The 57,287-nt window shown below is 61.5% G+C and carries 53 protein-coding genes and 1 tRNA gene (2 of these 54 cut by a window edge); 39 read left to right on the top strand and 15 right to left on the bottom strand.

Annotated features, from left to right (window positions below; translation table 11 throughout):
• Both mutS and E8K79_RS08760 read left to right on the top strand, forming a co-directional pair.
• Positions 1 to 2,387, top strand: partial view of a DNA mismatch repair protein MutS gene (gene mutS / locus E8K79_RS08765; protein ID WP_136514409.1) — the 3' portion only. The gene continues 223 nt to the left of window position 1, outside the view; the window shows 2,387 of its 2,610 coding nt (coding positions 224-2,610); its start codon lies off the left edge, out of view; its stop codon occupies positions 2,385 to 2,387.
• A 1-nt stretch (position 2,388) separates the two neighbouring features.
• The gene (locus E8K79_RS08760) at positions 2,389 to 3,654 is read left to right on the top strand and encodes an N-acetylmuramoyl-L-alanine amidase (protein ID WP_136514408.1); all 1,266 of its coding nucleotides are present in this window, start codon (positions 2,389 to 2,391) and stop codon (positions 3,652 to 3,654) included.
• Between the two features lie 76 nt (positions 3,655 to 3,730).
• On the opposite strand, the gene E8K79_RS08755 is transcribed toward E8K79_RS08760, so the two are convergent.
• On the bottom strand, positions 3,731 to 5,686 hold the full coding sequence (locus tag E8K79_RS08755) for a DUF3426 domain-containing protein (RefSeq protein WP_136514407.1): 1,956 nt from the start codon (positions 5,684 to 5,686) through the stop codon (positions 3,731 to 3,733).
• 157 nt (positions 5,687 to 5,843) lie between these two features.
• Between E8K79_RS08755 and E8K79_RS08750 the strand changes: the two genes are divergently transcribed.
• The 12 genes from E8K79_RS08750 to E8K79_RS08695 all read left to right on the top strand — a co-directional run bounded on the left by E8K79_RS08750 (position 5,844) and on the right by E8K79_RS08695 (position 19,127).
• A complete protein-coding gene (locus E8K79_RS08750; protein ID WP_136514406.1) occupies positions 5,844 to 6,536 on the top strand; it encodes a DUF1573 domain-containing protein in 693 nt (230 codons plus the stop codon).
• A gap of 117 nt (positions 6,537 to 6,653) precedes the next feature.
• A tRNA-Arg gene (locus E8K79_RS08745) sits at positions 6,654 to 6,730 on the top strand.
• A gap of 638 nt (positions 6,731 to 7,368) precedes the next feature.
• Complete coding sequence (locus tag E8K79_RS08740) at positions 7,369 to 8,109, top strand: DUF969 domain-containing protein (protein ID WP_136514405.1); 741 nt, start codon at positions 7,369 to 7,371, stop codon at positions 8,107 to 8,109.
• Positions 8,106 to 9,074 carry a DUF979 domain-containing protein gene (locus E8K79_RS08735; RefSeq protein WP_136514404.1) on the top strand — a complete coding sequence of 323 codons (969 nt, stop codon included), beginning with the start codon at positions 8,106 to 8,108 and terminating at the stop codon, positions 9,072 to 9,074. The genes E8K79_RS08740 and E8K79_RS08735 overlap by 4 nt, the downstream gene beginning before the upstream one ends.
• Positions 9,075 to 9,094: 20 nt before the next feature.
• Positions 9,095 to 12,049 (top strand): NAD-glutamate dehydrogenase domain-containing protein, encoded by a 2,955-nt coding sequence (locus E8K79_RS08730; protein WP_246043769.1) that lies wholly within the window; start codon positions 9,095 to 9,097, stop codon positions 12,047 to 12,049.
• Complete coding sequence (gene pxpB, locus E8K79_RS08725) at positions 12,046 to 12,804, top strand: 5-oxoprolinase subunit PxpB (protein ID WP_136514403.1); 759 nt, start codon at positions 12,046 to 12,048, stop codon at positions 12,802 to 12,804. The genes E8K79_RS08730 and pxpB overlap by 4 nt, the downstream gene beginning before the upstream one ends.
• The gene (locus E8K79_RS08720) at positions 12,792 to 13,784 is read left to right on the top strand and encodes a 5-oxoprolinase subunit C family protein (RefSeq protein WP_136514402.1); all 993 of its coding nucleotides are present in this window, start codon (positions 12,792 to 12,794) and stop codon (positions 13,782 to 13,784) included. Before pxpB ends, E8K79_RS08720 begins: the two co-directional genes overlap by 13 nt.
• 4 nt (positions 13,785 to 13,788) lie before the next feature.
• Positions 13,789 to 14,556 (top strand): LamB/YcsF family protein, encoded by a 768-nt coding sequence (locus tag E8K79_RS08715; protein ID WP_136514401.1) that lies wholly within the window; start codon positions 13,789 to 13,791, stop codon positions 14,554 to 14,556.
• Positions 14,557 to 14,582: 26 nt separating this feature from the next.
• On the top strand, positions 14,583 to 16,133 hold the full coding sequence (locus E8K79_RS08710; protein ID WP_136514400.1) for an acyl-CoA carboxylase subunit beta: 1,551 nt from the start codon (positions 14,583 to 14,585) through the stop codon (positions 16,131 to 16,133).
• A gap of 48 nt (positions 16,134 to 16,181) precedes the next feature.
• Entirely contained in the window at positions 16,182 to 17,705 is a 1,524-nt protein-coding gene (locus E8K79_RS08705; RefSeq protein WP_136514399.1) for an acetyl-CoA carboxylase biotin carboxylase subunit, read from the top strand.
• Between the two features lie 26 nt (positions 17,706 to 17,731).
• A complete protein-coding gene (locus tag E8K79_RS08700; RefSeq protein WP_136514398.1) occupies positions 17,732 to 18,247 on the top strand; it encodes an acetyl-CoA carboxylase biotin carboxyl carrier protein subunit in 516 nt (171 codons plus the stop codon).
• A gap of 304 nt (positions 18,248 to 18,551) precedes the next feature.
• A complete protein-coding gene (locus E8K79_RS08695; protein WP_198419798.1) occupies positions 18,552 to 19,127 on the top strand; it encodes a winged helix DNA-binding protein in 576 nt (191 codons plus the stop codon).
• Positions 19,128 to 19,225: 98 nt separating this feature from the next.
• Here E8K79_RS08695 and E8K79_RS08690 read toward each other — a convergent pair whose 3' ends face one another.
• The 6 genes from E8K79_RS08690 to E8K79_RS08665 all read right to left on the bottom strand — a co-directional run bounded on the left by E8K79_RS08690 (position 19,226) and on the right by E8K79_RS08665 (position 25,451).
• On the bottom strand, positions 19,226 to 19,957 hold the full coding sequence (locus E8K79_RS08690; RefSeq protein ID WP_136514397.1) for an SDR family oxidoreductase: 732 nt from the start codon (positions 19,955 to 19,957) through the stop codon (positions 19,226 to 19,228).
• Between the two features lie 19 nt (positions 19,958 to 19,976).
• Positions 19,977 to 21,944 carry an FUSC family protein gene (locus tag E8K79_RS08685; RefSeq protein WP_136514396.1) on the bottom strand — a complete coding sequence of 656 codons (1,968 nt, stop codon included), beginning with the start codon at positions 21,942 to 21,944 and terminating at the stop codon, positions 19,977 to 19,979.
• On the bottom strand, positions 21,941 to 22,327 hold the full coding sequence (locus E8K79_RS08680) for a MarR family winged helix-turn-helix transcriptional regulator (RefSeq protein WP_246043768.1): 387 nt from the start codon (positions 22,325 to 22,327) through the stop codon (positions 21,941 to 21,943). Before E8K79_RS08680 ends, E8K79_RS08685 begins: the two co-directional genes overlap by 4 nt.
• 385 nt (positions 22,328 to 22,712) lie before the next feature.
• Complete coding sequence (locus E8K79_RS08675; protein WP_136514394.1) at positions 22,713 to 23,306, bottom strand: PAS domain-containing protein; 594 nt, start codon at positions 23,304 to 23,306, stop codon at positions 22,713 to 22,715.
• Between the two features lie 181 nt (positions 23,307 to 23,487).
• Complete coding sequence (locus E8K79_RS08670; RefSeq protein ID WP_162604631.1) at positions 23,488 to 25,269, bottom strand: HAMP domain-containing methyl-accepting chemotaxis protein; 1,782 nt, start codon at positions 25,267 to 25,269, stop codon at positions 23,488 to 23,490.
• A complete protein-coding gene (locus E8K79_RS08665; RefSeq protein WP_136514392.1) occupies positions 25,266 to 25,451 on the bottom strand; it encodes a hypothetical protein in 186 nt (61 codons plus the stop codon). Before E8K79_RS08665 ends, E8K79_RS08670 begins: the two co-directional genes overlap by 4 nt.
• 278 nt (positions 25,452 to 25,729) lie before the next feature.
• On the opposite strand from E8K79_RS08665, the gene kdpA reads away from it, so the two are divergent.
• From kdpA to phoU, 14 genes are all read left to right on the top strand, one after another.
• On the top strand, positions 25,730 to 27,514 hold the full coding sequence (gene kdpA, locus E8K79_RS08660) for a potassium-transporting ATPase subunit KdpA (protein WP_136514391.1): 1,785 nt from the start codon (positions 25,730 to 25,732) through the stop codon (positions 27,512 to 27,514).
• A 2-nt stretch (positions 27,515 to 27,516) separates the two neighbouring features.
• Positions 27,517 to 29,583 carry a potassium-transporting ATPase subunit KdpB gene (gene kdpB, locus E8K79_RS08655; RefSeq protein WP_136514390.1) on the top strand — a complete coding sequence of 689 codons (2,067 nt, stop codon included), beginning with the start codon at positions 27,517 to 27,519 and terminating at the stop codon, positions 29,581 to 29,583.
• Between the two features lie 10 nt (positions 29,584 to 29,593).
• Entirely contained in the window at positions 29,594 to 30,160 is a 567-nt protein-coding gene (gene kdpC / locus E8K79_RS08650) for a potassium-transporting ATPase subunit KdpC (RefSeq protein ID WP_136514389.1), read from the top strand.
• Between the two features lie 8 nt (positions 30,161 to 30,168).
• Complete coding sequence (locus tag E8K79_RS08645; RefSeq protein ID WP_136514388.1) at positions 30,169 to 32,829, top strand: sensor histidine kinase; 2,661 nt, start codon at positions 30,169 to 30,171, stop codon at positions 32,827 to 32,829.
• Positions 32,830 to 32,845: 16 nt separating this feature from the next.
• Positions 32,846 to 33,550 (top strand): response regulator, encoded by a 705-nt coding sequence (locus tag E8K79_RS08640; protein ID WP_136514387.1) that lies wholly within the window; start codon positions 32,846 to 32,848, stop codon positions 33,548 to 33,550.
• 111 nt (positions 33,551 to 33,661) lie between these two features.
• Complete coding sequence (locus tag E8K79_RS08635; protein ID WP_136514386.1) at positions 33,662 to 34,852, top strand: PP2C family protein-serine/threonine phosphatase; 1,191 nt, start codon at positions 33,662 to 33,664, stop codon at positions 34,850 to 34,852.
• Between the two features lie 46 nt (positions 34,853 to 34,898).
• Positions 34,899 to 35,852 carry a hypothetical protein gene (locus E8K79_RS08630; RefSeq protein ID WP_136514385.1) on the top strand — a complete coding sequence of 318 codons (954 nt, stop codon included), beginning with the start codon at positions 34,899 to 34,901 and terminating at the stop codon, positions 35,850 to 35,852.
• The gene (locus tag E8K79_RS08625) at positions 35,849 to 36,172 is read left to right on the top strand and encodes an STAS domain-containing protein (RefSeq protein WP_136514384.1); all 324 of its coding nucleotides are present in this window, start codon (positions 35,849 to 35,851) and stop codon (positions 36,170 to 36,172) included. Before E8K79_RS08630 ends, E8K79_RS08625 begins: the two co-directional genes overlap by 4 nt.
• The gene (locus tag E8K79_RS21105) at positions 36,169 to 36,315 is read left to right on the top strand and encodes a hypothetical protein (protein WP_162604611.1); all 147 of its coding nucleotides are present in this window, start codon (positions 36,169 to 36,171) and stop codon (positions 36,313 to 36,315) included. The genes E8K79_RS08625 and E8K79_RS21105 overlap by 4 nt, the downstream gene beginning before the upstream one ends.
• 35 nt (positions 36,316 to 36,350) lie before the next feature.
• Positions 36,351 to 37,607 carry a two-component system sensor histidine kinase NtrB gene (locus tag E8K79_RS08620; RefSeq protein ID WP_246043767.1) on the top strand — a complete coding sequence of 419 codons (1,257 nt, stop codon included), beginning with the start codon at positions 36,351 to 36,353 and terminating at the stop codon, positions 37,605 to 37,607.
• Positions 37,608 to 37,857: 250 nt separating this feature from the next.
• Positions 37,858 to 38,820 carry a phosphate ABC transporter permease subunit PstC gene (gene pstC, locus E8K79_RS08615; RefSeq protein WP_246043779.1) on the top strand — a complete coding sequence of 321 codons (963 nt, stop codon included), beginning with the start codon at positions 37,858 to 37,860 and terminating at the stop codon, positions 38,818 to 38,820.
• A complete protein-coding gene (gene pstA / locus E8K79_RS08610; protein ID WP_136514381.1) occupies positions 38,817 to 39,659 on the top strand; it encodes a phosphate ABC transporter permease PstA in 843 nt (280 codons plus the stop codon). The genes pstC and pstA overlap by 4 nt, the downstream gene beginning before the upstream one ends.
• A 37-nt stretch (positions 39,660 to 39,696) precedes the next feature.
• Positions 39,697 to 40,455: a phosphate ABC transporter ATP-binding protein PstB gene (gene pstB / locus E8K79_RS08605; protein WP_198419797.1), complete on the top strand. Its 759-nt coding sequence runs from the start codon at positions 39,697 to 39,699 to the stop codon at positions 40,453 to 40,455.
• A gap of 36 nt (positions 40,456 to 40,491) precedes the next feature.
• Complete coding sequence (gene phoU, locus E8K79_RS08600; RefSeq protein WP_135870393.1) at positions 40,492 to 41,163, top strand: phosphate signaling complex protein PhoU; 672 nt, start codon at positions 40,492 to 40,494, stop codon at positions 41,161 to 41,163.
• A gap of 367 nt (positions 41,164 to 41,530) precedes the next feature.
• Here the strand turns inward: phoU and E8K79_RS08595 are convergent, their stop codons facing one another.
• Positions 41,531 to 42,397 carry a universal stress protein gene (locus E8K79_RS08595; protein WP_136514379.1) on the bottom strand — a complete coding sequence of 289 codons (867 nt, stop codon included), beginning with the start codon at positions 42,395 to 42,397 and terminating at the stop codon, positions 41,531 to 41,533.
• A 181-nt stretch (positions 42,398 to 42,578) separates the two neighbouring features.
• Positions 42,579 to 43,607, bottom strand: a complete 1,029-nt coding sequence (gene pstS, locus E8K79_RS08590; RefSeq protein ID WP_136514378.1) for a phosphate ABC transporter substrate-binding protein PstS — start codon at positions 43,605 to 43,607, stop codon at positions 42,579 to 42,581.
• A gap of 135 nt (positions 43,608 to 43,742) precedes the next feature.
• Between pstS and E8K79_RS08585 the strand changes: the two genes are divergently transcribed.
• The 8 genes from E8K79_RS08585 to E8K79_RS08550 all read left to right on the top strand — a co-directional run bounded on the left by E8K79_RS08585 (position 43,743) and on the right by E8K79_RS08550 (position 48,574).
• Positions 43,743 to 44,084, top strand: coding sequence for an ArsR/SmtB family transcription factor (locus E8K79_RS08585; protein ID WP_136514377.1), 342 nt, complete (start codon positions 43,743 to 43,745; stop codon positions 44,082 to 44,084).
• 48 nt (positions 44,085 to 44,132) lie between these two features.
• The gene (locus E8K79_RS08580) at positions 44,133 to 44,552 is read left to right on the top strand and encodes an arsenate reductase ArsC (RefSeq protein ID WP_136514376.1); all 420 of its coding nucleotides are present in this window, start codon (positions 44,133 to 44,135) and stop codon (positions 44,550 to 44,552) included.
• A complete protein-coding gene (arsB, locus tag E8K79_RS08575; protein ID WP_136514375.1) occupies positions 44,549 to 45,595 on the top strand; it encodes an ACR3 family arsenite efflux transporter in 1,047 nt (348 codons plus the stop codon). Before E8K79_RS08580 ends, arsB begins: the two co-directional genes overlap by 4 nt.
• Before the next feature lie 9 nt (positions 45,596 to 45,604).
• Positions 45,605 to 46,552, top strand: coding sequence for a permease (locus tag E8K79_RS08570; RefSeq protein ID WP_136514374.1), 948 nt, complete (start codon positions 45,605 to 45,607; stop codon positions 46,550 to 46,552).
• A gap of 22 nt (positions 46,553 to 46,574) precedes the next feature.
• A complete protein-coding gene (locus E8K79_RS08565; RefSeq protein ID WP_136514373.1) occupies positions 46,575 to 46,802 on the top strand; it encodes a thioredoxin family protein in 228 nt (75 codons plus the stop codon).
• A 28-nt stretch (positions 46,803 to 46,830) separates the two neighbouring features.
• Positions 46,831 to 47,211, top strand: coding sequence for a thioredoxin family protein (locus tag E8K79_RS08560; RefSeq protein ID WP_136514372.1), 381 nt, complete (start codon positions 46,831 to 46,833; stop codon positions 47,209 to 47,211).
• Entirely contained in the window at positions 47,208 to 47,906 is a 699-nt protein-coding gene (locus tag E8K79_RS08555; protein WP_136514371.1) for a cytochrome c biogenesis CcdA family protein, read from the top strand. The genes E8K79_RS08560 and E8K79_RS08555 overlap by 4 nt, the downstream gene beginning before the upstream one ends.
• 260 nt (positions 47,907 to 48,166) lie before the next feature.
• Positions 48,167 to 48,574: an iron-sulfur cluster assembly scaffold protein gene (locus tag E8K79_RS08550; protein WP_136514370.1), complete on the top strand. Its 408-nt coding sequence runs from the start codon at positions 48,167 to 48,169 to the stop codon at positions 48,572 to 48,574.
• A 95-nt stretch (positions 48,575 to 48,669) separates the two neighbouring features.
• On the opposite strand, the gene E8K79_RS08545 is transcribed toward E8K79_RS08550, so the two are convergent.
• Positions 48,670 to 50,289, bottom strand: a complete 1,620-nt coding sequence (locus tag E8K79_RS08545) for an NADP-dependent glyceraldehyde-3-phosphate dehydrogenase (protein ID WP_136514369.1) — start codon at positions 50,287 to 50,289, stop codon at positions 48,670 to 48,672.
• A 267-nt stretch (positions 50,290 to 50,556) separates the two neighbouring features.
• On the opposite strand from E8K79_RS08545, the gene E8K79_RS08540 reads away from it, so the two are divergent.
• Positions 50,557 to 51,060 (top strand): ferritin-like domain-containing protein, encoded by a 504-nt coding sequence (locus tag E8K79_RS08540; protein ID WP_136514368.1) that lies wholly within the window; start codon positions 50,557 to 50,559, stop codon positions 51,058 to 51,060.
• A gap of 46 nt (positions 51,061 to 51,106) precedes the next feature.
• Here E8K79_RS08540 and E8K79_RS08535 read toward each other — a convergent pair whose 3' ends face one another.
• Positions 51,107 to 51,409, bottom strand: a complete 303-nt coding sequence (locus E8K79_RS08535; protein WP_136514367.1) for a HigA family addiction module antitoxin — start codon at positions 51,407 to 51,409, stop codon at positions 51,107 to 51,109.
• Positions 51,410 to 51,420: 11 nt separating this feature from the next.
• Complete coding sequence (locus tag E8K79_RS08530; RefSeq protein WP_136514366.1) at positions 51,421 to 51,702, bottom strand: type II toxin-antitoxin system RelE/ParE family toxin; 282 nt, start codon at positions 51,700 to 51,702, stop codon at positions 51,421 to 51,423.
• Positions 51,703 to 51,875: 173 nt separating this feature from the next.
• Here E8K79_RS08530 and E8K79_RS08525 point away from each other — a divergent pair, with 173 nt between their 5' ends.
• Entirely contained in the window at positions 51,876 to 52,871 is a 996-nt protein-coding gene (locus E8K79_RS08525; RefSeq protein WP_136514365.1) for a GlxA family transcriptional regulator, read from the top strand.
• A gap of 222 nt (positions 52,872 to 53,093) precedes the next feature.
• Complete coding sequence (locus E8K79_RS08520) at positions 53,094 to 53,369, top strand: DUF2917 domain-containing protein (RefSeq protein WP_136514364.1); 276 nt, start codon at positions 53,094 to 53,096, stop codon at positions 53,367 to 53,369.
• Positions 53,370 to 53,385: 16 nt separating this feature from the next.
• On the opposite strand, the gene E8K79_RS08515 is transcribed toward E8K79_RS08520, so the two are convergent.
• From E8K79_RS08515 to E8K79_RS08505, 3 genes are all read right to left on the bottom strand, one after another.
• Entirely contained in the window at positions 53,386 to 53,826 is a 441-nt protein-coding gene (locus E8K79_RS08515) for an EamA family transporter (RefSeq protein ID WP_136514363.1), read from the bottom strand.
• A gap of 14 nt (positions 53,827 to 53,840) precedes the next feature.
• Positions 53,841 to 55,556 (bottom strand): hybrid sensor histidine kinase/response regulator, encoded by a 1,716-nt coding sequence (locus tag E8K79_RS08510; protein WP_246043766.1) that lies wholly within the window; start codon positions 55,554 to 55,556, stop codon positions 53,841 to 53,843.
• A gap of 157 nt (positions 55,557 to 55,713) precedes the next feature.
• A protein-coding gene (locus E8K79_RS08505; protein ID WP_136514362.1) for an ATP-binding protein crosses the window boundary here: on the bottom strand, positions 55,714 to 57,287 show its 3' portion. Its footprint extends 1,465 nt past the window's final position; the window shows 1,574 of its 3,039 coding nt (coding positions 1,466-3,039); its start codon lies off the right edge, out of view; it ends in the stop codon at positions 55,714 to 55,716.

Raw genomic sequence — 57,287 nt, 5'->3', positions numbered from 1 at the left:
TCGCGAAGCTGGTCGAGGCGGGCGAAAAGGTGGCCATCTGCGAGCAGGCCGAAGACCCGAAACTCGCCAAGGGGATCGTCAAGCGCGAGGTGGTGCGGGTGGTCACCCCCGGCCTCGTCGTCGAGGACGCCTCGCTCTCCCCGAAGGAAAACAACTACCTCTTAGCCCTTTGCTGCGACGGCGAGTGCTACGGCCTTTCCTACCTGGACCTCTCCACCGGTGAATTCCGGGTCACCGAACTCGCCGGGCTGCAGGCGGCACTCGCCGAAGTGGCGTGCATCGCGCCGCGCGAGATCATCCTCCCCGCCACCTTCCGCGAAGAGCCGAAGGCAAAGGATGTGGCGCATCTGAAAAACGACCGCAGCCTCACCTACTTCGAGGAGTGGGTCTACGACGCCGACTACTGCAAACGCCTGATCGGCAACCAGTTCAAGGGCGCCACCGCCGAGACGCTCGGGTGCGAGGGGCTCCCCACCGCCCTCCTTGCCGCCGGAGCGATCCTGCACTACCTGGTCGACACCCAGAAGGGGAACGCGCCGCATGTGACCGGGATAACCCCGTACAGTGAGAGCCAGCACCTCCTCCTGGACGAGTCCACGAGGCGTAACCTGGAGCTGACCGCCACCATCTCCGAGGGGAAACGCAAAGGTTCCCTGCTGGGGCTCATGGACCGGACCGTCACCGCGATGGGGGGAAGAAAACTCAAGCAGTGGATCAACTACCCCCTCATGGACCTCGCGAAGATCAGCCTGCGTCAGGATGCGGTGCAGGAACTGATCGAGGCCCCCGGGGTGCGCGCGGAGCTGAAGAACCTCCTCTCCGGGGTCTACGACCTCGAGCGGCTGAACGGGCGCATAAGCCTCGCCTCCGCCTCGGCCAAGGACATCGCCGCCCTCAATTCATCGCTCTCGAGGCTTCCCGCCATAAAGGAGAAACTCGCCGCATGCACCGCGCCTTATCTAAAGGAGCTTGACGCCGGCATCGACCCACTCACCGAGATCTGCGACCTGATAACCCGCGCCATCGTTGAGGATCCTCCTTTCGTGCTGCGCGATGGGGGCATCATCGCAGACGGCTACAACGGCGAGCTCGACGAGCTGCGCGCCATAAGCCGCGAGGGGAAAGGGTTCATCGCCCGCCTCGAGGCCCAGGAGAAGGCGCGCACCGGGATCACCTCGCTGAAGATCCGCTACAACAAGGTGTTCGGCTACTACATCGAGGTAACGAAGGCGAACGTCTCGTCCATCCCCGAGGACTACATCAGGAGACAGACCCTCGCCAACGCCGAGCGCTACATCACCCCGGAGCTCAAGGAGTACGAGGAGAAGGTGCTGGGCGCCGAGGACCGGATCAAGGACCTTGAGTTCACCCTGTTCCAGGAAGTGCGCGAGGCCGCGGCGGCCCAGGGTGAGCGGATCGCCAGAAGCGCGGACCGCCTCGCTTGTCTGGACGTCCTCGCCTCGATCGCAGAGCTCGCCCACGACAAGGGGTACTGCCGTCCGGAGGTGCACGAGGGGACTGAGCTCTCCATCACGGAGGGGAGGCACCCCGTCATCGAGGACCTCTACGCCGCCGAGCGCTTCGTCCCGAACGACACGCTCCTCGACAACGGCGAGAACCAGCTGATCATCATCACCGGCCCGAACATGGCGGGTAAGTCGACCTTCATGCGCCAGGTAGCCCTCATCACCTTGATGGCGCAGATGGGGAGCTTCGTTCCGGCCGAGCGGGCGCGCATCCCGCTCGTGGACAGGATCTTCACCCGCGTCGGCGCCTCGGACAACCTGGCCCGCGGGCACTCGACCTTCATGGTGGAGATGATGGAGAGCGCCGCCATTTTGCGGGGAGCCACGGCGAAGAGCCTCGTCATCCTGGACGAGATCGGCCGGGGCACCTCCACCTTCGACGGCGTCTCCATCGCGTGGGCCGTCGCCGAATTCCTGCACGACAACAAGGCGCACGCGGCGAAGACGCTTTTCGCCACCCACTACCACGAGTTGACCGAGCTCGCCGTCACGCGCCAAGGCATCAAGAACTTCAACATCGCGGTCCGCGAGTGGAACGAACGCATCATCTTCCTGAGAAAGATCGTTCCGGGCGGCGCCTCGCACTCCTACGGCATCCAGGTCGCACGCCTGGCCGGGCTGCCGCAGGCGGTGATCGACCGGGCCAAGGAGATCCTCCTCAACCTGGAAAAGGGGGAGTACGGCGAGGGGGGCGTTCCGCGCCTGGCGCGCGGCAAGAAGGCTCCCGTCCCGTCCCCGCAACTGTCGCTTTTCGATGCCGGCGAGGATCTCATCAGGGAGAGGCTGAAAGAGGTGGAAGTGGCGCTCTTAACACCGCTCGAGGCGCTCAACCTCGTGGATGAACTAAAAAGGATGATGTGAGATGAAACGCAGGGAGTTCGTTAAATACCTCGGGCTGATCCCCCCTTACTACCGGTGGCTTGCTTGCCGGACGCTGGCGGCCCAGGGCGGGATGCTGCTCTCCCCCTGGCTCGTCGAGGCGGCGGGCGCCGCGCCGCTTACCGGTCTTACCCCGGTGACCGAACTCAGGCACTGGTCCACCCCGGACTACACCCGCGTATCCATAGCCGCTGACAAGGAGGTGGCATTCGAGCATCACAAGCTTCCCGGCCGCCTTTATCTCGACCTGCCGGGTACCCACCTAAACCCCGGCGTGAAAGACTTGACCGTCGGTGACGGACTTTTAAAAAGCGTCCGCATCGCCCAGTTCGCCCCCTCCACGGTCAGGGTCGTTCTCGATCTGGACAGCATCAAGGAATACAAGGTCTTCACCTTCTCGGATCCCTACCGCATCATCATCGACATCAAGGGAGACCGCAGGCAGGAGATCTCGGCCTCCCGGGAGGTGATCGAGAGCACCCCGGCCGAACCGAAGCAGGCCGACAAGCTCACCGCGCCCGAGAAGCCGCAAAAGGCAAAGGAGCCCAAAAGGTTCAAGCCGGGTAGGATCAGGAGGATCGTGGTCGACCCGGGGCACGGCGGGCACGACCCGGGCGCGGTCAGCCCCTCTGGCACGAGGGAGAAGGACATCGTGCTGCAGATCGGCCTGGACCTGGCCCGTAAGATCCGCGAAGAGCTCGGAATCGATGTCGTGATGACCCGCTCCACCGACGTCTTCATCGAGCTGCAGGAGAGAACCGCGATCGCCAACAAGGTGGGGGCCGATCTTTTCGTCTCAATCCACGCGAACGCCTCGCTGAACCACGGCGCCAACGGCATCGAGACCTACTATCTGAACCTCGCCAAGACCGAGAAGGTGGCGCAGTTGGCCGCCAAGGAAAACGGCACAAGCCTTGAGAAGGTAAGCACCCTGCAGGCCGTCCTTTTCGACCTGATGGCGAACTACAAGCTGAACGACTCCGCGCATCTCGCGGAGGAGGTACAGAAGGCACTGCACAAAAAGGCGCTCTCGGCGTACCCGACGGTGAAGAACCTCGGAGTGAAGCAGGGCCCCTTCTACGTACTCGTGGGTGCTACCATGCCGAGCATCCTGGTGGAGACCGCGTTTTTGAGCAACGAGCGGGACGAACAGAAGCTCAAGGACCCGCACTACCAGGAGGTGACCGCCGACGGCATTTTAGCCGGCATCAAGGGGTACATCACCGCACTGAACAAGGCACCCGCCTGAGAGAAGAAGACACTCTCCAAACGCAAAAAGGCCGGCTTTTAAGCCGGCCTTTTCCATTTTTCATCCCCTACCCGTTTTACTGTCCGGCAGCCACCGTGGAGCCGACTACCTCGACGCCGAAGTCCGCAGCCTCTTTGGGGACGTTGGCGAGGGCGACGACGAAGCCGATGGACTGGTCCGGTTTCACGCCCAGATTCGAGAGGGAGTCGCCGAACTGGTTGTTCATGATCGATTCGATCTTCGCTACGGGAAGCGTACTCAGCTGTTCGTCGGAGAGCCGGTTGCCGCAGTAGGCTGTCTTTTGCAGCAGCACCCTACCCGCCTTGTCGAAGATGCTCACCTTCACCTGGATCGAGGCGCGCGCCTTGCGGAAGGAGTTCACCGCCTCGCCGGTTACTACGAAGAGTTCACCGGCCTCCTTGTTCTGGTGGAAGGAGGCGAGAGGATTCTTGATGGTGATGCGCCCCTCTTCCGGGACCTCCATGCCGAACCACTTGGCGACGAAGCCTATGCCGAGCTTGTCGAGCTTTTTAAGCGCATCCGGCCCGCTTTGCAGCACGTAAAGCCCGGCGCCGGTGAGGGCGAGCACGACGACCATGCAGATGGTCACGACGGCGATGGTGAGCACCGAGCGCCCCTTACGTCTCGAAGATATGGAGAGAGGCGGAAGCTCGTCGTCAAAAGCCTCATCGGGAACCGAAGCGGCAAACGATTTGTCCCCGAAGCTGAAATCAAGAGACGAGGATTTGGCGGCCGTTTTGGCGGCCTCGTCTTCGACCGCCGCGGCACCTACAGGCGCCACGGGTTCGGCGGGTGTCCCCTCTCCGGCAGGAGGCTCTTCGGATTTCGCTCCGAAAGAGAACCCACCCAAGGAAAACTCACCGGCTGCGGCAGTAGGAGGTGCCGGCTCGGCGACCACGGGCTGCTGCGGCGCGGGCACCTCTTCTTCAGCCGCGAAGGACTCAAAGCCTGCCGACGAAGGTCCGGCGGGCTCTTGCGCCTCGGCTGCTGCCTGCTCTTCGAAGGAAAAATCGCCAAAGTCGAACGATTCCCCGGCCGGGGCTTCCTTCACGGCGGGAGCCGCCGGTTCATCAAAGGAAAACGCACCAAGGTCAGGCGCAGCGCCGACCGGAGGAGTCTCCTCCTTGGCAGCGGCAGGCGTCTCGTCGAAAGAGAACTCGCCGAAATCAAAATCATCAGTCACGGCAGCGGGGGCGGGAGCGGGCTCTTCCTTCGCCGCAGCGGGCGTCTCATCAAAGGAGAGTTCACCAAAATCGATCGCTTCGCCCGCAGCCTCCGGGGCCTTTTCCACAGGTGCCGCAGGGGTCTCGTCAAAGGAGAATTCGCCGAAATCGACCGAAGGGGACGTCGCCGAGGGAGCGGCCTCTTCTTTCACGGCCGCGGGTGTCTCCTCGAAGGAAAACTCGCCGAAATCGACCGACGTCGATGCCGCCTCAGGAGCAGGTTGCTCTTTCACCGCCGCAGGCGTCTCGTCGAAAGAGAGTTCACCGAAGTCGAGCCCGCCGGTTGCAGCGGCGGGAGCCGGCTCAGTCTTCGGTGCGGCGGGCGTTTCGTCGAAGGATAACTCCCCGAAATCCAGATCCGCTGCAGCAGGAGCCTTCGGGGCAGCAACCACCGGTTCCGCGCTGAACTCAAACTCGTCAAAAGATGGCCCGGCAGCGCCGGCTGCAGGTTCTTCCTTGCCGGCGGGAACCCCGGTCTCGATGTTTATGGAGCCAAAATCCAGGTCCCCTTCCTCTTCGGCGGCTTTGGGAGCCTCGGCTTCGACTTCAGACTCGGCCCCGGCCTGCGGCGCGGAAGCAGAGACTTCAGCCTCAGCCTCACCTTGGCCCGGCGCCGGAGCGCCCAACCCCGAGAGCAGGGCATCGAAGTCCGATTCTTCCGGCTTTTGTTCCGCTCCGGCAACGAAGACGTGTCGGCACTTGGAACAACGCACCTTCACGCCCCCCGGCTTAAGCTTAGAGTCGTCCAGCCTGAACTTTGTATTGCATTGGTCGCATTGGAGTATCATCGACCCTCCGAACTTGTTAGCACAGCGTCACATTAATTTTTCCAACGTTTTTCTATAACAGAAGCAAATTATAGTGTCAATCATTCTGGTCGCTCCAGCGCCTTTGTGGTATATATCTCCGATGTGCTAAATCCCTCATATGAAGAAGAGGTACCACATGAAATTGCGCCGCATCCTTTACGCCCTTCTTATTAATTCCCTCACCGTCACGATGGCCTGGGCTGCACCGGAAGTGATCGTCGACCAAGGCAGCTTCAATTTCGGCAGCGTTGCCCAGGGAAGAAAGGTACAGCATACCTTTAAAGTCAGAAACGGCGGCGATGCACCGCTGCAGATAAAGAAGCTGGAGGCGTCCTGCGGCTGCACCGCCGTGAAGCCGTCCACCACCGTCGTCCCCCCCGGCAAGAGTGCCACCATCGAAGTAACCTTCGATTCAACCTCGTTTTCGGGAAAAGTGGTCAAGACGGTTACCCTCACCAGCAACGCCGGGAAGAGTCCGAGCTACACCTTCAGCATGGAAGGGACGGTAACAGAAGAACTGCAGGTGATCCCGCGCCAGTTGAGCCTCGGACCGGTGAGCAGCAGCTTCGCGACCAAAGGCGTACTGAAGGTCACTAACAACGGGGCAGGCACGGTAAAGCTTCTCGCCGTGAACGTCACATCGTCATCGCTGCAGATTAAGCCGGTGATCAGGAAGAGAGAACTGGATCCTGGCGAGACCGGGACGATAGAAGTTTCGGCACAGGCGAAACCGGAAGCGAAAGTGCTGAGCGGCTACCTGCACATAGTGACCAACAGCACGCAGAAAAAAGAGATCACCGTCCCGGTGTATGGAACGATGACCAAATGATTTTAAACTTTCACCTTGAGTTGGTCCCAGAAATAGTGTATTGAATAGGTCTTTGGTCTTGTGAATGGACCGTTATGTCACGTCAATTGACTTCTTTGTCTAGCTGATAGATTTTCAGGGCGGGTAGCTCAGTTGGATAGAGTACTGGCCTCCGAAGCCAGGGGTCATGGGTTCGAATCCCATCTCGCCCACCAACTATTACAAGCAGTTTCAGAGAACAAAAAGGCCCTGAGCGATCAGGGCCTTTTTGTTTTTCCGCCGCAGCAGCACGCCCCCCCCCACCTGTCTCATCTGTCACTTCATCTTCCCCTCACGACATTACATCCGCCACCTCTTTTCCCCTCTCACACCTTCCAGCTCAACTCTCAGGAAACCCTGTTCCAGACGCTCAACCGCACTCAGAGCAGAGAGGTACTCATTGCGCACCGTTGCCGCCGACATAGCCATGGCAAGCGCTCAGGCTGAAGTTCACGCCTATCCGCCTATGACTGCAAAAAATCATCTATGACTCGCCAACAAAACGTTGACATTTTATCAACGAAATGTTTGTATACCGAACAGCGTTTGTAACGGCAGGTTGGGACCGCTGTGCGGCCGCTGTCCCACCTGCTGATACAGAGCCTGATTGGACTACATGCAAACTTCGCGACAAGAGCAGCCCCCTCCTCCCATTTACTGCTCTGGTGAAGACTCCAGAGAGAATCGCAGTTCAACTGATGGCACCACGTGACATAAAACTTAATATCCACTGCTCCACCTGAGAGGATCCGGGGCAGACCGGTCGGCACTAAGTTCATAATCGTAGGTTCACCACCTGGAAAAGGAGAATGCCATGCAAGGAGCTGTAAATCTCTGGCCGCTCATCGGAGTTGCCGTAATCATTGCCGGTTTTATCCTACGGCAAAACCCCGTAATGGTTGTCATCATCGCGGCGGTGGTTACCGGTCTCACCGCAGCCATGCCCATCGACAAGATCCTCATCTCGTTGGGTACAGGATTCATCAAGACCAGAAATCTGCCCCTGATTCTATTGCTGCCGCTCGGGGTCATCGGTCTTTTGGAGCGCTACGGGCTGAAAGAGCAGGCCCAGTTGATCATCGCCAAGATCAAGTCGGCTACTGCGGGGCGCTTGCTGATGGTCTACCTGTTTGTGCGGGAAATCACCGCGGGGCTTGGCTTGGTGAGTCTCGGCGGCCATCCCCAAATGGTGCGCCCGCTGATAGCGCCGATGGCGGAAGGTGCGACCGAAAACCGTTACGGCTCCATACCGGAGAAACTGCTGCACAAGATACGGGCAATGGCAGCCGCCACGGATAACGTGGGGCTCTTCTTCGGTGAAGACATCTTCGTGGCGTTCGGCGCTATCGTGCTCATGCAGACGATCCTTCGGGGGTACAGCATAGAGGTCAATCCGCTGCATATGGCGCTATGGGGCATCCCGACGGCCATCTCCGCGTTCACCATCCACGCTTTCCGCTTGCGCAGGCTGGATGTCGAAATCGAACGTGAACTGGGACTGCAGAAAACGACTGAAGCCGTAGTTACTGAAGCATTCACAGGAGAAAAAGCATGAGCTCGACGATCTTGCCCCTGAACTACTTTTTCATACTGCTCGGACTGACCCTGACCATCATCTCCCTGATGTCCTTTCGCGACAAAGGGAACCCAAGAAGGATCGCTACCGGCTCGTTCTGGGCCCTATACGCGGTGGTGTTTCTGATCGGTGACCTCATCCCTCCCCTTTTCGCAGGCATCATCGTCGTCGCCATGGCGCTCATCGCGGGCCTCGGCGGCGTCTCGCTCGGCAAGTACCACCAGTTCACCGCCAAAGAGCGCCACGACAGCGCCGTGAAACTCGGTAACCGCCTGCTCTATCCGGCTTTGATCATTCCCTTCACCACCATGATCGGCTCGGTGGTATTCCAGAAAACGAAGATCGGCGGCATGTTCTTGCTCGATCAAAAGAACTTCACCCTGGTCAGCCTCGGCATCGGCTGCATTATCGCCCTGATCGTCGCCTGCCGCTTCACCGGCTCCACCCCGGTGCAGGCCATGCGCGAAGCGCGCCGCCTGATCGACTCGATGGGATGGGCCGTCGTGCTCCCCCACATGCTGGCCGTCCTTGGGCTTTTGTTCATGGATGCAGGCGTTGGCAAGGCGGTCGCAAACGTGACGACAACCTATATCCCGATGGACTTCAAGCTGGTTGCGGTAGCGGTCTTCTGTCTCGGGATGACCATCTTCACCATGATCATGGGTAATGCCTTTGCCGCCTTTCCGGTAATGGCGGGAGGGGTCGGAGTTCCCATCCTCATGGGGGTGTTCCACGGCAACCCCGCCATCGTCGCCGCGATCGGCATGTTCTCGGGTTACTGCGGCACGCTCATGACGCCGATGGCGGCAAACTTCAACATCGTCCCTGCGGCCCTTCTTGAACTTCCGGACAAAAACGGCGTCATCAAGGTGCAGATCATGACGGCCCTGCCACTCTTGGTCGTCAACATCGCCCTGATGTATTTCCTGATGAACGCGTTCTAGAGCCGACAAAGGAGAAAGTCGTGTCCAACCAAGGCGTTGAAGAATCGGTAAACGGCGGGAACCAGAGCTGGCTGGAAAAAGAAATGCACCCCTACTTTTTCGTCTCCATGAAGGATGAACCGGAGGCGATCGACATCCTCAGACGCGAAATGGGCACCCTGCGGCATAACCGCCGCCTGATCCTCGCGGACCGGGAGAAGAGCTTCATCCAGGCCATGGCGAACGTCCCGGGCTCCCTGTATGACTCGATCGGGCGGGTGCGTGAGCGGGAGATTTCCTATGCGATGATCGCACACTCCGAGAGCCCTATGCCGGGCATGCAGCAGACGCTGGAAATCCAGCGCCTCGAGTTCGACCGCAAGTCCAACCACGAGGTGCTAAACGGCAAGGGGAACGAGGTACCGGCCGATATCCGCGAACGGATCTACAGTGATTTCATCCGTGAATACCCGGCAAGCCCGACGGAGGACTTCGACAGGTTACTTCGGATCATCTGGCTCAATAACGAAAGCTATGTGCGCATCTCCCCACCAGCGAGGGTGGCGCAGATCCTCAACCTGTACCAGATGGGGAACCAGGGGGGCGGGCTGCACCTGGACGTGGAGCCGATGGAGACGGGAGGCGAGTCCCGGGTGCTCTTCGCCGTTGCCAACCCGCCGCAAAAGGACTTCCTGCTGCAGGTAATGGAGGTCTTCAACCGGCTGGGGATCGCCGTGAACCGCGCCTACTGCCTGACCATCTCCAACGGCACTCACCCCTATTTCCTCGGGACCTTCTACGTGCGCCCGCGCGGTGGGAGCCAGCTCGAAAAGAACTCCGATAGCTTCGTCAGGCTGCAGGGCGAACTGTACACGACCCAGATTCTCAACGTCTCCTCCCCGACCTACCGCGAGTTCGTAACGAGGGATGTCATTTCCGGTGAAGACGCCGCGCTCATCAACGCCTTCACCGCGTTCTGCCATTCGAACCTGGCCCACAACCAGCCGGACCGTTTCGGCCTCGAAGACGTTCAGGATGCGTTCACCTCGCACCCGGAGATAGCGCTCCAGCTGGTCAAACTGTTCCGCAGCCGCTTCGACCCGCGAGCCGTGGGGAGCGCCGATTACGAGGCGTTGTTGGCCGCGACACAGCAGACCGTGACAGATTACAGCACCGGCCACCGCTACCTGGATGACATCCGGAGGGCCATTTTCCGCTGCTGCCTCTCCTTCATCCGGAACACGCTGAAAACTAATTTCTTCGTTGTCGTGAAACAGGCACTCTCCTTCAGGATCGACCCCGCCTACCTCGCCGAGCTCGGTCCCGACTTCACCGCCGATCTCCCGGAAGGCACGCCGTTTCGCATCACCTTCTTCTTCAGCCGTTTCGGCTTCGGTTACCACATCGGCTTTTCCGACATCGCCCGCGGCGGCTGGCGCACCGTCATCGCCCGCACGAAGGATGACTTCGTCACCAACTCGAACAACCTGTTCCGGGAAAACTTCGTGCTGGCGTTCACCCAGCATCTAAAGAACAAGGACATCTACGAAGGCGGCTCGAAGATGGTGCTCATCCTGAACACCGCGGACCTCAAAGCGAGGGATCGCGACCAGGAAACGTGGCGCCTGTACAAGTTGCAGTACGGTGTCATCAACGCCTTCCTCGACATCTACGTCACCGAAAACGGGATCGCGAAAAACCCCGCCGTCGTCGACTACTATCGCGAGGAAGAACCGATCGAGCTTGGCCCCGACGAAAACATGCACGACAGCGTCATCGAAGCCGTCGCCCGTATCTCAACTAAAAGGGGCTATGTCCTTGGCAACGGCATCATGTCCAGCAAAGAGGTCGGCATCAACCACAAGGAATACGGCGTCACCTCGCTTGGCGTGGTCACCTTCGCCGAGATAACCATGGCGGAGCTCGGCATCGACATGCGCTGCGCCCCCTACTCCGTCAAGATGACCGGGGGGCCGAACGGCGACGTGGCGGGAAACGCCATGCGCTTACTGCTGGAGCGCTCCCCGCAGGTGCAGATTCGGCTGATCCTGGACGGTACCGCGGCGTTGTGCGACACGGCGGGCGCGGACCGCGACGAGCTCGGGCGCATCCTCCTTTCCCGCGATCTCGACGCCTTCGACCCGTGCAGGCTGAACCCCGGCGGCTTCATGCTCTTCCGTAGCGGCAGCCGCTCGGAAGGACTGCGCGAACTCTACCGCAAGGTGACCCGGACGGCGGCCGGAGTGGAGGAAGAGTGGATCTCGGTCGATGAATTCTCAAGGGAATTCGCGGAACTCCCCTTCTCGGTCGAGGCGGACCTTTTCATCCCCGGCGGAGGGAGACCCGAAACCATCGACATGCACAACTGGGAGCGGTTTTTCCTCCCGGATGGAACCCCTTCCGCGAAGGTCATCATCGAGGGAGCCAACTCGTTCATCACCCCGGAGGCGCGCCAGCAGCTGCAGAAGAAAGGGGTCATCATCATGCGGGACGCCTCCGCGAACAAGTGCGGGGTCATCTCGTCCTCCTACGAGATCATCGCCAACCTGCTGCTCACCGAGGAGGAGTTCCTTGCCAACAAGGAGGCCTATGTCGCGGACGTGCTCCAGATCCTGGAAAAGCGTGCCGCCGACGAGGCACGACTGATCCTCAAGCGCCGTCGCGAGCAGCCGAACCTACTCTGCACCGACATTTCCAACTCCATCAGTGGCGAGATCAACACGCACTACGCGCGACTCTTCAAGTTTTTCCAGAAGCGGCCGGAGATCTGCCTGCAGCCCTTGTTCCGGCGCGCCATCCTGAGCCACCTCCCCCGCTTCCTGAGCGAAAACAGCTGCTACAACCAGCGGATCGGTCAGCTGCCGCAGAAGTACCTCTTCGCGATACTCGCCGCCGAAATAGGTTCCGCCATGGTGTACCGGGGCGACCAGGAGTCGGATTTCGAGGAGTTCGTGAAGGTGTTCCTGGACCGCAACTTTCCGGGGGTGGAAGCATGAGCAACATCAACATCGTCAAAGCGGGCGAGCAAGGGGTGGTGGTGGACTTCGGCGACGTCATCGAGCCCGGAGTAAACGCCCGCGTGCATCGCCTGGCGCAACTGATCTCTGGCAAGATGCCGCACGAGATACTCGAGCTGGTGCCGACCTACCGCTCGCTGATGGTCTACTTCGACCCGCTGCGCATCAGCCGGGACGCGCTCACCGATAAGATCAGGCTCTTTCTGGATAGCGACGCGGAAAGCAGCGAGAAGGCCGACACCGCGACGGTGGTCAGCATCCCGGTCTGCTACGGCGGCGAGTTCGGGCCGGACCTCGAGTTCGTCGCGAGCCACAACAAGCTGAGTGTTGAGGAGGTGGTGGAGATCCATACCTCGCGGGCCTACCAGGTCTACATGCTCGGCTTCACCCCGGGCTTTCCCTACCTCGGGGGGATGTCGGACCGCATCGCCGCACCGCGACTGGCTCAACCGAGGGTGGTGATCCCCGCCGGTTCCATCGGCATCGCAGGGAGCCAGACCGGCATCTATCCGATCCAGAGCCCCGGGGGATGGCAGTTGATCGGCCGCACGCCGCTGCAACTCTTCAATCCCGGCTCGGCCGATCCCTTTCTCTTCGCGGCAGGAAACTATCTCCGCTTTACCGCGATCGATGCCGGGACCTTCCAGGAGATCCTGCGTCAGGTGGAGTCGGGAAGCTATAAGCCGGTGACCGGCACGGTCAAACAGGGGGAGGACGCCGCATGTGCACTGTGATCAAGCCGGGGATGCTGACGACCGTCCAAGACCGGGGACGTACCGGGTATCGCGCTTTCGGGATGCCGGTTTCCGGGGTCATGGACCGCTACGCCGCCACCATGGCCAACATCCTGGCGGGGAATGAACCCGGAGCGGCCGTTCTGGAAATGACCATGCTGGGGGGTACCTTCCGGTTCCCCAGCGAGACCTACCTGGCCGTTTGCGGGGCCGATATGCAGGGAACGCTGAACGGCAAAAAGATCCAAAACTGGTCCGCCTTTTACGTTCCCGCAAACAGCGAACTCTCCTTCGGCTACGCGGTGAACGGCTGCCGGAGTTATATCGCCTTCTACGGCGGCATCGAGGTCCCCGAAGTCATGGGCAGCAGATCGACCTATACCCGTGCCGGGATAGGCGGGTTTGACGGACGGGCGCTCAAGGCCGATGACGTCATCGAAATCGGCAAGGCAGGCGAGATGCCCTGCGCACCGCGCGCACTGTCGTACCATCACCTCCCCAAATACGGCAACGAGGTGCGCCTGCGGGTGATCCCGGGGCCGCAGGACGGCCTCTTCACCGCCGAGGGGTTGCAGTCGCTTTTCAGCAAGAGCTTCACCGTCTCGTCCAGGAACGACCGGATGGGCGTCCTGCTCGAAGGCCCGACCGTCGAGCATGCCTCCGGGGCCGACATCATCTCTGACGCGCTGAGCGCCGGGGCGATACAGGTGCCGGGAGACGGGCATCCCATAGTCATGATGGCGGACTGCCAGACCACCGGCGGCTACGCCAAGATCGGCTTCGTGATCGGGCCCGACCTTTCCAGGCTGGCACAGGCGAAGGCTGGAGACAGCGTCACCTTTGTGGAGTGCAGCGATCAGGAGGCCGTCGCGGCGCTGGCCGCGGAAAAAGCCGCCTACGAGAAGACCGCTGTCGGGGTAAGTCACGGGCCATTGGGGGGCGCGCCGGTAAAAGGCGCGGCTGCCAGCAAGGAGGTTTGAGCATATGCACATCGATTTGAATTGCGACATGGGTGAAGGGTTCGGGGCGTACACCATCGGCAGCGACGAACAGGTCATGCCCTTCATCACCTCGGCGAACATAGCCTGCGGGTTTCACGCATCCGACCCGGCGACGATCCGGAATACGGTCAGGATGGCCAAAGCACACGGTGTCGCCGTGGGAGCACATCCCTCCTACCCCGACCTGGTCGGCTTCGGGAGACGTCCGATGGAACTCTCCCCAGAGGAAGTCACTGCAGATCTCATCTACCAGATAGGCGCCCTGTCAGCGTTCTGCAAGTGCGAAGGGATCAAACTGCAGCACGTAAAGCCCCACGGGGCGCTCTACAACAAGGCCGCGGTGAGCCGCCCGATTGCCCTCGCCATTACCGAGGCGATGAAAGCCCTGGATCCGGAACTGTACCTCGTATGCCTGAGCAATTCCGAGATGGTGGCTGCGGCCAGGGAAACCGGCATCCGGTACGTGGAAGAGGTCTTCGCCGACCGAGCATACACGAGGGAAGGAAAGCTCGTGCCGCGCACCCAGCCGGGTGCCGTTATCCATGATCCGACGCTGGCGGCGGAACGGGTTTTGACCATGGTAAGGGACCGCAGCGTGATTTCTATCGACGGCACCCCGGTCCCCCTCAACGCCCAGACCATCTGCGTTCATGGCGACACGGCGGAAGCCATCGAGATGATCCGGATCATCAGGTCGAGGCTTGAGCAGGAAAAGGTCCATCTGAAGGCATTCGGCAGCTACGCGGGCTAAAGAACGGTTGGTAAACGAGGTAGACCATGACCATCGAAAATAAACTCCATCTTTTGCAGGCAAAAAACGAAGAGGCCGAACTGGGCGGCGGCGCCGACAGGATCGAGAAGCATCACAAGTCCGGCCGACTGACCGCCAGGGAACGTATCGCGGTCCTGCTGGACGAGGGGAGCTTCAACGAGATCGACAAGTTCGTGACGCACCGTTGCCACAACTTCGGCATGGAGAAGCAGAAGATCGCAGGCGACGGTGTCGTGACTGGCTACGGCACCATCGAAGGAAGGCCTGCCTATGTGTTCGCCCAGGACTTCACCGTGTTCGGCGGGTCACTCTCCAAGAGCTACGCCGAAAAGATCGTGAAGATCATGGACATGGCCCTGAAAAACGGCGCGCCGGTGATCGGCCTGAACGATTCGGGGGGCGCACGGATCCAGGAGGGGGTCGATTCGCTGGCAGGCTACGCGGACATCTTCCTGCGCAACGTCACCTCCTCGGGGGTAGTGCCGCAACTGTCGGCCATCATGGGCCCCTGCGCGGGAGGGGCGGTCTACTCGCCTGCCATCACCGATTTCGTCTTCATGGTGAAGGACACCTCCTACATGTTCATCACCGGGCCTGAGGTCATCAAGACGGTGACCCACGAGGAAGTGACGAAGGAGGAGTTGGGCGGGGCCATGACCCACAACTCGAAGTCCGGCTGCGCCCACTTCGCCTGTTCGGACGACGAGGAGTGCCTGCTGATGATGCGCGAGCTCTTCTCCTTTATCCCGCTGAACAACATGGAGGACCCTCCCCGGACGGCGTGCGAAGACGATATCAATCGCTGCGAGGATGCCCTGCGCACCATGATTCCTGATGACCCCAACGTCCCCTACGACATGAAGGAGGTCATCAAGGCCGTGGTGGATGACCGCTACTTCTTCGAGGTCCAGGAACACTACGCGAAGAACCTGGTGGTCGGCTTCGCCCGGTTGAACGGCAGGCCGGTCGGCGTCGTAGCGAACCAGCCGATCTTTCTGGCCGGGGCCTTGGACGTCGATTCATCCCTCAAGGGGGCACGCTTCACCCGTTTCTGCGACAGTTTCAACATCCCCCTGGTCATCTTCGAGGACGTTCCCGGTTTCATGCCGGGGGTGGGACAGGAGCTGGGAGGGATCATCAAGCACGGCGCCAAACTCCTATACGCCATGGCCGAGGCGACCGTACCCAAGATCACCGTCATCACCCGCAAGGCCTACGGCGGCGCTTACTGCGTCATGAACTCCAAACATATCCGCGGCGACTACAGCATGGCCTTCCCCACCGCTGAAATCGCGGTCATGGGGCCGGAAGGGGCCGTGAACATCATTCACCGCGCCGAGATGTACGCTTCGGACAACCCGCAGGAAACCCGGAAGTCACTGGTTCGGGATTACCGCGAGAAGTTCGCGAACCCCTACAACGCCGCCGAGCTCGGCTACATCGACGAGGTCATCGATCCCGCGGCGACCCGCTCGAAGCTCATCAGCGTGCTCGAGATGTGCAAGAACAAACGCGACGCGAACCCGCCGCGCAAGCACGGCAACATACCCCTGTAAACGGCAAGTACGAGTGCAGCCGAAGCGTAACAGCAAGGAGTAGTTCATATGCCCGCTGACAAGCTCTTTCAAAAGGTGCTCATCGCCAACCGCGGCGAGATCGCCATACGAATCATCCGCGCCTGCCAGGAACTCCAGATACCGACGGTCGCCGTCTACTCCGAGGCGGACCGCGCCTCGCTGCACGTGAGGGTCGCCGACGAAGCCTACTGTATCGGCCCGGCGCCCGCCTCCCGTTCCTATTTGCGGACCGACACCATCATCGAGGTGGCGAAGAAATCCGGCTGTGACGCCATCCATCCCGGGTACGGTTTCCTCTCCGAGACGGCGGAATTCGCCGAACTCTGCGCGGCTGAAGGGATCACCTTCATCGGTCCCAACCCGGGCGCCATCCGGATCATGGGAAACAAGATCGAGGCCCGCAAGGTGGCGGCCGCGCAGGACGTGCCGCTCGTCCCCGGCATGCTGGCGGAGTTGCGCGACGACGAAGATGCGCAGCAGGCAGCGGCCGAAATCGGCTACCCCATCATGGTCAAAGCGGTGCACGGCTTCGGCGGCAAGGGGATGCGCAGGGTGGAGCGGCCGGAGGACCTGGCCAGGCTGGTGCGGGCGGCCCGCTCCGAGTCGTTCAACTGCTTCGGCAGAAAGGCGGTCTACCTGGAGCGCTGCATCGAAAGGCCTCGCCACATAGAGATCCAGATATTCGGCGATGGGAACGGGCACGTGGTCCATTTCATGGAGCGGGAGTGTTCCATCCAGCACCGGCACCAGAAAATGATCGAAGAGGCACCCTCGACCATAGTTGATGATGAACTGCGCGGCAAATTGGGCGAAGCGGCGGTCCGCATCGCCCGGGCGGTCGGCTACGATTCGGCGGGAACGGTCGAGTTCCTGGTGAACGGAACGACAAAGGAATTCTTCTTCCTGGAGATGAACACCCGTCTGGCGGTCGAGCACCCGGTCACCGAGGCGGTCACCGGCACGGACCTCTGCAAGGAGATGATCCGTGTGGCAGCCGGTCTGCCGCTGGCCTTCCTGCAAAAGGACATCGCCTTCCGCGGTCACGCCATCGAATGCCACATACACGCGGAGAATCCGGACCACGACTTCTTCCCGATCGCGGGCCGCATCGAGGGGCTGCGCACGCCGGGCGGCCCCGGTGTCCGCGACGACTCCGGCATGTACGAGGGGCTCGACGTCCCCCCCTACTACGATCCGCACCTGGCGAAACTGGTGGTCTGGGCCGGTACCCGGGAGCGCTGCATCAGCCGCACCCGGCGGGCGCTCTCCGAGTACTTCGTAAAGGGGATCAAGACCACCATCCCCTTCTGCGAACGGGTGATGCAGAACGAGCACTTCATTGAAGGCGACTACGACACGACCTTCATCGACAGCAGGTTCGACAGAGAGAATGCCGCCAGGGAAAAACCGCACCAGGAGGTGGCACTGCTGGCCGTCGTCATCAAGGCCTTCCGGAGCGACAAGGCAAAGCTCGGCAAGAGCACGCCGGTGCCGGGCGGCACAACGCAGGCCGATTCAGGCTGGAAGATGAGCGGCCGCATCAAGCGCTGACGGCACTTCACGGAGGATAATTCCACATGGCATACATCGTCACCTGCAACGAAGAAGAGTGGCACATCGGGGTGGAAGAGTGCCATCCCGGGCTGTACGTGGTTCACTTGGGCGGCAAGGAATACCTGGTGGATTACCATGAATCCAGGGACAACCTCCTCTCCCTGATCATAAACGGCAGATCGTACGAAGTGGATCTGGACCTTTCCGATAAAGGTGAGGTGTACCAGGTCGACATACAGGGTGATCACTTCGAGCTGGATGTAATGGAGGAGAAGCGGAAAAAGCTCGCCAGCAAGCTCTCTGCGGGGCTTTCAGGAAGGCAGGAGATCACCGCCCCCATGTCCGGCAATGTCTGCAAGGTCCTGGTCAAGGAAGGCGACCTGGTCGAATCCGGCCAGGTGCTGATGATTCTTGAAGCGATGAAGATGATGAACGAGCTCAAGGCACCGGTGGCCGGTGTGATAGGAAGCTTGAAGGCCACTGAGGGTGTTCCCGTTGCGACCAACGAATTGCTGTGTGTCGTGGAACCGGCCGGGTAGTAGGGCGGTTGTCGGACACTGCAGCGTTGTCCGGTTACGTCTTTGCATTGCCAAATCGAACCGCTTCTAGCCCTCCCCCTCCCTTGACGGGAGGGGGGCGGGGGGGTGGGTGAAGCCGCAAGCTAAGGAATTGATGGCATATTCCCCCACCCCCGTACCCCCTCCCGCAGGGGGAGGGGGCGTTTTCAGCCACTGCAACGCCGCTGCACCGGGATGAATTTTCTTGGTAAAAAGCTGCTCCGATAGTTATACTGCCCGCTTACAGCATGCCTGTGTCAAGTTCCGCAGATTAACCAGAGGGTCTATGCCAAAGAAAGAGATCGATATCAGCACCATGGCAGGAAGCGGCTCAAACTCGGAAGATAATAACGTTCATATCGTTACGTCCGCCCACCTCGCCGTTTCCTATCCGGAGTCTTCCGAATTCGAATTCGGGCTCATCATCGCTTATCATGCCTTTGAACGCTGGATGGTGCGCTGCATGAACGCCGCCGGAGCCAAGGACATGGCGCCGCTCGACATACTGATCCTGCACCATATCAACCATCGGGGTAAGCAAAAGCGCCTTGCGGACATCTGTTTCATCCTGAACATTGAAGATACCCACCTTGCCACCTACTCAATCAAGAAGCTGACCAACGCGGGGCTGGTCAGCGGGACCAAGAAGGGGAAGGAAATGTTTTACTCAACCACCCCCAACGGTTCGACCATCTGCAACAACTACAGGCAGGTACGTGACACCTGTCTCATAGACAGCTTCACCAAGAGCGAGGACGAAGCGAAGACGCTGGCCGGTATCGCCAAATTCCTACGCAACGTTTCGGGCAGCTACGACCAGGCTTCCCGTGCAGCATCCTCATTCGACCTGGCCTCAACCTGACGCCCGATCCCCAGGCGCAAAGGACACCCAGACAGAAAAAGGCCCTGAGAGATCAGGGCCTTTTCTTTTGCTGCGAAGGCTTTCGGGTATCCGGTTCCTTACGGCACCATCGCGCCGAATTCCTTTTCGACCTCTTTCGGGGCATGGAGCAGCCCCTTGCGCACATCAAGCGACATCGCATCAGGGAAGATGTACTCTTCGTCTTTCGCGATGCCCTCCAGGATCATTTTCGCAACCTGAGACGGAGTCGCTTTCGACATCTCCTGCCCCGCGGTCATCCTGGTGTCGACCGGACCTGGGTACACCCCGTAGACCTTGACGCCGCGCGGCGCCAGTTCGGCGCGCACCCCCTGCAGCAGCGAGTGGCCGGCCGCCTTGGAGGCTGAGTAGGTTCCGTTCACGGGGAGGTTCACGAGACCGAGGATGGAGCAGACGTTCGCTATCGCCCCGCCGCGTGCGGCCAGTACAGGCGCGAAGGCACGGCACATGGAAAGGGTGCCGAGGTAGTTGACCTTGATCTCCTGGCGCGCGCAATCGAGCCCGTCCGGGTCGAGCAGGCTCTTGCAATGGTTGACCCCGGCGTTGTTGATGACGAGATCGACATCCTGGCATTGCGCCGCCGCCGTTGCCACGCTCGTCTCATGGGTCACGTCAATCCTCAGCGCGACCACGCGCCCCGGGTCGAATTTCGCCATTTCGGCTACCGCCTGGATGTTGCGGGCCGCCGCATATACTTTGGCCGCTCCACGCTCCAATAACTCCTGCACCAGTGCCCACCCTATGCCGCCGTTGGCGCCGGTGACCAAAACTACCTTGCCTGCCAATTCCATTTTTTTCTCCTCTTCAGTCTTACTGTTTTTCTGCCCACAGCAGCCGGTGCGGATGCAGTTGCACGTCCCCTGCATGACCGGTTGATCCTACCTCTGCGTGTGCCACGTCCTTCATCACCACCCCATCTTCCAAGACAGCGTAAAGGGCGCGTGCCGCACGGCTTAACAGTTGCCCGGCATTTTCAGGTCGAGGGGCCAGGACGGCTATAGCCATCAGCGCCTCCCTTATGATCCGTTCCGATGTCGGGGCAAGATCCTCTTTGTCCAGTTTTTCACGCAACGAGATGATGCATGCGGCCATGCCGAGCGCGGTCACCCCACCCTCTACGGTTCTGAGATGCTCCGGGTCATGCCGCGCGGCCATGTCCACCAAACGGATCACCCTGTGGTGCAGCCTCTCACGGGTTCGGGCCATGACCTGCGGCGACCCGTCCTGCGCCATGCGCACGAGGTCGCGGGAAACGGCCGCGAGAATGGACCGCATGCGCAGACGAGGGTTGATCGGAACCAGCAAGGTGTAGGAGATCCATGCGGTTCCCACACCCGCCACCATGGCTACGGCGCCAATGGCCAGATCGATATTGGCAACGTGAACCGCTACCCCCGGCTGAACCACGAAAAGGAAGAAGAGGGTCGCGTCGGTCGCGGCCAGCACCGTTTTCCGGTACTGCATGGCGATGAAACCGAGCAGCACGAACGGGGCGACGACGGCGATGGTGAGGTACGGGTCAACCACACCAGGGAGCAGGAATATTCTGCAGAGAACCGCGGCCGCGGAGCCGATCGCCGCACCGACGAAGATGTTGCCGACGAAGTGGGCGGGATGGTCCTTGTTCGAGAAGACTGTGGTCATGATGGAGAGGGCCATCAGCATGAGCGGGCCCTTGCTCCAGCCGGTGGCGCTCCAGGTAAAGCCGACGGCCGCGATGATAAGGCCGGAACGAAAGGCTGCCCTACCCGCTTCAACCCAGTCCCGGTGCCTGATGAGCCGATGCCGCGGCTCGCTTTCCTGATCGCCGGCAACCGCCTCGACTCCGGAAAGGACGTCTTCCAGTGCAGCCACCAGCCCGTGCAGCGTCTCCCCCAAAAGCGGCAGGTGGGAGCGCGCTTCAGATGAGAGAGCGGCGAGTTCGGTGGAAAAAGCCGCTCCTTCGGAAGATTCGAACCTCGCGGCTGCTTCGCGCATATGCAGCGCCAGGAGCTCACGCCACTGCCATTGCCTGCCGTCCGCGTCCTTGTGACGCTCCAGGTGCTCCGCGGAAAGGCGCCCGACCGAGAGCAGGGATAGAAGCGCGGCGATCAGGCTCTTCACCTGCCGTTTCCTTCTCGTGAAACCGGGAGCTGCCCCCCCCGCAGCGTCCAAAAGGACCTCCAGGTCGGCCAACTCCAGAAGCAGCGCATGCTCAAGTCCGGCGACCTCCTCCGTGCGTCCTTGACGGATCAGCGCGGCCAGCCAGCACATGGCCTCCGAGACCGCCTCCCGGAGGCGTCGCTCCAACTCCTCGCGTTGCGAAGACGGCGTGAAGAAGGCGGTGACCGCCGTAGAGACGATGACGCCGACGACGATGCAGGCGATCCGGCCGAAGGCGATCTCATTCATCCGTGAAGGATTCATGAAGCCGCTCATCACGATGACCGCGCAGGTGCAGGCAGCCATGAGAAAGGCGTAGGAGCGCAGACCGTGTAAGAGGTTCCCGATGCCGACGCAACCGGCGATCCAGAAGACGAGGGCTAAGGTGAGCATGGACGGGGATACGGTGTGCCGGAGGAGAACTAGAGCGGACAAGGAGCCGAAGACGGTGCCGACCAGGCGGTAGAAGCTCTTCTCGAATAGAAGGCCGCGGGTCGGCTGGATTACGATCAGTGCGGTCATCGCGGCCCAGTAGGGATTCTCGATCCCCAGGAACTGGGCAACGCCAAGTGCCGTAAGCGCGGACAGCGTTCCGCGCAGGGCGACGATGAGTTTTAAGCGGTGGTGCGAGTTCATCCTTTAAGTCTCGAGCGGGTTTCCTGCAGCCTCTTCTCCAGTCGCTCCACGAAGTTGCTCATCTGCTCGATCTCCGTGTCATCGAACGTACTGAGGAGATCATGCTCGAGGGCCGACACCTTGCCGGTGATCTCGGTGACCATCGCCCGCCCCTGCGGTGAAAGCGTGAGCAGTTTCGCACGGCGGTCGCTCGCGTCTTCGACGCGCTCGATAAAACCTTTCGCTATCAACTGGTCCAGGATGCGTGTGAGAGAGGGGCCTTCAATGCCGAGGGAGGCCGCAAGGTCTTTCTGTTTGATGCCGTCACCCAGATGGTGCAGGTGCAGCAATGGGCGCCATGCCGCGTCGGTTAGCCCCAGGGACTGGAAGGCCGAGTCCAGCATCTGCCGCCAACGCCTCGTCAGGAACCCCATGCGGTAGAGGAGGCTTTGCTTGTCGATTTTTTTTGTGAGGAGAGTCATAGAAAATAGATAGCATGCGAACTATTATTTAGCTATCTATTTTTTTCGAATCGGATCTTCCGTGGAGGAAGTTGAAACAGCGAAAACTGCAATCCGGACAAAATCAGGCAGTTAACATTACGTCCAGTTCATATAATTCCGCAACGCGGTGCCAACACAGAAAATTCAGAATTCTCCATCGCGGGGGGGAGAGATTGTAACGGGGGGAGACCTTTGGCGGGTGAAAAGTCTGCAGTATCAGGGACTTCGTAAGGAGGGCAGGCATGAAAGGATGGCGAAGCATTGCCTGCTTCAGCCATCCCCTTTCCTATTGTTTCTTCAGCGCCCCGCGCACTTCCGGGTGGAGCTTATCGAGGCAGCTCTGGCAGATGCCGTGGGAGAAATCGACCCCGACGTATGCGTTGAAGTACTCCTCAACGCTATGCCAGTAGTCCTGATCGTCGCGGATCTTCTTGCAATGCATGCAGATCGGAATTATGTTCTTCAGCATGGTGAACTCACTGATGTCTTCCAGCATAAGAAGAACCAGCTTCTCGCCGTTCAGCTCAACGGGGCTGGTCGTTATCAGCAGCTCCAGCTCCTTTTTGGAGTCTCCGACCTGGATCTCGAACTTCGTCCTGCTCTTGGAAACCGTCTGGCCGCCGAAACTCAGTGTGACCGAATTTCTGACCACGCAGCTCTTGCAGATCGGCGCCCGGCCGCATCCTTCCGGCACGTCGTGGGAATGCAGGCAGTGGAAAACCTCTCCTCCGCGCTTGTTGTAGATCGCGTCTTTGTCGAGACCGAAGGTCGTCGCCGCCGTCTTGTTCAGATCGCGTATCCGCACATCGTTGTCCACCACGAAAATTATGAGCGGTATCGAATTCAGCACTGACAAACAGCAGGCGCTTATATTTTCCATGGCTTCTCCTTTGACGCCTGGAAGCCTGAGGCTCCTCTACGGCATGCGCGGCTTCGGGCTCATGGATATCGCACGTAACTTGCCGTGTGTCAATGGTTTACAGCATCCTCGGCCACCAAAGCTGTTTTCCGGCTCACCTTCGTGGGGCCGCGGGCAGGAAGGCATGAAAAAATACCGCTGTCTAGGACATGGCTGGTGCCGTGACAAGATACAATGCCCGGGGCTCCACCGCCTCTTCCAACTCTCTACAATCATTATCCCGCTGTCCAATTTGGAAGCGGCTCACGACAACCTTCAGTTCTTCGGCGATCGCGTGCATATGCGCTGCGGCGTTGGCGAATTCCTGGGCTCCGGCGCCGCTTTCTCTGATGACTCCGGTGACGTGACTGATGTTCCCAGCCACCGCATGCACCGACAGGCTCTGCTCCTCTGCGGCCGTGGCGATCTGACTCACCTCTCCGGCAATCGATTCGATGGTCGCCGTGACGGCATTCAGGGCCTCGCCCGTGGAAAACGCCTTGGCCACGCCGCGCTCCGCCTCGCCAACCCCTTTTTCCATGGCATCCATGGCGCGACGCGTCTCCCGCTGGATCGCCTTGATCATTTCGGAGATCTCACGCGTGGCGGCCGTGGTGCGCGAAGCCAGGGCGCGGACCTCGTCGGCGACCACCGCGAAGCCCCTCCCCTGCTCTCCCGCGCGGGCGGCCTCGATGGCTGCGTTTAAGGCCAGCAGGTTGGTCTGGTCCGCGATGTCGTTGATGGTGTCGGTGATCTCGCCTATCTGCTGAGAGCGCCTGCCGAGCTCCGCAACGACGAGGGAGGTCTCGCGGGAATGCGCCCCTATCGCCTGCATGGTCTCGATGGTCTCGCCCATGACGCCGCGAGCCGATTCCACGGCGCGGTTCGCGATGGCGACGTTGTCGGCGGCAACCGAGCAGTTCCGGGCGATCTCGGATGCCGTGACGTTGATCTCCGCGCTGGAACCGGCCACCGAGTCTATCTCCTTGCCCGCCAGCACCGCACGCTGCACCATCCCCGCGGATCTCTCGCTCAATGTGCCGGAGGCGTTGGAAAGGCTCTTCGATTCCGTGGCGATGCAGGAAACGACCGAGTGCAGCGTCTGCGCCATCTGGTTCACGTTGCGGGAGAGGCGGTGCAGTTCGTTCCGGGAGTCTTCTTCCGCATGTGCCGCATCGACCCGAACGGTGAGATCCCCCGAGGCGATCTCGGCGACCTTCCCCCCGACGGCTGCGAGGGGCGCGGTGATGCTGCGGGATAAGAAGTACCCCGCGGCCAAGGCGGCCGCCGCTCCCAGCGAAAGGAAGAGCGCGCTCACCCCGAGCGCGAGCCGCGCCATCCGGTCGTTGTCGGCAAAACTCTTTTGCGCCTGGGTTCTGTTCAGGGCGACGACCGCCGCGATCCCCTGGTCGACCCTGGCGATGACATCTCCCCCCTGGTTGCGCATGATGTTGATCGCTTCGTCCCGGCGCCCCTCGGCGGCCAGATCGACGATCTTGTCCCTGAAGAAGCCGTACAGCTTCAGGTCCTCGGCGATGCTCTTTTGCAGCTCCCTCCCCTGCGGGGTGCGGTTCGAGGCGAAGAACTCCGCCAGCCCCTGCTCCACCTTTTGCGTGCAGCGGTTCAACTGCTCCCGGTGCTCCTGCCGCTCCTGTTCGGAAGGGTCCATGATGATGTCCCGCAGCAGGTACAGGGAGGCCTGGTAGTCCCTGACCAGCTCCGGAAGTTTGCTAAGGGGGACCAGGTTCCCGGCGTACATCGTTTCCGCGCGTGCCCCGACCTCGTAGATGCTCCCCGCCGCCACCATGCCGCTCACCCCGCAAAGCCCGGCCACCAGCAAAAAGCCGGCTAGGATCTTCCTTCCGAGCGGAAGTCCCGCGTACCACTTCATGGTCACCCCTTTTCTTCCCGTTCTGACCGCACCGCTCAAAGGCCGCTTTGTCATAGCAACTGTCTCCGACCTGCCGAGGCCATCACAGGCTCCGGTCTGCCGGAAGACGGGAAGCTCTTGTGGCATGCCGCGCAGCAGACTTCCTTCTCACTCACTCTCACCCAAGGCGTCACGTTCTTCGTGTCGCACCAGTCGCAGTACCAGATGTAACGATCACCTACCGGCATAAGATCCATGTGTTCACTCCTTCTCTCTCTTCTCATTTTTTGAAGGGAAGGATAGCGCCGGTATGTTGCAGCGGTGTTGCAGTCGCGTTAATTCGATCAGAAGATTTCGAGCGCTCAGTCATCGCCACCAGGCAAAGGCCCCGCATCCCCCTGGCCTGGCGGTGACAGTAGCGCAGGCAATCCGGTTTTAACGCTCTCTTAATGCCTTCGGGACCTATTTTGACGCCGTCTTAAGGCTCCGAAGACTATCTTTGACAGTGCGGTAAACTGAAAGGTGGAGAGAGATAATGAATAACTACGGATGGATGCAAACCATCGTCTTTTTCGTGATACTCCTGGCGGCGGTCAAACCGTTCGGGGCTTACCTCGCCCGGGTGTTCCGCGGCGAGCGTACCTTCCTGTCGCCTCTTCTCGTCCCGTGCGAAAACCTCCTGTACCGGGTGTGCGGCGTGGATAGAAACGAGGAGATGCCCTGGCGGCGTTACGCGCTGTCGCTGGTCCTTTTCAACCTGGCAGGGGGCGTAGCACTCTTCGCCATCCTGCTTTTGCAGGGCGCGCTCCCCTTAAACCCGCAAAAGCTCACCTCCTTTCCCTGGCACCTAGCGCTGAACGCCGCGGTGAGCTTCATGACCAACACCAACTGGCAGGCCTATTCGGGCGAGACGTCAGCAAGCTATTTCACCCAGATGTTCGGCTTCACGGTGCACAACTTCCTATCCGCCGCAACCGGGATCGCGGTGGCCATCGCGACGATACGCGGCTTCGCAAGGCACCGCACCGAACTCATCGGCAACTTCCACGTCGATCTCACCCGGTCAATCCTCTACGTGCTCCTCCCGGTCTCGCTGCTCGTCGCCCCCCTTCTGGTTTCCCAGGGGGTGATCCAGAACCTGAGCCCCTACAAAATGATGCCCCTGGTCCAGCCCCTCACTTACGACAAGGCGAAGGTGGACGGCGGCGGCAACGCGGTGCGCGACGCGCGGGGTAACGCAGTCACCGAACGGGTTGTCGTGCGGGAGGTGACGGTACCGATGGGACCGGTGGCCTCCCAGGAGGCGATCAAGGAACTCGGGACCAACGGAGGCGGCTTCTTCAACGCCAACTCGGCGCACCCCTATGAGAACCCGACGCCGTTTACCAACCTGATCGAGGCCTTCCTTATCCTCCTGATCGGCGCCTCGCTCACCTTGACCTTCGGGGAGATGACCGGGAACACGCGCCAGGGGTGGGCCATCCTCGCGGTGATGCTCGCCCTGCTGGTCCTGGCCGTCGGGATCAACTACGCGGCCGAGTCCGCCGGAAACCCGCTCGTTGCAAAACTCGGCGTGCAACAGGTGAACTTGGAGGGTAAGGAAACGCGCTTCGGCGTTGCGGGAAGTGCCCTTTTCAGCAGCGCCACCACCGGCACCTCATGCGGCGCGGTGAACGCGATGCACGACTCTATGACTCCGCTTGGCGGGATGGTACCCCTGTCGCTCATCCTCCTATCCGAGGTGGTGGTCGGCGGCGTGGGGACCGGGCTCTACACCATGATCGCCTTCGTGGTGATCGCGGTGTTCGTTGCCGGGCTCATGATCGGGCGCACCCCGGAATTTCTCGGCAAGAAGATCGAGGTGGCCGAGATGTGGATGTCCATCGTGACCGTGATGACCTCCGGCGTCCTGGTGCTCTTCTTCACGACCCTGGCCCTTTGGACCCCTCAAGCGGTCGCCTCCATGGCGAACCCCGGCGCCCACGGCCTTTCCGAGATCCTCTACGCCTTCGCCTCCATGTCCAACAACAACGGCAGCGCCTTCGCAGGTCTCGCCGCGAACACCCTCTTCTACAACCTGACCGGCTCCCTCGCCATGTTCGTCGGGCGTTTCGCCCCCATCGTCGCTTCCCTCGCCATGGCGGGGTCGCTCGCCGGGAAGAAGTACGTCCCGCCGAGCCTCGGGACGCTCCCAACCGACAAGGTCCCCTTCGCCCTCTGGCTCTCCCTGGTCATCCTCGTCGTCGGCGCGCTCACCTTCTTCCCGGCTTTGAGCCTCGGGCCCATCGTCGAGCACGTGACCATGCTGGGAGGGAAATAGCCATGTCCAAACACGCACCGGCACCGGTTTCCATGTTCGACCCGTGCATCCTTAAACCCGCGCTCGTCGAGTCCTTCAGAAAGCTCGACCCGCGCGCGCTCTGGCGCAACCCGGTCATGCTGAGCGTCGAGGTGGCAAGCGTCGTCACCCTCTGCACCTTCGCCATGTCCCTCTCGGGCAAAAACGGCGAGCCTCCCTTTTTCACCGGCCTCGTCTCGCTCTTTCTCTGGCTCACCGTGATCTTCTCGACCTTCGCCGAATCCCTCGCCGAGGGGCGCGGTAAAGCGCGCGCCGCATCTCTTCGCAAAAGCCGCACCGAGGTGACGGCGAAGCGGCTTAAACGGCCGGAACTGAACGCCCCCTACGAGGCGGTCCCGGCGGAACAGCTCAGAAAGGACGACTACATCCTGGTCGAGGCGCACGAGATGATCGCCGGCGACGGGGACGTGGTCGCCGGAGCTGCCCTTGTGAACGAGGCGGCGGTGACCGGAGAATCGGCGCCGGTGGTGCGCGAATCCGGCGGCGATCGCAGTGCCGTCACCGGCGGAACCGAGGTGATCGCAAACAGCATCGTGGTGCGCATCACCGCGAACCCGGGGGAGACCTTCCTCGACCGGATGATCTCGCTCATCGAGGGGGCGAAAAGAAGGAAGACGCCGAACGAGATCGCGCTTGAGGTGCTCCTCATCGCGCTCACCCTGGTCTTTTTCCTGGTCTGCGTGAACATCCGCCCGCTGTCGCTCTACAGCGCGGGGGCCGCGGGGCACGGTGCGCCGGTCTCGCTCACCGTGCTCGTCGCCCTCTTCGTCTGCCTGGCCCCCACCACGATAGCGGCCCTCCTCCCCGCGATCGGCATCGCCGGGATGGACCGGCTCTTCCAGAAGAACGTCATCGCCCTCTCCGGGCGCGCCATCGAGGCGGCCGGGGACGTGAGCGTGCTCCTGCTCGACAAGACCGGCACCATAACGCTCGGCAACCGCGAGGCGGTGGAATTCGTCCCGGTAGGCGGTCACACGGAAGCGGAGGTGGCGCAGGCCGCACTCATGGCGTCGCTTTCCGACGAGACCCCGGAGGGGCGCAGCATCGTCGCCCTCGCCCGCGAGAAGCACGGCCTTGTGGCCGAGCTCCCGGCCGACGGACGGAGCGTCCCCTTCTCAGCCGAGACCCGTCTTTCGGGGCTGGACACGGCGGGGGTGAAATACAGAAAGGGTGCTGCCGACTCGGCGGTCGCCTTCGTTACGAGCTTCGGCGCGTCAGGCGTTCCGGCCGACCTACCCGTAATTGTGGACCGCATCGCCCGCGCCGGGGCGACGCCGCTCGTGGTGTCGCGCGACGCCGACGTGATCGGGGTGATCAACCTGAAGGACATCATCAAGGGAGGAATCCAGGAGCGCTTCCAGCAACTGCGCAGCATGGGGATCAAGACGGTGATGATCACCGGCGACAACCAGTTGACCGCGGCCGCCATCGCCGCCGAGGCCCAGGTGGACGACTTCCTCGCCCAGGCCAAACCCGAAGACAAGCTCCGCCTGATAAGAGAGCACCAGGAGGCGGGTTTCATGGTGGCGATGACCGGAGACGGCACCAACGACGCGCCTGCCCTCGCACAGGCGGACGTGGCGGTGGCGATGAACACCGGGACGCAGCCCGCGCGCGAGGCGGCCAACATCATCGACCTCGACTCGAACCCGACGAAGCTCCTGGACATCGTCGAGGTGGGAAAGCAGATCCTGATGACGCGCGGCAACCTGACCACCTTCTCGATCTCCAACGACGTCGCCAAGTACTTTGCCATCGTCCCCGCGATGCTCCTCTCCATCTACCCGCAGCTCGGTGCGCTGAACGTGATGCGGCTCGGCAGTCCGCTCTCCGCGATCCTCTCGGCGGTCCTCTTCAACGCCCTGATCATCCCGTTCCTCGTGCCGCTGGCGCTCAAGGGGACCAAATTTCGCCCCATGCCCGCCGAGAGGCTCTTGATCCGCAACCTGCTCGTTTTCGGCGTCGGCGGGGTCGTCGCCCCCTTCGTCGGCATCAAGCTGATCGACATCCTGGTCGGCATGATGCTATAGGAGAACCGACATGAAAGACATGCGCCCGACGCTTATGCTGTTCATCGCCTTCACCCTGCTTTTGGGGGGCGCCTACCCGCTCGTCGTGACCGGCATGGCCCAGCTCGCCTTCCCGAGCCAGGCAAACGGCAGCTTCATCGCCGATGCCGGTGGAGTCAGCGTCGGTTCCCGGCTGATCGGCCAGCCCTTCACCGGGGCGAAATACTTCTGGCCCCGCCCCTCGGCCACCGACGGCTTCCCCTACAACCCGATGGCCTCGGGTGGCTCCAACGCGGGCCCCACCAACCCGGATTACCTGAAGACGGTTGCGCAAAGGGTGCGGGCCTTAAGGGAAAGCGGCGTGACGCGGACGCTGCCTGCCGAGCTGGTGCAGGCGTCCGCGAGCGGCCTCGACCCGGAAATCTCGCCGCAGGGGGCCGCCATCCAGGCGGAGCGGGTGGCGCGGGCGCGCGGGATGAAGGCGGTCGACCTGGAACGCCTGATCGCCAAGCACACGCAGGGGCGGCAGCTCGGCTTCATAGGGGAGCCGCGGGTGAACGTGCTGGAGTTGAACCTGGCCCTTGACACGATGAAGTAGGAGCCTCGATGCGAGACGACGAGACATCAAGACCCTCACCGGAGACGCTGCTCAAGGTGGCGCAGGCCGAGGAGGCCCAGGCCGCGAAGGGGAAGCTGAAGATCTTCCTCGGTTACGCCGCCGGGGTCGGCAAGACCTACGCCATGCTGCAGGCCGCGCACGAGCGCCTGCACGACGGACGGGACGTGGTGGTAGGGTACGTGGAATCCCACGGCCGCAGCGAGACGGACCTCCTGCTCGAGGGGCTCGAGGTGGTCCCCCGGGCACAGGTCGAGTACCTCAGCGTCGCCCTTCCCGAGCTCGACCTCGACGCGGTGCTCGCGCGCAGGCCGCAGATCGTCCTCGTCGACGAGCTCGCCCACACCAACGCCCCCGGAAGCCGTCACCCGAAAAGGTGGCAGGACGTCGAGGAGATCCTTTCCGCCGGGATCGACGTCTACACCACGGTGAACATCCAGCATTTCGAGAGCCTGAGGGACGTGGTGGCGCAGATCACCGGGGTCGTGGTCAGGGAGAACGTCCCCGACTCGATCCTCGACCAGGCCGTGGAGATCCGGCTGGTGGATATCCCCCCCGAGGACCTTTTGCAGCGCCTCAAAGAGGGGAAGGTCTACATCCCGGAAAAGGCGGCGCGTGCCGCGGAGAACTTCTTCAAGCCCGGAAACCTGATGGCGCTGCGCGAGCTCTCCCTGCGCCGCGCCGCCGCGCGCGTCGACGACCAGGTGCGCGCCTACATGGAGTCCCGCTCCATCCCCGGTCCCTGGCCGGTTGCGGAGCGCATCCTCGTCTGCGTGAGCGGAAGCCCCTTCAGCGAGACCCTGATCCGCACCACGAGGCGCCTCGCCGACGACCTTAAGTCCACCTGGCACACGGTCTACGTCGAGACGCCGGGCGCCGGGAAGCAGCTCCAGGAGAACCGGGAGCGGGTATGGAAGGACCTGCGCCTCGCCGAGAGCCTGGGCGCCCAGGTGGCGACCCTCACCGGCGCCTCGGTTCCCGAGGCACTCATCGACTACGCGAGGAAGAACCACGTCACCAAGATCGTGGTGGGGAAACCGACCAAGCCGAGGTGGCGCGAGTTTCTCCGCACCCCCCTCGTGGACCAGATGATCCGCCTTTCCGGCAGCATCGACGTCTACGTGGTCAGCATCGCGCCGGCCGAGGCGGCGAAGAAGGAGGGGGTGCTGCACCGGAAGCGCCCACCGCTCTCCGGCTTCCTGAAGAGCCTTTTGCTCGTGCTGGCCGCCTCGCTTTTATGCCAGCCGGTCCACGCCTTCCTCGCGCCTACGAACCTCGTGATGATCTACCTCTTGGCCGTGGTGCTGGCGGCGCTGCGCTTAGGGCGCCAGGAGGCGACCTTCACCGCCTTTCTGAGCGTCCTCGCCTACGATTTCTTCTTCGTCCCCCCGAGGTTCACCTTCGCCGTCTCCGACACGCAGTACCTGATCACCTTCCTTGCGCTTTTCGTAGTCGGCGTCGTGATCAGCACCCTGGTTTCGCAGACACGTGAGCGGGCCGAGGCGATCCGGCGGCGGGAGGCGCAGACCGCGACCCTTTACTACCTGAGCCGCGACCTCGCGGCGGTCTCCGGTCTCGATGCGATCCTCGACGCGCTGGTGAGGAACATCGAGGAGAACCTGCAGGCGCAGGTGGTCGTGCTTCTCTCCGAAGGGGAACGCCTCGAGGTGCAGGCGGCAAGCGGCGGGTTCACCCTGGGGGCCAAGGAGGCCGCCGTCGCCGACTGGGCCTTCAGGAACCGTGCACCCGCGGGGAAGGGAACGGATACGCTTGGCTCGGCGAAGCTCCTCCACCTCCCCTTGCAGACAAGCGGCGACGTCCTAGGCGTTATCGGCATCAGGTTTCGCGAGGAGCAAGAGTTCACCTCGCCCGAGTGCCGTCGGCTGGTGCAGGCCTACGCCGCCCAGGCTGCGCTCGCGGTGGAGCGGGCGCAGTTCGCAAGGCAGGCGGAACAGGCGCAGATCCTGAAGGCTCGTGAGAGCCTGGAGCGCGCGCTTTTGAACTCGGTCTCCCACGACCTGCGCACCCCTCTCGTCACCATCACCGGCGCGCTCGGCGCCCTGCGCGAGAAGGATGTGGCACTGGCGTCCGAGGCGAAGAGCGACCTCTTGGAGGCTGCGTGGGAGGAGGCTGGGAGGCTGAACCGTTTCGTCGGGAACCTCCTGGACATGACGCGGCTGGAATCGGGTGCCCTTAAGGTGAAGGAGTCGCCCACCGACGTCCAGGACTTGGTCGGGTGCGCCCTGGCAGTGCTGGAGCCGCATCTGGGAAGGCGCAGCGTGAACATAGCGGTCCCCTCCGGGCTCCCCCCGGTGCGGATGGACATGGTGCTCATGACCCAGGTGCTGGTGAACCTATTGGACAACGCGCTCAAGTATTCTCCCCCTACAAGCCCGGTCGAGGTGGCAGCCGACATCGTGGGGGACTGGCTCACCCTGGAGGTGTCCGACCGGGGTCGCGGCGTTCCCGCCGGGGATCTCTCCCACATCTTCGACAAGTTCTACCGGGTGCCGGTACCGGAAGGCGCGGGAGGGACCGGGCTCGGGCTCTCCATCTGCCGTGGCATCGTCGAGGCCCACGGGGGAACCATCGAGGCGCACAACCGCTCCGGCGGCGGCCTGCGCGTCACCGTCTCGCTTCCCGTGATCTGAAAAGGAAGGTGAAAAGATGCAAAAGGTGAAAAACGAAGGCGGCCGCCCCCGCATCCTCGTGGTCGACGACGAGGCGGCCATCCTGCGTTTCCTGAAGAGCGCCCTGCCGGGCGAGGAGTACTCGCTGCACTTCGCAGAGAACGGTCATGCGGCGCTCGCCGCCGCCGCTGCGGCGCGTCCCGACCTCATCCTGCTCGATCTCGGGCTTCCCGACCTGGACGGCGTTGAGGTGATCAGGCGGATCCGCGAATGGTCACCGCTTCCCATCATCGTGCTCTCGGTGCGCGACCGCGAGGACGACAAGGTCGCCGCGCTTGACGCGGGCGCGGACGACTACCTGGTGAAGCCGTTCGGGGTGGCGGAGCTGCAGGCGAGGATCAGGGTGGTGCTGCGCCGCTCGCTGCAGCAGGCGCCCGAGCCGGTCTACCGCTTCGACGAACTGGAGATCGATCTGCAGCGAAGAAAGGTCACGCGCGGCGGGACCGAGATCCAGCTCACCCCCACCGAGTACGACCTGCTGCGCCTGCTGGCAAACCACGCGGGGATGGTGCTCACCCACGGCCAGATCCTGAAGCAGGTATGGGGGAACACGTATGCCGACCAGCAGAACGTGCTCAGGGTGACCATGAGCAACCTGCGCCAGAAGATAGAACCCGTCCCCTCCCGCCCCCGCTACATCATCACCGAGCTCGGCGTCGGCTACCGGCTGAAGTCGGCGTAACCGCTCTTCGCCGGTCGCCCCGCCCCAAGTCTCACCAAAACTTTCACGCCTTCGTAACACAACCGCAAGAATTCTCACCTATGCTGCGGCCATCTCTAAGGAGGAGGCCACATGCAGCGAAGCCGTGCCAGGCTGGCCGACATAAGCAGGGGTGCCGTCGCAGCCCCGCCTCACCTGCCGGTGCAGGGGGTGCTCGCCCTGTTTCAAAGGGACCCCGATCTGCTTAGCGTCGTCATCGAAGAAGAGGGGGACTTCCGGGGGTGCGTGAACCGCAAGGAGCTCCTCACCCTGCTGAGCCGCCCCTTCGCCATGGAGCTGTACGCGAAGAAGCCGGTGCTCACCCTCATGCAGGACCTGAAGGGAAAACGGATCGTACTCCCGCCCGAGCTCGACGTGGACGAGGCCGCGGTGCAGCTCCTCTCGCTCGACCCCACCCTGCAGACCGAGGCGTTGGCCCTGGTGGATGACAGGCGCTGTCGCGGCATCGTATCGGTTTCCGACCTCATGATGACGGTGGCGGAACGGCAAAAGGAGCTGCTGGGGGCGCTGGACCGCCTGAGCTCCCGCCTGCGCGAGGAGGTCGCCCTCGGCATGAAGATCCAGCAGGACCTTCTCCCCCCGCCCGACTATCGCTTCGGCAGCCTGACGGTCGGGGCCGGCATAGCCACCTGTTCCGAGATCGGCGGTGACTTCTTCGACTATTTCAGTGCGGGCGACAACATCCTCGGCATGGTAATCGCGGACGTAAGCGGCCACGGCGTGCAGGCGGGCATGGTCACCACCGCCGCCAAGGCGAGTCTCCACACCCTGGTATCCCTCGGCGTCACCACCCCTTCCGGGCTTTTGGCCGGTATGAACAGGGCCATTCTCGCCACGGCGCGCCGCACCCTCCTGATGACCTGCCTGATCGCCTGCGTCGACCTGGGCCGAGGGGTGATCACCTTCGCCAACGCCGGGCACAACTATCCGCTTCTGCTGCGTCGTGAGGCGGCGCGCGCCGAGCTGCTGGATACGGAGTCCGGGTTCCCGCTCGGGTTCGACCGCGAGGCCTGCTACCCGGAAACGAGCAGCGCTTTCGCACCCGGAGACCTTCTTTTTCTTTACACGGACGGCCTCGTGGAGAGCACGCCCCCCGGCGGTGAGGAACTCGGCTACGATCGGCTGGAAGAGCTTCTGGTCCGCGGCAGGGAGCTTCCCGTGGGGCGGATGCACGATTACCTCATGAGTGCCGTGGCGGGCTTTACCGGGGGCGGAGCGTTGGAGGACGACGTCACCACCCTGGCTGCCCGATTCGAGGCTTAGAACCCGTTCTACGTTCTGCGTGATGATCACTTACAGGGAGAAACAAATGCAAAAGATAGCCGTGCTCTGCCTCGATGAGACGGACCGCAAGGGATGGGACGAGGCTTTCCGGGGGATACCGCACGTCATGATCGTAACCGCGGAGAACGGTCTGACCCGGGCGCTGGATAGCATACGCGCCATTGGGGAGGACCTGCGCGTGGCGGTGATTTCCTCACTGTTGTACCCGTACCCTCACCCGGGACTGGTCGGCTTGCTGCGCGAGCTGAACCCGGACCTGGAGGTGCTCCTGATCTCGCGGGAGGCTTGTGCACCACCGCTTAAGCCACTCCTCGAGGACCGCATCAGACACCTCTGCATAATGCCGGTGCAAGCAGGGGTGAACGAAGCATGCCTCCCGGCCGTGATCGACATGCTGCTCAAGCAGCGTGGCTGGGACATCTCCTGCTGCCTCAAAGAGGGAACCGTGCTGCACTCCTATCGGTTGAGCTCCAGCGACGAAAAAGAGGACCTCATCGCGAAACTCGAAGAGCTCCTGGACGGCGAGGGCGAGGAGATGGAACTGCTCAGGCAAAAAGGCGCGCTTCTCGCCGACGAGCTCCTGGAGAACGCGATGTACGACGCCCCCCGGAGCGGCTGCGGGGACCGTCTTTTCAGCAAGGGACAGCGGCGCAGCATGCTGCCGCGGGAGGACATCGTCTTCAGCTTCGGTTTCGACGGTGAGACCCTGTCGCTCGCCCTTACCGACAACTGGGGCAGCCTGGACCCGGACGAGGTGCTCGAGTACCTGACCCGAAACGAGGAGGAGACGCTCGATTGCGGCGACCCCGGCGGCCGTGGGCTCTTCATCGTGTGGCGCTTCCTGGACCGCTTCCACGTCGCCGTGACGCCGGGCCACTCGACCAGGGTCGGCGGCAACCTGCATCTAAAGTCGACACTTCCCCCCGAAGCACCGCGGGGATTCCACATCATGAACCGTTGTGAGGAGGTAGCTGCATGAATCTGGCAAATTACGTATCAAACGAAGAGGACTGCTTCATCCTTGAGGGGATCATCGACGCGCACGCCGAAGACGCGCTGAAAGAGATCCCGAAGAAGGTCAAACACCCGGTGGCGAGGTTCGACTTCAGCCTGGCCGGTCGCATCAACTCCATGGGGATCGCCCTCATCCTGCGCTGCTTCAAGGAGATCAGCGACAAGGCCGAAATCCGCATCGAGGGGCTGAACCAGACGCACAGCATGCTGTTCAAGATGACCGGAGTGTTCCTGCTGGCGGCACCGGTAAAGGCTCAGGGTGGGCGGAAGGAGGGGACGGCGTGAAGGCGATCAACTACTTGTTCGGCAGGCTCTTTCACGACATGGACCGGCCGCTCGAAAAGCTGCGGGAAATCCGGGACTCCTACAGGGAACTCAACGTGGAGATCTACGGCGAACAGTTGGCCCGCATCCTGAACGAATGGTGACTGCATCCGCAGCCCGCAGCGGCGGACGGTTCAGCATGGAGAACGAACAAATGATGCAAGAGCGGTCAACGAACTGCCAGGACAATTACAGCGCCGAAACGGGCGCCATGCCTCCAGACGGCATCGCTCCCGTACCGATCCGGCGACTGCGCAGTTTCGCCGGGCTTTCCAGTCGGCGCAGCGACGTTAGTTCGATGCTCTCAGCCACCATCGAAGCCACCCTGGACGGCATCATGGCGGTCGACGCGGGGGGCGAAATCGTCGCATGCAACCGGCGCTTCCAGCAGATGTGGGAGATCGACGAGGAGATACTGGTATCGGGCGATTCGAACCGGATGCTGATCTCCCTGCTCGGCCAGGTGCGCGACCCTGTCCTCTTCTTCGAGAAGGTGACCGAACTCTACTGGCAGCCCGACCTCGAGAGCTACGACTTGGTGGAGATGCGGGACGGCCGGTGGCTTGAGCGCTTTTCCAGGCCGCACTACGAGGATGGGAAGCTTGCCGGCAGGGTCTGGACCTTCCACGACATCACCGAACTGAAGAAGATGGAAAGCCAGCTCCTCCACGCGCAGAAGATGGAGGCGATCGGCACCCTCGCCGGTGGCATAGCGCATGATTTCAACAACATCATGACCGCGGTCATCGGCTACACCGATCTCCTGATGATGGAATTCAACCCTCCCGCTCCTTTCAAGGGTTTCCTCGAGAACATCCACACCTCTTCGAACCGGGCCATCGCGCTGGTCAGAAACCTGCTCGCCTACAGCAGGCAGGAACCCGTCTACACCGCGCGCATGGACGGCAACACGCTGGTGGAAAACGTGGTCGTGCTGCTGGAAAGGCTTGCGGGCCAGTCCGTCGCCTTCGAATGGCGTCCGTCCCGGTCGCTGCAGACGGTGCTGGTGGATCAGGCGCAGATGGAGCAGGTCCTGGTGAACCTTGTGACCAATGCCCGGGACGCCATGCCGGACGGGGGCAGGCTCACGATGACTCTGGACGGCGCGGTCCTCGGGGCCGACGACGTGGACGGCTACGCCAAGCCCGGCCCCTACGTCCGCATTTCCGTTTCGGACACAGGCTCTGGAATCGACGAGGCCACGCGGGCCAGGATCTTCGACCCCTTCTTCACCACCAAGGAGGTCGGCCAGGGAACGGGTCTCGGGCTGTCCATCAGCTACGGCATCGTGAAACGGCACGGCGGCTTCATCAAGGTGGAAAGCGAAACCGGCAGGGGTACCACCTGCACCATCTTCCTCCCCAGGACCGATGCCGCCTTAACCCTTTCCCCCTAGTCCTTCCCCACCTGAGCGCCTTTCGAACCGGCCAAACATCGGTGAAAGGTTCATAAACATTTAGCCAATCTGTAACAACGCTGTAACATTTCTCCGGCATCCTAGGACGCATTGAAGGTTCGAGCGCGACGCGGCTGCTGCCCTTTACCGGGATACGCGGCTGCCACTTGGCGACTCGAAACGCTCCCGGAGGCAACACTTGAACAGTGACGTGCGCAGTTCCTACTGCGGCAGTGAAACGGAGAAAGACGTGGCGCCAGCGACGACGAAGACACGTGAGCCGGACACGGCGAAGAGGCTGAACGGGGACGCGGTATTCCGCTACCTCACCACCTTCTTCGCCTTCAGCATCCTCGCGATACTCGCCCTCATGCTTTACGAGATGGCCGGTGAGAGCATGCCCGCCATCAAGGCGTTCGGGTGGAAATTCGTAAGTTCAAAGGATTGGGATGCCGTGCAGGAAACCTTCGGCGCCCTCCCCTACCTGTACGGGTCGGTGGTTTCCTCGGTACTGGCCCTTCTGCTCGCCACCCCCTTGAGCATCGGGGCGGCCCTCTTCATCACCGAGATCGCACCGGGGCGCCTGGGCTCCATCGTGGCACCGCTCGTGGAACTGCTGGCGGCGATACCCTCGGTCATCTACGGCCTATGGGGCGTGCTGGTCATGGCCCCCTGGCTGCAGACCACGGTGCAGCCCTTCCTGATCGAGCACTTCGGTTTCATCCCGTTCTTTGAGGGCGCCCCTTACGGCGTCAGCATGCTCGCCGCCATCTTCATCCTCATGATCATGGTGGTCCCGATCATCACCTCGATCACCCGCGAGGTGCTTCTCGCCGTACCGCAAAGCCAGAAGGAGGCGGCGATAGCCCTCGGCGCCACGCGTTGGGAGACCATCAAAGTCGCCATCCTCCCCTACGGCAAGTCCGGCATCCTGGGCGCCGCAATCCTGGGGCTCGGCCGCGCCATCGGCGAGACTATGGCGGTCACCATGGTGATCGGCAACGCTCCGAATATCTCACTGTCGCTTTTATCCCCGGCCTACACCATGCCGAGCGTGATAGCGAACGAGTTCGCCGAGGCGACCACGAAGCTGCACTCCTCCGCACTCATGGAGATAGGCCTCATCCTCATGGTGGTTACCCTGATCGTGAACGCACTGGCGAGGCTCTTGATCTGGAGCGTCTCGCGTGAAGCCAAGGGAGGTGCGGCATGATGAACGGCATGGCTTTCCGCAAAGTGAAGAACCACCTGATGAGCTTCGTCATGCTCGCCTGCACCCTGGCGGTCCTCATCCCGCTCGCGCTCATCTTCGTACACATCGTGAAGATGGGTATCAGTTCGCTCTCGATCGACTTCTTCACCCACATCCCGGCGCCCACCGGCGAACCGGGCGGCGGCATGGCCAACGGGATGCTCGGCTCGCTCATCATGATCGGCGGAGCGTCGCTGATCGGCCTTCCCATCGGCATCCTGGGCGCCATCTACCTCTCCGAATTCGGCGGCTCAAAGATGTCAACGACGATCAGGTTCGCCGCGGACGTCCTCTCCGGCACGCCGTCGATCATCACCGGCATGGTCGCCTACACGCTGCTCGTGGTCCCGATGAAAGGCTTCTCCGGGCTTGCCGGTGCGGTGGCGCTCGCCATGATCATGATCCCGATCGTGCTGCGCACCACCGAGGAACAGTTGAAGATGGTCCCGGGTTCGCTGCGGGAAGCATCGCTCGCCCTCGGCGTCCCCTTCTGGCGCACGAGCCTCAAGGTGACCTTGAGAAGCGCCATGTCTGGCGTGCTCACCGGCATCCTGCTCGCGGTGGCGAGGATCGCGGGCGAGACCGCGCCGCTTCTTTTCACCGCGCTCGGCAACCAGTTCTGGAGCAAGAACGTCATGCAGCCGATGGCCGCACTCCCCCTGCAGATCTTCAGCTTCGCGATAGCACCCTACGAGGACTGGCACAAGCTCGCCTGGGCCGGTGCCCTCGTGCTGGTAAGCGTAATGTTCGGCTTAAGCCTCACCGCCCGCTACTTCAGCAGCAGCAGGCAGGCACACTAGCTCCACCCACGTTTTGACGGAAAAGACAGAGGATACGATGAACGACAAGGTAAAACTGGAACAGGTAAACATACACTTCGGCAGGACCCACGCGGTGCGCGACATCAACATGAGCTTCCCGGAGAACAGCGTCACCGCCATCATCGGGCCGTCCGGGTGCGGCAAGTCGACCCTTTTGCGCTCCATGAACAGGATGCACGACCTGGTTCCCTCGGCTCGGGTCACCGGCAAGATCCTCGTCGACAGCGGCGACATCTACGAAAGGGGTGTCGATCCGGTCGCTATCAGGCGCCGCGTCGGCATGGTGTTCCAGAAACCGAACCCCTTCCCCGCCATGTCGATTTATGACAACGTCATCGCAGGTTACAAGCTGAACGGGAGGCTGCCGCGCGAGGAGGCGGACGAGATCGTCGAGAGCTGCCTGAAGCGCGTGGCGCTCTGGGACGAGGTGAAGGACCGTCTGAAAAGCAACGCGATGATGCTCTCCGGCGGGCAGCAGCAGCGCCTCTGCATCGCGCGCACCATCGCGGTGAAGCCCGAGGTGATCCTCATGGACGAACCAGCCTCGGCTCTCGACCCCATCTCGACCTTGAAGATTGAGGAACTGATCGAGGAGCTGAAGGAGCGCTACACCATCATCATCGTGACGCACAACATGCAGCAGGCCGCCCGCGTCTCCGACTACACCGCCTTTCTCTACATGGGAGACCTGGTCGAGTGTGGCGAAACGAAGAAGATATTCACCACCCCGGAAGAGAAGCGCACCGAGGACTACATCACGGGCCGTTTCGGCTAACACATAAGCAGCGCCACCAAGGAAAGCGGAGAAGACATGGAGAGAGAACATTTCAGCAGACAGTTCGACAACGAGCTGAACCAGATACGCGAGAAGCTCCTTGAGATGGGGGGTAAGGTCGAGGTGATGATCGCCAACGCCATGAAGTCCCTCGTCGAGCGGGACACGGAGCTAGCCGAGCGGACCATCGCCTTCGATCACGAGATCAACACGCTCGAGATGGTCATCGACGAGAAGTGCCTGGAGGTTTTGGCCCGCCGTCAGCCTGCCGCGCGCGACCTGCGCTTCATCACGCTGGCGCTGAAGATCGTGACCGACCTGGAGCGTATCGGCGACCAGTGCGCCAACATCTGCAAGAGGGCGCGGGAGTTGAACCAGGAGCCAGCCCTGAAGCCGTACATTGACCTGCCGCGCATGGCGCAGGCGGCCTCGGACATGGTGAAAGAGGCGCTCGACGCCTTCGTCCGCGGCGACGATGCCCTGGCCATCAAGGTCTGCCAGGACGACCAGTGCGTGGACGAGCTGAACGAGCAGATCCAACGCGAGCTTTTGACCTTCATGATGGGAGATCCGAAGTGCATCAGCCGCGCCATGAAGATCATTCAGGTCTCCAAAGGGCTGGAGCGCATCGCGGACCACGCCACCAACATCGCGGAGATGGTCATCTTCATGATCAAGGGGAAGGACATCAGGCATACCATCGCATAAAACCGGAAAATCAGTTCCACTCCTCCAATGGAAGATGCCTCAAAGGCTCCCCCCTTTGCGAAGGGGGGACGGGGGGGATTTGCTTTTGTTCCTCAGTTCCAGTTGGTTGAACTAGATTCCAGTCTCCTTCTTGAAATGATTGCGAATCGCACGGCAGCAGGATGCTTGTATGTTTTGACCAAGGCACCCCCCCTGTCCCCCCTTCGCAAAGGGGGAGACGTTGGGGCTCATGCAGCGCTTCGTGGCACGGATTTACGGCATGCTTCCAGCCATGGGATCACCCTTTATCCCCAATCCAGAAGGAACAAAAAAATGCCACGGCGGCTGCCGTGGCATTTTCGTTAACGACTCTGTTTTTTCAAGACGGCTATTCCACGTGGTGTTCTCCTGGGATGAGCAGTACCGGGACTTCGATGCGGCGGGTCACCTGCTCGGCGGTACTCCCTACCATGACGCGCTTTAGTGCCCCCTTACCTTGGCACCCCATGACGATTAACGAATAAAGCCCTGCTTTTCCCCTATTGATCACTTCGCCCGCCGCCTCGCCGCGTACGAGCTCGATGCCGACCTCGCACGCCCCAAGCCGCTCCAGGCGCCTCTTCTTCGCTTCCAGCAGATACTGAGCATCCTCTTCGGTTCGCCCGGCCTCGGCATCCTCATCGTTGGGCAGAACGTGCAAAAGCGTGATCGCCGCGCCGTGCTGCTCCAGCGCAATCTTGCCGAGGTAGTCAAGGCCACGCTCCGACGCTTCCGAGAAATCGGTGGGGAAAAGGATATGCCTGAACAGGCTGCCGCACCCTTTGTCTCCGCCCCCTCCCCCTCCTCTTTCCACGGTATCGACTCGGTAAAGAAGCAGCGGACGCAAGGTACGGGCCAGAAGAGCCGCCGTCACGCTTCCCAAAGTGGCAAGTGGGATGACCGCCTTGCTGTGCGAACCGATCACGATCCCGCGCACATCATACTTCTCCGCGGCCGCGTCCAGGACCGGTGCAGGCACGCCGTGAAGGACCTCGGCGGCAACATTGATACCGTGCTCCTCGAGCATCTCCTTCTGTCTCCGAAAAACGCCTTCTGCCTCGGTTGACAGAAGGGTTCCATCAGCAGCGGCTACGGACTCTATTACGTACACCAACACGATGTCTTTTGTACCGATCTGCTGTAACTGAGCGGCACATGCGATGAGGGAAAATGAAGCAGGAGTCAGATCGGTGCAGACCATCATTTTTCTGAACATGATTGCCTCCTTTAGTGCTGCTTGTTACATTCTCCAAGCTCTTAGGCAAATATCAAGTGAAGATGCACTCAATCACAGTACGATGATGAAGCAAGTTCCTGTTTTACAGAGATAAAAAAATCCGGGTGACAGCATGAGCCGTGCACCCGGATGGATGGTTCCTTCTATTTTCGGAAGCGGACTACTTGATGGTCTTTATCGTCTTCTGCACCATCTTCACCACGCTGTCCGGCAGCGGCGCGTAGAGCATCGGGGCGGCCATCTTCTGTCCCCTGGTCATGGCCCAGTTAAGGAACTCGGCCAGGTGTTTACCCTTGGCGGCGTCCTTCTGGTTTTCGTAGACGAGGAGCCAGGTGAAGCCGACCACCGGGTATGCGTCCTTGCCGGGCTGGTTCACCAGCGAGATGCGGTAGTCAGCCGGCATGTTTTTAACCGCACCTGCCGCGGCGGCGCTAGTCGACTTGATGGAAGGTGCCACGAAGACACCTGCCTGGTTCTTGAGCGATGCGTAGGGGAGTTTGTTCTCGAAGGCGTAGGCTAGCTCGACGTAACCGATGGAATACGGGGTGGTCTTGATCTGTCCTGCTACCCCCTCGTTACCCTTGCCGCCAAGACCTACAGGCCACTTCACCGCGGCGCCCTTGCCGACCTTTTTCGCCCACTCAGCGTTCACGCCGGAGAGGTAATCGGTGAAGATGCTGGTGGTGCCGGACCCGTCGGAGCGGTGCACGACGATGATCGGTTTGGCGGGGAGGTTCACACCCTTGTTGTCGTCAGCGATCCTCGGATCGTTCCACTTGGTTATCTTGCCGAGGTAAATATTAGCGACGTCTTCCGAGTTCAGCTTGATGCCAGAGGGAACGCCGGGGAGGTTGTAGGTGACGACGACGGCGCCCATCACGGTCGGGATGTGGATCAGTTTGCCCGGGGCACCCTTCAGTTCGGCGTCGGAGAGGAACTTGTCGCTTGCGCCGAAGTCAACGGTCTGCGCGGTGATCTGTTTGATGCCGCCGCCCGAACCGATGGACTGGTAGTTGAACTTGACGCTCTTGTCCACCTTGGCGTACTCGGTGAACCATTTGGAGTACAGCGGATACGGGAAGGTTGCGCCGGCTCCGTTTATGAGTGTTGCTGCGTTTGCCTGGCCTGCGCCGCCCACTGCGGCTACCAAAGCGAGAGCGAAAAATGCCTTTTTGATCGTCTGAATCATTCATTTCCTCCTTTGTCTGTTTGTGCAAACTATAGGAGCCAAATGTTGCGGTTTCGTTACAGCCTCAGCAAGAATCTGTGAAGACAGATAATTCACCATTGACTACATCCGCGAAGGCGAATATAGTCCCTACCCATGAACGACATCCTGCTTCTATACAAATCGCTGGCCGATGAGACCCGACTGCGCATCCTCGCGCTGCTTCTTGGCGAGGGTGGTGAGCTCTGCGTCTGCGACATCATCGCCGCTTTGAAACTCCCACAGTCTACCATCTCGCGCCAGCTTGCCATCCTGAAGAAGACCGGGTGGGTGAACGACCGCCGCTGCGGCCTCTGGATCTATTATTCCGTGCGTGAGAACGCGGCACCGCAGAGGGAGCTCATCCCGCTTCTGAAAAAACAGCTCCTGAAGACCAGCACCTCGGCGGACGACCGCGAAACCCTCGCCGGCTTCGGTTGCGACAACAGCTGCGCCTAAAAAAATTTGCCTGCATATATCCGCCGGAACGGATATTGGAGACCGCACATGCCCCGGAAAAAGATCCTGTTTCTCTGCACCCACAATTCCTGCCGCTCGCAGATGGCCGAGGGGCTCGCGAACCACTTCCTTCGAGATGAGGTGGAAGCCTTCTCCGCCGGAACCGAAGCGACTCGCGTGAACCCGCTCGCGGCGAAAGTCCTCACCGAAATCGGCATCGACATCTCCGACCAGTACTCGAAGACCGTCGACGAGTTCGAGGGGCAAAGCTTCGATCACGTCATCACCCTCTGCGGGGACGCCAACGACAAGTGCCCTCTATTCATCGGAGGTGTCACGCGCACCCACCACGGCTTCGACGATCCCTCGCGTGTCCAGGGAAGCGAGGAGGAAGTCCTGCCGCAGTTTCGCCGCGTGCGTGACGAAATAAAGAACTGGATCATGGAAACGTTTGGAGGCACCAAGTGAGCGAACATCTTTCCCGCAAACTCTCTTTCCTCGACCGCTGGCTGACCCTTTGGATCTTCGCCGCCATGGCGCTCGGCGTGGGGCTCGGCTACTTCGTCCCGAGCGTCGAGACACTCGTCAACAGCTTCCAGGTCGGCACCACGAACATACCGATCGCGGCGGGACTCATCCTGATGATGTATCCCCCCTTCGCCAAGGTTAAGTACGAGGAGATGCCCGAGGTCTTCCGCAACAAGAAGGTCCTCGCACTCTCTCTCATTCAGAACTGGTTGATCGGGCCGGTCCTCATGTTCGTCCTGGCTGTGCTCCTTTTGCCAGACAAGCCGGAGTACATGGTCGGCCTCATCATGATCGGTCTCGCCCGCTGCATCGCCATGGTGGTGGTATGGAACGAACTCGCGAAGGGTAGCACCGAGTACGCCGCGGGCCTCGTCGCCTTCAACAGCATCTTCCAGGTCCTCTTTTACAGCGTCTATGCCTGGTTCTTCATCACCGTGCTGCCGCCGCTCGTGGGTCTTCAGGGTGTGGCGGTGGACGTGAGCATCGGCGACATCGCGAAAAGCGTCTTCATCTACCTCGGCATCCCCTGCATAGCCGGCGCCCTGACCCGTCTTTTCGGCGTGAAGATCATGGGCAAGGAGCGCTATCACCGGGAGTTCGTCCCGAAGGTCGGTCCCATCACCCTGATCGCCCTCCTCTTCACAATCGTGGTGATGTTCAGCCTGAAGGGACAGCTGATCGTGCAGCTCCCCATGGACGTCGTGCGCATCGCGATCCCCATGCTGATCTACTTCATCGTCATGTTCCTCGTCTCCTTCTGGATGGGGAAACGGATGGGAGCCGACTACAGCAAGACCACGACGCTTGCCTTCACCGCGGCGAGCAACAACTTCGAGCTCGCCATAGCCGTCGCCGTAGCGGTCTTTGGCCTGAACTCCGGGGCCGCCTTCGCCGCGGTTATCGGTCCCCTGGTCGAGGTGCCGGTGATGATCGGCCTAGTCAACGTCGCCTTCTGGTTCCAGCGCCGGATGACGGCAGCGTAGGGGATTGATATGCTGAAACAAGCGGCGGACTACCTCACCTTCGATCTGCTCGGCCTCGTTCCCGGTTCCCGCGGCGGCGAGGCGCTCAACTTCTTTCTCTACGACACGGTGAAGATCTTTTTCCTGCTCACCTCCATCATTTTTGTCGTGGCGGTGATCCGCTCCTCGTTCCCTCCGGAGAAGACCAAGCGCATGCTCGCGCATAAAAGGGAGTACGTCGGCAACGTGCTCGCCGCCCTTCTAGGCATCGTCACCCCCTTTTGTTCCTGCTCGGCGGTCCCCCTCTTCATCGGCTTCGTCGAGAGCGGAGTACCGTTAGGAGTCACTTTCTCCTTCCTCGTCTCCTCCCCGATGGTCAACGAGGTGGCGCTCATCATGCTCTGGGGGCTCTTCGGCTGGAAGATTGCCGCCATCTACATCGGGACGGGACTCGTGGTAGCGATCGTCGCCGGAATCATCATCGGGAAGCTTAAGATGGAGCGGTACGTCCAGGACTACGTCTGGCAGATGCAGGTGGGACAGGCCGACCTAGTCATTCCGGACTTCCGGGGAAAGCTTGATTACGCCCGGGAGTACACCATTGGCCTTCTGAAAAAGATCTGGCCCTACGTGATCGTGGGTATCGGGCTCGGCGCCTTCATCCACGGCTATGTCCCCGCCGACTTTCTCGCGCGCTGGGCGGGACGGGACAACCCTTTCGCGGTGCCGGTCGCGGTGGCACTTGGGGTGCCGCTTTACAGTAACGCCGCCGGAGTGATCCCCATCGTGCATGCGCTCATGGAGAAGGGTATGGCGATGGGAACCGTGCTCGCCTTCATGATGGCGGTGACGGCGCTTTCGCTCCCGGAGGCGGTGATCCTCAGCAACGTCCTCAAACGGCCGCTTCTGGCAACTTTCTTCGGCATCGTCGCCGTAGCGATAACGATAGTGGGGTATCTCTTCAACGCCATCCTCTAACCACCCAGAAAAGGAGAACGACATGAAAATCGAAGTGCTCGGAACCGGCTGCGCCAAATGTAAGACCCTCTACGAACACACCGTTACTGCCGTCGCCAACAGCGGCAAGGAGGCCGAGGTCGTGAAAGTCGAGGATATCCCTTCCATCATGAAGTACGGCGTCATGAGCACGCCCGCCCTCGTCATCGACGGCAAGGTCGCTTTCTCCGGCAAGGTCGCGTCGATCATAGAAATCATGGCGCTCCTGTAGCCGCCGACACACAGAAAGGGAATCCGCCATGAAAATCGCAGCCACCCTCGCGCTTTTACTCGCCTCCGCCGCTCTCGCCCACGCCGAGCTCCCCGCAGCAACGGACGCCGCCGTGGCGAATGCGCTTCGCTCCGGGAAGCCGACCGTCATCGACCTCGGAGCCCGCACCTGCATCCCCTGTAAAAAGATGGCACCGATCCTGGAGAACCTCGCTGCCGAGTACCGCGGAAAAGCCTCCGTCCTCTTCATCGACGTTCACGAAAACCAGGCGGCCGCTGACAAGTTCCGCGTGCAGATGATCCCGACGCAGATCTTCTTCGATAAAAACGGCAAGGAGATCAAGCGGCACATCGGATCCATGGAAAAGACCGAAATGGTTCGGGATCTCAAGGCTGCGGGGCTCAAATGAGCATGCTCGAGGACATCGAGCGCATCATCGCGCTCTACCCTTACGCGGCGTTCGGGGCGGTGTTTCTTGCCGGTGTCCTCTCCTCGGCATCCCCCTGCGTCCTGACCACCATCCCACTGGTGGTCGGGTTCACCGGGGGATACGCCGACGGGGACCGGATGAAGGCGTTTCGTTACTCGCTTTGCTTCATCTTCGGTCTTTCGCTCACCTTCACCGCCTTCGGGGCGGCGGCGGGGTTGCTGGGCACCATGTTCGGCACCCTCGGCGGGAAGTGGTACCTGATCGCGGGGACCATCGCCCTTCTCATGGGGCTGCAGATGATGGAGATGTACCGGTTCGAACTGCCGTGGCGCACCGAGTGGCGCCCGCGGCAGGCCGGACTTTTCGGCGCCTTCATCCTCGGCCTTTTCTTCGGCATCGTCTCATCCCCATGCGCGACGCCGGTGCTTGTCGTGCTGCTCACCCTGGTGGCAAGCAAGGCACAGGTCCTCTACGGTATCGCCCTCCTCTTTTGCTACGCCATCGGGCACTGTCTCCTCATGCTTTTCGCGGGGACCTGCACCGGGTTCGTCGAATCCTTCGCCAAGTCGAAAGGGATCCAGGGACTCTCCACGTGGGCCAAGCGGTTGAGCGGCGCAATCGTCGCCATCGCGGGTGGATGGTTCGTCTGGCAGGGGATTGCCTCCTTACTGTGAGCTTTCGGCTCAACACTCCTGGATCCAGCATCCCCCTGTAAAAGCAAATCCCCCCTGCCCCCGTGCCTTGGCGAAGGGGGGAGCCTGGGGCGCCTGATAGGCTTCGCGGACACCTTTTCCGCCATCCCCGGAGCTCCCGGACGAGCCAATAAACGCCATCGATAGCGTCGCAACTGCAGGCGCGGCCGTTATATCTTGACATTCATATTTCTAAATGATAAAACCCCGACCTGTCCGACGAACCTAGCTGTGGAGGTATGATGGCCGAGCTGTTCAGCACCAAGATATGGGATCACGCCAGGAACCCGCGCAACTTAGGATTACTGACCGACGCGGACGTGCTGGTACAGGCGGGAGATCCTTCACAGGGGGACGCTTTTCTCTACCTGTTCAAGATCCGTGATGAGCAGGTTGAAGCGGCGCGTTTCCTCGCCAAGGGTAACCCCGCCGCGGTAGCCGCCTCCTCGGTGGCGACGGAACTTGCCATCGGCAAGTCCCTGGACGAAGTGCTGGCCATAGGACCCGCCGCCATCGCGAGGGCACTCGGGGGGATGCCGGAGGAGAAAATGTACTGCTGCCGCATGGCCGCCACCGCGCTTCACACGGCGGTGCACCAGTATCGCAGTTCGGAGGAAGACCCCGTTTTTTGCTTCGCGACCGGCGCGTGAGGCGTAGGCGCCCCAGCCAACTCACACAAAACAAAAAACTCCGAGAACGCTCAAGGCGCTTTCGGAGTTTTTTTATGCGGCATGTGTTTAAAGAATCAGAGGATGTAATCGGTGGAGAGGAAATGGGACTTCCGCTCCTTCACGATGCCGGTGATGATCTCCCGGTTCGCGTCCGTTTCCCTTGCAGCGACCACGATCCTGATGGAGAAGACGCGCAGCGCGTCGGCGACGGACTGGGTCCCCTCGGCGGAGTTTTTACGGCCGTTGAAGGGGAAGCTGTCCGGACTTCTCTGGCACTTGCTGTTGATGTTGATACGGCAGACCTGGTTCACCAGCGCGTCGATCAGCTGGGCCAACTGTTCCTCGTTACGCCCGAAGATGCTCGCCTGCTGGCCGTAGGGGGAGCTGACCACGTAGTCGATGGTCTCCTTCAGATCATCGAAGACCACCACCGGGACCACCGGGCCGAACTGCTCCTCGTGGTAGACGCGCATCTGCGGCGTCACCGGGTAAAGGAGCGCCGGGTAGAAGAAGGAGCCGCTCCTCGTTCCCCCGCAATCGTTCACCACCTGCGCACCGTGCTTCTCCGCGTCGCGCAAAAGCCCTTCCAGGTACTCAGGCTTCTCCGGCTCGGGGAGTGCGGTGATCGCCACCTTCTCCTGCCAGGGTACGCCGCATTTCAGCCGACCGATCCCCTCCGCCATCCCCTTCAGGAATCCCTCCGCGATGCTGCGGTGCACGAAGATGATCTTCAGCGCGGTGCAGCGCTGCCCGTTGAAGCTCAGTGCACCCGAGAGGCACTCCTCTACCGCCAGTTCCAGGTCCGCGTCCGGCAAGACGATGGCGGGATTCTTCGCGTCCAGCCCGAGCACGCAGCGCAACCGGTGCGGACGGGGGTGACTCGCGCGCAGCGCATCGGCCACGCGGCTTGTCCCGATGAAGCCGAGGACGTCGACGCGGCCGGTCGCCATAAGCGGCGGAAGGATCTCCTCGCCGTCGCCGTACACCGTGTTGACGACACCCGCGGGAAAGCAGTCGCGGAAGGCTTCAAGCAGCGGCTCGAAGATGAGGACGCCGAAGCGGGGCGGCTTCAGCACTATGGTGTTACCCATCACGAGCGACGGGATGAGGGTGGTGAAGGTCTCGTAGAGCGGGAAGTTGTAAGGGCCCATGCAGAGGACGACCCCCAGGGGGGCGCGGCGGATCTGGCCAATGATCCCCTGCTGGATGACGAAGCGGGACGAGACGCGATCCAGTTCCTTCAGCGCGTCGATGGTGTCCTTCACGTAGGCGAGCGCGCGGTCGAATTCGGCCTCGGCCTCCTTGATCGACTTGCCGATCTCCCACATGAGGAGCTTCACCACCTCGGCGCGTCGTTCCTTTACCGCCTTTGCGAAGCATTGCACGCACTTGATCCGTTCGCCGACCGACATGGTGGGCCAGGCGCCTCTGCCGTTATCGTATGCGGCCACCGCCACGTCGAGCGCCTCCAGCGCTGCGGGAACAGACAACGCCGGCGCCTCCCCTACCCTTTGCGCTTCGGACTGCTCACCCGCTCGCACCTGTACCGGCGAAAGCACCTCCTGCATCGCCCCTTCCCAGCGGCGCAGCTCACCGCCGACCAGGTAGAGTTCCTGGCGGATTGGGTTCTCGATACGGTACTGGAGGGGGATTTCCTGTGGCGACGGGGACAGTCCTGCGAGCTTCTTCTTCACGTTTCTTTCCTTCCGACAGAGGTGATTACGGGGGGCGATGTTTCGTGCTCCAGGCTAGGCTTGGGAAGCCACGAGGTCATCGAAAATCTATACGCCAACTGGGAGCGAGGGTCAACTTGTTAATGAGCCAAAGTGTTTCTGCGTCAACGATAATTTGCGCATTGACAGAGCGCCGCTATACTCGTTTGAGCCTTGGCTATTGATGCAGCCTCTTCCACGCTCAGACAGGATCAGGCTGGAAACTTCTTGAACAAAGGGAGAAACAAGATGGGATCTAAGGGACGCGAAATTGTCGGCATGGACGTGGAAGAACTCCTCACTCTGTTGAACCGCGCCTTCTGCGATGAGTGGTTCGCCTATTACCAGTACTGGCTCGGGGCAAAGCTTGTGAAGGGACCGATGAAGGACGCTGTCGGCGCCGAACTGCTGGTGCACGCAACCGAAGAGTTGGCGCACGCCGACATGGTTGCCCTGCGCATCATTCAGCTGGGGGGAACGCCGGTAACCAAACCCGAGGAGTGGTACAAGTTCACCAACTGCGGCTACGACGCCCCGGACGACCCGTTCGTAAAGAAGATCCTGGAGCAGAACATCAAGGGGGAGCAGTGCGCCATCAGCGTGTACAAGAAACTCCTCGACCTGACCCGCGAGAAGGACCCCGTCACCTACAACATGGTGCTCACTATCCTGCAGCAGGAGGTCGAGCACGAGGAGGACCTGCAGTCACTTCTGGAAGACTACGAGCTGATGATCGGCGCGTTGAAGATGTAAAAGGTGTAAAGACTCAAACAAGGCGGAACCGTGGTTCCGCCTCCTCCTACGCAGCCTTCGAAAGCGGGTGCACCTGACGTACCTTCAGGGCAAGTTCCTTCTCTGCCGTCTTCAGATCATAGGTCATCTGCAAATTCATCCAGTAAGTCGGCGTCTGATTTAAAGCTTTCCCGAAAAGGAGCGCCAACTCCGCAGTGACGGGGCGCGCCCCTTTGATGACATGCGAAACCCGCATTGGAGAAACACCTATCGCCTTTGAAAAGGCATTCTGCGAAACGTTGAGTTCGTGGAGGATCTCCTTCAGGAAGACACCGGGATGAATGGCACGAAGGCCATTTTGGGTGGGCATGATCTTTTTCCTCAATGGTAATCGGTTATTTCGACAGCAGTTGCTTCGCCGTTCGCGAATGAAAAACAGATATGCCACTGGTCGTTGATTCTGATACTCCACTGACCTGATCTTGTGCCGGAAAGAGCTTCAAGCCGGTTTGACGGTGGCAACAGCAGGTCAGTGACTTCGCGTGCGCTGTCCAATTGGGTCAGCCGCATGATCGAACGCTGGATGATCTCCGGAGGAAGTTTTCTGGACTTCCCCGTGGCGAAGAGCCTTTCTGTTTCCTTGTTTGCAAACGATACGATCATGGCAGAATGTAAACAGATTGTTTATACCTGTCAAGAACTCCTCTCCCCGCTCCCGATCAAATAGCTCACCACTTCCCGCTCCCTCGCCGAAACCGACGTTGGCAGGATCTGCAGGTTCGTTGTCATTGAACCGCGCGGGCGGTTGTGCAATTATCTGCGCCATGGAGAGGACCATGAAAAAGAGAGCAATAAAGGATGTGGCGCGCACCGTGGCGGTGGCGGCCTACGAGGGGGCGGAACTGCTCGATGTGACCGGACCGATCGAGGTGTTCAACATGCTGAACCGCTGCCTTTCGGAAACGGCGCCGGAACAGCGGGGATACTGGATCGTGCTGCTCGCCGAAAAAAGCGGTCCCTTCACGACCTGTCCCGGGGTGCGCATCGTCGCGGACCACGCCTGGGACGAGTTCCCCGAGACGGCGGACACCATCCTCGTTCCCGGAAGCCCGGATGCGGCGCTGGAGGTAGCGCTTAAGAACCGGCGGCTCGTCGAGTGGCTGGCGCAGGTCGGACCGCGCACACGGCGCCTCGTCTCGGTCTGCACCGGCGCCTTCCTGCTTGCCGAGGCGGGACTTTTAAACGGCCGCCGCGCCACGACACACTGGCTCGACTTGGAGCGGCTGCGCCGCGAATACCCGGAGGTGGAGGTGGAGAACGACGCCATCTACACCCGCGACGGATCGGTCGCCACTTCGGCCGGGGTGACCGCAGGGATGGATCTGGCGCTTGCGCTCGTCGAGGAGGATTTCGGCAGGAAGATGGCGCTCGCCGTGGCAAGACGCCTGGTGATGTTCCTGAAAAGGCCTGGCGGGCAGGCCCAGTTCAGCACGCAACTGAGGGCCCAGATGGTCGAGGGGGGGCAGCTCGCGCCGCTTCTGTCCTGGCTTAAGGAAAACCGCTGTGGCAGGGTCACCGTCGAGGAGTTGGCGGACCGGGCGGCGATGAGCCCGAGGAACTTCGCCCGGGTCTTCGTCCGCGAGACCGGCACGACGCCGGCCAGGTACCTGGACCAGTTAAAGCTGGAGCGCTCCATCGCCCTCTTGGAGGAAAGTACGCTGCCGCTCGAGCGGGTGGCGCGTGACAGTGGTTTCACCGGCGCCGAACAGATGCGGCGCACCTTCATCCGAGAAGTCGGCGTCACCCCGATCGCCTACCGGACGCGGTTTTAGTCCTTTGGGGTGCTTTAAAACCGATTCAAACAGGGATGAAGGGGATGCAGGGGATACAGGCATAAAACCCTGTCTCACGCAAAGCCGCAAAGGCGCAAAGACAAGCAGAAACATGGAAAGGATTTTGGTTTACCCTCAAAGTCTTTTTCTTTTCAAGGATTTATCCCTTTTATCCCCTTCATCTCTGTTAAATAAGCCTTTGTTTTTAAAAAGGAGGTTGCCATGCGTTGCGAGCTGCAAAAAGGAGAGCTGCTCACCCTGCAGCCTGGGGACGGGATCGAATCGATCACCCTTACCACTGGGAAGCTCTGGCTCACGAGAACCGACGACACCCGCGATTACTGTCTGTCGGCGGGAGCACGGCTCGAGGTACGCAACGGGGAGACGCTCTTTCTGGAAGCGTTCGCTCCTTGCGCCCTCCTCATCCAGAGCCGCGGCTGCCGCGGCGCGCTCCGCGTGGTCACCCCCTGGGCACGTCCGCTTTTCCGCCCCGCCTGATCGCAAGCCGCCGAACTTACCCCTTCACTGCGGGAGCGAGCGGCCAACTGATGATGACCACGCCGAGCACGCAGGTGGCGATGCCGACGAGCCTCAGCCAGTGCATCTCCCCCCCCAGGAACCAGTAGGAAAGGAGCAGCACCAGGGCGGACTGGCAGCCGATGATGGCGATGGCGTACCCGGCGTTAGCACTCGTCGAGGTGGCGAGAAACATGGCCCAGTTCCCGAGCACGCTGCAGGCGCCCGCGGCGACCAACAGCGGAACGGCGGACTTCCACGCATCCCACATCCCCCAATCCCCCGCCGACCAGACCGCGAAGGATACCGTCAGCACCAGCGAGAGCACCAGCATCGCGAAGGGGACCGACACGCCGCGCTTCACGGCCGCGGTCATGAACATCACCATAAGGGCGAAACTCACCAAAGCGGTGAGTGCCTGAGTTACGTAATTCCACATGCCGACCTCCTTTGTCATGGCAGGGGCCGGGGATCCAGCGCCTGCCTTATCGTATGACCGAGCACCTTCATGGTGTAGGGTTTCATGAGGCAGGCCCTGATGCCGGCCTCGCGGTCCGCCTCATCGAAGGTCTCCTTGAACCCTGTGCAAAGTATGATGGGGATGTCCGGCCGCAGGGCGGAGATCTCGCGGGCGAGTGCCTTGCCGGAAAGTCCAGGCATGGTGAGGTCGGTGATCACCAGATCGAAAGCGGCGGGATCGGCCCGGAAAAGTTCCAGGGCGGCCGTACCGCTAAGGGTGGTGACCACGCTGTAGCCCAGGTTCTCCAGTATCCCCCTGCCGAGGACGGTGAGGGACTCCTCGTCATCCACGAACAGGATACGCTCACGCCCCTGGAGCATCTGCTCCGGCACGTCCTCCTCCTTGACGATCTCGTCAATCACCGCGGGAAGGAGGATTTCGAAGCAGGTCCCCACCCCTACCTCACTGTGCACGGAGATGGCGCCGCCGTGGTTCTTGACGATTCCCTGCACCACCGCGAGCCCGAGTCCGGTACCCTGCCCGGCCGGTTTCGTCGTGAAGTAGGGATCGAAAATGCGCTCCAGGGTGCGGCTCTCGATGCCGGGTCCGGTGTCGCGCACCGACAGCCTCAAGTGGTCGACCGGGTCGAGAAACGGAAATGGCATCAGCACGGGTGAGCCGACAGGGACCAACTCAAGGGAGACGGTCAAAGTCCCCCCCTGCGGCAGCATGGCGTGGTAGGCGTTGGTGCAGAGGTTCATCAGTACCTGGTGCAACTGTGTGGCGTCGGCGCGCACCTTGTCCGTTTCAGGGGGGACGGAAACTTCCTTGCGGATGGCGATCGTGGCGGGAAACGAGGAACGGAGCAGCCTCATGGCGTCGTCCATCACCGTCAGCATATGCACCGGTTTTCGCTCCTGTTCGGTGCGCCTGCTGAAGCTCAGGATCTGCCGCACCAAGTCGGCCGCGCGCTGGGCCGCCGTGAAGACCTGCTCCATCTCCGGGCGCCCCGCCCCGTCCTGCGGCAGCTTGTGCAGTACCATGTCGGTGAAGCCGAGGATCGAGGTGAGTATGTTGTTGAAATCGTGGGCGATACCGGCGGCCAGCGTTCCGATCGCCTCCATCTTCTGGGCCTGCCTGAGCTCCTTTTCCGTCCTTCTCAGTTCCGCGGTCCGCTCTTCAACTCGCTGTTCCAGAAGTTCGTTCGCCTCGAGGACGGCGCGTGCCGCCACCTCGGCCCTCTCCTTGGCCACAACCAGCTCGGCGGTCCGCTCCCGCACCACTTCCTCCAGGTGGTCGCGATACCTGAGCATCTCGGCCTCGGCGACCTTCTGCTCGGTGATGTCGGTGCCGCTGCCGATCCAGCGCACGATCCGCTCGGACTCGTCGCGCTGCGCCACGGCCCGGGAGAGGACCCAGCGGTACTCGCCGTCGAACCTGCGGTTGCGGTGCAGGCAATTGTACGGCTCTCCGGTTTCCAGCGAGTGTTTCCACTTCTGCGCAGTCATGGCGACGTCGTCGGGATGGATGATGCTGCGCCACGGCTCCGGATCGGGCTCGCCGGGGATCAGTCCGTTGAACTCGTACCAGCGAAGGTTTGCGAAGTCCTGCGCCCCATCAGGCGTGGCGGTCCAAACGATCTGCGGAATGGTATCGATGATGAAACGATAGAGCGCGGTTTCTTCGCTGTCACTTGGCTTGTCGATCACTCGGCCCTCTGTAAGTCACCTTCGCATTATAGTGACACCATTGCACTGAGCGATGTCATCAATAACATGTAATGATTTAGAAAATGAGCATGTCGGAAAATATACAGGTCTTTTCTGACAGTTCAAGAGAATGTTATTACAGTGAATCCTGCTATTACTACTGTGCATCGAGCACCTCGCGCACCTTGCGCAACAACTGCTCTCCACTGAAAGGCTTGGAGAGGAGCGCGGTACCGCGATCCAAGATGCCGCGATGGGAAATGATCTCCTCACCGTATCCCGACATGAACAGGGTTTTCACGCCGGGCCTGACCCTCAGCACCTGATCTTGCAACTCCTTGCCGTTCAACATCGGCATGACCACGTCGGTCAAAAGTAGATGGATTTCGCCCTGGTAGCTCTCGCACGTGGCCAGGGCATCGGCCCCTCCGCGCGCCGGCAGAACGTGATACCCCGCCTGTTCGAGCATGACGCGGGTGAGGTTCAAGACCTGCTCCTCGTCCTCGACGACCAGCACCGTCTCGGTGCCGGCGGCTTGCGTCTCGTGACTGTTTTCCTGCGCCTTTGCCGCCTCCTCCACGGTGCGGGGGAAGTAGATGCGGAACGTGGTGCCGGCGCCAGGGGCGCTCTCCACCTGGATCGCGCCGGCATTTTGCCGCACTATGCCGTACACCGTTGAGAGTCCAAGCCCGGTCCCCTTCCCTTCCTTCTTTGTAGTGAAGAACGGCTCGAAAATCCGCTCCTGGGTCGGCAGGTCCATACCGGTGCCGGTGTCGCTGAATGCGAGCAGAACATATTCGCCGGGCGCGAGTTGCAGATGCATGCTCTCGTCCGGGTCCAAGTTGACGTTTGCGGTGGCTATGGTCACCTTTCCCACCCCCTGCACGGCGTCCCGCGCGTTCACCGCCAGGTTGGTGAGGATCTGGTGCGCCTGGGAAGGGTCGATCCTGATGTTCCACAGCGCCTCCGCTGCTTGAAACTCCACCTCCAGGTCCTCCCCGATGAGCCGCGAGAGCATCTTGCGCTGCTCCGCGATCAGCTCGTTGAGATCCACTACCCGTGGCGCCGCGGCCTGCTTGCGCGAGAAGGCAAGCAGTTGCCTCGTCAGTTCAGCCGAGCGTTCTCCCGCCTTTCTGACCTGCTCCAGGTTGCGGTACTGGGGGTCCTCCGCATCGAGATCGACCATGGCGAGCTGGGTGAAACCGACGATCACGCTCAGCATGTTGTTGAAGTCGTGGGCGATGCCTCCGGCAAGCTGGCCGATCGCCTCCATCTTCTGTGCCTGGCGCAGCTCCGTCTCGAACCGGTCGCGCTCGTCCTGCATGCGGACCCTCTCCCGCCCTTGTTCGATGTTGTGGATGGCGAAGGCCACGTCTCCGGCAAGCCCCGCGAAAAGCTCGGTCTCCTCGCTGTCGCCCCCCTCGTGGCCGTTCAGGGAGACCACCATCAGCCCGTGCAGGTCCTGTTCGTAACGCAAGACAATGCACATGGTCCTTTGCTCCCTCAGCCCCTTGGAAAGAGGACAATCAACACAGATGTGCCCCCCCTCCGTGATGCTGAACACTCCGGTCCGGCCGATCTCCTTGCGGCAGCACGACGGGATGCCTTCCCGCTCCAGCATCTCGGCCACTCCCGGGAAGGGGTCGCCGGCGCCAGACTGCGCCACATGGAGAACGCCTCCTGCCCGGTCGGTGAGCACGATGAGGGCGCTGCCGTAACCGCGGTGCTCGA

The organism is Geomonas edaphica, assembly GCF_004917075.1.
GTDB lineage: Bacteria > Desulfobacterota > Desulfuromonadia > Geobacterales > Geobacteraceae > Geomonas > Geomonas edaphica.
Note: the sequence above shows the minus strand (reverse complement) of the source record. Positions and strands in the feature narration are given on the sequence as shown.

Coding starts and splice junctions, on each gene's coding strand:
- E8K79_RS08760 (WP_136514408.1), top strand. CDS start 2,389: ATGAAACGCAGGGAGTTCGTTAAATACCTCGGGCTGATCCCCCCTTAC.
- E8K79_RS08755 (WP_136514407.1), bottom strand. CDS start 5,686: ATGATACTCCAATGCGACCAATGCAATACAAAGTTCAGGCTGGACGAC.
- E8K79_RS08750 (WP_136514406.1), top strand. CDS start 5,844: ATGAAATTGCGCCGCATCCTTTACGCCCTTCTTATTAATTCCCTCACC.
- E8K79_RS08740 (WP_136514405.1), top strand. CDS start 7,369: ATGCAAGGAGCTGTAAATCTCTGGCCGCTCATCGGAGTTGCCGTAATC.
- E8K79_RS08735 (WP_136514404.1), top strand. CDS start 8,106: ATGAGCTCGACGATCTTGCCCCTGAACTACTTTTTCATACTGCTCGGA.
- pxpB (WP_136514403.1), top strand. CDS start 12,046: ATGAGCAACATCAACATCGTCAAAGCGGGCGAGCAAGGGGTGGTGGTG.
- E8K79_RS08720 (WP_136514402.1), top strand. CDS start 12,792: ATGTGCACTGTGATCAAGCCGGGGATGCTGACGACCGTCCAAGACCGG.
- E8K79_RS08715 (WP_136514401.1), top strand. CDS start 13,789: ATGCACATCGATTTGAATTGCGACATGGGTGAAGGGTTCGGGGCGTAC.
- E8K79_RS08710 (WP_136514400.1), top strand. CDS start 14,583: ATGACCATCGAAAATAAACTCCATCTTTTGCAGGCAAAAAACGAAGAG.
- E8K79_RS08705 (WP_136514399.1), top strand. CDS start 16,182: ATGCCCGCTGACAAGCTCTTTCAAAAGGTGCTCATCGCCAACCGCGGC.
- E8K79_RS08700 (WP_136514398.1), top strand. CDS start 17,732: ATGGCATACATCGTCACCTGCAACGAAGAAGAGTGGCACATCGGGGTG.
- E8K79_RS08695 (WP_198419798.1), top strand. CDS start 18,552: ATGCCAAAGAAAGAGATCGATATCAGCACCATGGCAGGAAGCGGCTCA.
- E8K79_RS08690 (WP_136514397.1), bottom strand. CDS start 19,957: ATGGAATTGGCAGGCAAGGTAGTTTTGGTCACCGGCGCCAACGGCGGC.
- E8K79_RS08685 (WP_136514396.1), bottom strand. CDS start 21,944: ATGAACTCGCACCACCGCTTAAAACTCATCGTCGCCCTGCGCGGAACG.
- E8K79_RS08680 (WP_246043768.1), bottom strand. CDS start 22,327: ATGCTGGACTCGGCCTTCCAGTCCCTGGGGCTAACCGACGCGGCATGG.
- E8K79_RS08675 (WP_136514394.1), bottom strand. CDS start 23,306: ATGGAAAATATAAGCGCCTGCTGTTTGTCAGTGCTGAATTCGATACCG.
- E8K79_RS08670 (WP_162604631.1), bottom strand. CDS start 25,269: ATGACAAAGCGGCCTTTGAGCGGTGCGGTCAGAACGGGAAGAAAAGGG.
- E8K79_RS08665 (WP_136514392.1), bottom strand. CDS start 25,451: ATGGATCTTATGCCGGTAGGTGATCGTTACATCTGGTACTGCGACTGG.
- kdpA (WP_136514391.1), top strand. CDS start 25,730: ATGAATAACTACGGATGGATGCAAACCATCGTCTTTTTCGTGATACTC.
- kdpB (WP_136514390.1), top strand. CDS start 27,517: ATGTCCAAACACGCACCGGCACCGGTTTCCATGTTCGACCCGTGCATC.
- kdpC (WP_136514389.1), top strand. CDS start 29,594: ATGAAAGACATGCGCCCGACGCTTATGCTGTTCATCGCCTTCACCCTG.
- E8K79_RS08645 (WP_136514388.1), top strand. CDS start 30,169: ATGCGAGACGACGAGACATCAAGACCCTCACCGGAGACGCTGCTCAAG.
- E8K79_RS08640 (WP_136514387.1), top strand. CDS start 32,846: ATGCAAAAGGTGAAAAACGAAGGCGGCCGCCCCCGCATCCTCGTGGTC.
- E8K79_RS08635 (WP_136514386.1), top strand. CDS start 33,662: ATGCAGCGAAGCCGTGCCAGGCTGGCCGACATAAGCAGGGGTGCCGTC.
- E8K79_RS08630 (WP_136514385.1), top strand. CDS start 34,899: ATGCAAAAGATAGCCGTGCTCTGCCTCGATGAGACGGACCGCAAGGGA.
- E8K79_RS08625 (WP_136514384.1), top strand. CDS start 35,849: ATGAATCTGGCAAATTACGTATCAAACGAAGAGGACTGCTTCATCCTT.
- E8K79_RS08620 (WP_246043767.1), top strand. CDS start 36,351: ATGGAGAACGAACAAATGATGCAAGAGCGGTCAACGAACTGCCAGGAC.
- pstA (WP_136514381.1), top strand. CDS start 38,817: ATGATGAACGGCATGGCTTTCCGCAAAGTGAAGAACCACCTGATGAGC.
- pstB (WP_198419797.1), top strand. CDS start 39,697: ATGAACGACAAGGTAAAACTGGAACAGGTAAACATACACTTCGGCAGG.
- phoU (WP_135870393.1), top strand. CDS start 40,492: ATGGAGAGAGAACATTTCAGCAGACAGTTCGACAACGAGCTGAACCAG.
- E8K79_RS08595 (WP_136514379.1), bottom strand. CDS start 42,397: ATGTTCAGAAAAATGATGGTCTGCACCGATCTGACTCCTGCTTCATTT.
- pstS (WP_136514378.1), bottom strand. CDS start 43,607: ATGATTCAGACGATCAAAAAGGCATTTTTCGCTCTCGCTTTGGTAGCC.
- E8K79_RS08585 (WP_136514377.1), top strand. CDS start 43,743: ATGAACGACATCCTGCTTCTATACAAATCGCTGGCCGATGAGACCCGA.
- E8K79_RS08580 (WP_136514376.1), top strand. CDS start 44,133: ATGCCCCGGAAAAAGATCCTGTTTCTCTGCACCCACAATTCCTGCCGC.
- E8K79_RS08570 (WP_136514374.1), top strand. CDS start 45,605: ATGCTGAAACAAGCGGCGGACTACCTCACCTTCGATCTGCTCGGCCTC.
- E8K79_RS08565 (WP_136514373.1), top strand. CDS start 46,575: ATGAAAATCGAAGTGCTCGGAACCGGCTGCGCCAAATGTAAGACCCTC.
- E8K79_RS08560 (WP_136514372.1), top strand. CDS start 46,831: ATGAAAATCGCAGCCACCCTCGCGCTTTTACTCGCCTCCGCCGCTCTC.
- E8K79_RS08555 (WP_136514371.1), top strand. CDS start 47,208: ATGAGCATGCTCGAGGACATCGAGCGCATCATCGCGCTCTACCCTTAC.
- E8K79_RS08550 (WP_136514370.1), top strand. CDS start 48,167: ATGGCCGAGCTGTTCAGCACCAAGATATGGGATCACGCCAGGAACCCG.
- E8K79_RS08540 (WP_136514368.1), top strand. CDS start 50,557: ATGGGATCTAAGGGACGCGAAATTGTCGGCATGGACGTGGAAGAACTC.
- E8K79_RS08535 (WP_136514367.1), bottom strand. CDS start 51,409: ATGCCCACCCAAAATGGCCTTCGTGCCATTCATCCCGGTGTCTTCCTG.
- E8K79_RS08530 (WP_136514366.1), bottom strand. CDS start 51,702: ATGATCGTATCGTTTGCAAACAAGGAAACAGAAAGGCTCTTCGCCACG.
- E8K79_RS08525 (WP_136514365.1), top strand. CDS start 51,876: ATGAAAAAGAGAGCAATAAAGGATGTGGCGCGCACCGTGGCGGTGGCG.
- E8K79_RS08520 (WP_136514364.1), top strand. CDS start 53,094: ATGCGTTGCGAGCTGCAAAAAGGAGAGCTGCTCACCCTGCAGCCTGGG.
- E8K79_RS08515 (WP_136514363.1), bottom strand. CDS start 53,826: ATGTGGAATTACGTAACTCAGGCACTCACCGCTTTGGTGAGTTTCGCC.